The following is a 44,415-nucleotide window of genomic DNA, read 5'->3' as shown; positions in this document are numbered from 1 at the left end:
TCCTTTTGTTGATTATGTTCTTGGCGAACAATCAACAGGATACGCCACCTAATTTATTTTTCACATACACCAGATTCGAGCATAACTCTTATGACTAAAATGGTTTTATTTGACATAGGAAAAAATCTTTTGTTTAATGCAAAAAATTTACTAACTTATGGAGCGAATCGATGGTTAAATATTTAATATCAGCCTGCTTTTTACTCTTTATTTCTCCCATTTTTGCTTCTGATAATTGTTACCCTCAAACGGACAAATATTATGAAAAAAATATTATTGGGAAAAGAAAAGAAAGTATGGAAGTTAAACTACTAGGCAGATCTTATATAGATATTTTGATTTTTAATAAAGATCATACGCTGATAGGAAAAATTGCTGATAAAACTGATATCAAAAACGCAGCAAAAGCACTAGTAGGAAAATGGAAAATAAAAAACAGTAAACTCTATATAACCGTCAAAAAATCTTCTGTCCTAATCCCTATACCCAACAGTGTTGAAAAGATAGTTTGCATGAACAAAAAAATGTATAAGGCAATCCATTCTGATAAAACCACTTATACTAGCATCAGAATTTAAGTTCTAGTACCTGAGCAATAATACGAATTATTGTTATCTTTTAAATACCACCCAGACTTCTGGGTTGGTATTATTGCATCATTTTATATAGTGTATACTTAAGCAGTTAACTCTATCTTTTGGCAATGTTATATCGATGAAATCTGCTCATACTCTTGATTGGGCCCATTCACTTGTCAGAGACTGGTTCATCACCAATATTGGGGAGCCAACGGAACCACAGCGTCAAGGCTGGCCTCACATTCTTGCCGGTAAGACAACCTTAATTTCAGCGCCTACCGGTTCAGGAAAAACATTTGCTGCTTTTTTGGCCTGCATTGATCAACTGGTTAGAAAATCACTCGACGGTATTCTTAGTGACGAAACAGAAGTACTGTATGTCTCCCCTTTAAAAGCATTGGGTAATGACATCCAAAAAAACCTGATGAATCCCCTTACTGGCATTATGGAACTTGCAAAAGCAGAACACTTTTCCATGTCAGAAATAAAGGTTGCGGTAAGAACCGGTGATACATCGCCTAAAGAACGGCTGGCCATGTCTAAAAAGCCACCCCATATTTTAGTTACCACCCCAGAGTCCCTTTATATCTTATTAACAACCGAGAAAAGTCGAGAACTGTTGCGGACAGTAAAAACAGTCATTGTTGATGAGATCCATGCGCTGGCTGATGATAAACGAGGCTCTCACCTGTCATTATCTCTAGAGCGACTTGAGGCTATTACTCATCAGTCTCCCATACGCATTGGCCTTTCAGCAACACAAAAACCCCTTGAGTTAGTTGCAAACTTTTTAACAGGTAACCAACGAGCTTTACCGCAAGTTGTTAATATTGGACATGCCAAGCATTTAGAGCTCGCTGTGGAAGTCCCATCCAGCGAATTAGGCGCGGTGGCATCAAATAGTATGTGGGATGAAATTTATGATCGGCTTGCAGAACTCGCCAAGCAAAACCGTTCCACTTTGATTTTTGCCAATACACGCCGAGTAGCCGAACGAGTTGCTCATCATCTGGCAGAGCGGCTAGGCCAAGAACAAGTTGCCGCCCACCATGGAAGCCTGTCTAGAAAATTACGACTAACTGCTGAAACCAAATTAAAAAACGGACAGCTAAAGGCGCTTGTCGCCACAGCTTCTTTGGAGTTAGGAATTGATATTGGTACAGTCGATTTGGTATGCCAATTGGGTTCTCCGCGCTCAATTGCGGTCATGCTACAACGCGTTGGGCGTGCGGGTCATTGGCATGGTGCGATTTCGAAAGGTCGAATTTTCGCCACTACGCGCGATGAGTTATTAGAGTGTGCGGCGCTGGTCAATGCTATCAAAGATGGCGACCTTGATCAGTTGGTTATTCCTAAGGAACCCCTCGATATTTTAGCGCAACAAATTGTTGCAAGTTGCGCTACCGACGACTGGCGGGAAAATGATTTATTTGCGATGGTAAAACACGCTTTCCCTTATAAATCTTTAACGCGCGAAACTTTTAATAGTATTCTTGAAATGCTCTCTGAAGGCATTGCAGGATCGCGCGGTCGTTATAGTGCATACCTCTTTCGGGATCGCGTTAATGGCGTAGTTAAAGGCCGGCGTGGCAGCCGTTTGACAGCAATCACTAGCGGAGGGGCCATTCCTGAAACTGGTTTATTTACTGTGTTCGCAGAACCAACCAGTGTGATGGTCGGTACATTGGATGAGGATTTTGCAGTAGAAAGCAACCGTGGAGATATCATCTTACTAGGGAGTACTTCATGGAAAATCAGACGTATTGAAAGTGCTACAGGTCGTGTATTGGTAGAAGATGCTCATGGAGCACCTCCAACCGTCCCTTTTTGGCGCGGCGAAGCACCCGGAAGAACTGTTGAACTATCATTACGTGTTTCCAATTTACGTCAGCTCATCAGCGATAAATTATCAAGTATTTGTTCCCCCATTGAAACAGCTAAAAGCCAGGTGCTTACGCAACCCGTAATCGCCTGGTTAAAAGAAAATTGTGGAGTAGATAACGCCGGAGCAGAACAAATTATTGACTATATTTTGCAAGGAAGAGCGGTATTAGGAGCAGTTCCTACACAACATAAAGTTATTGCTGAACGATTTTTTGATGAATCGGGCGGCATGCAATTGATTATTCATGCTCCTTTCGGCGCTCGTATTAATAAAGCCTGGGGCTTGGCTTTAAGAAAATGTTTTTGCCGCTCTTTCAATTTTGAACTGCAAGCTTCTGCAACGGATGACGGTATTAATATTGCCCTGGCTGAACAGCATAGTTTTCCTTTAGCTGATGTTTTTGCTTTTTTAAATCCGAAAACCATTACGAAAGTACTCACTCAAGCTGTTTTGCAATCCCCTCTATTTGCTACCCGTTGGCGTTGGGACGCAGCACGAGCATTGGCGGTGGTACGTTTTCGTAATGGAAAGAAGGTACCTCCCAATATTATCCGCATGCTGTCCGATGATTTACTTGCGGCCGTTTTTCCAGATGCAGCAGCCTGTCAAGACAATCTCGGTGGGCGCGACATTGAATTACCCGACCACCCTCTGATTAACGAAGCATTGAAAGATTCGCTAACAGAGGCACTCGATCTGGATGGTTTAATTGATATTTTAAAGAAAATAAAAAAGGGGGAGATCCAGTATCTTGCTGTGGATACTCCAAGCCCATCACAATTTGCCCACGAAATATTAAATGCGAATCCTTATGCCTTTTTGGATGATGCGCCCTTGGAAGAGAGACGGGCACGTGCAGTTGCCATGCGACGCATCTTACCTGGCTCGATTATACAAGAAATAGGTAAACTGGATTTAAACATTATTGAGGAGGTTCAACAGCAAATTTGGCCTGATATCAGGAATGCTGATGAACTTCAAGATGCCCTACAAACCTTTATTGCATTTCCCGCTCTGTATTTCAAACAAGAAACGACTCGTTTACTATGGCAAAATTTCCTAACTGAACTCATTGCGGCAGGACGAGCTGCTACAGCCATGGTAGGTGATAAACTTTTCTGGTTTGCTATAGAAAAAGCCAAAACTTTTTCGACTATTTACCCACACGCAATTATTCATCATTCCTTAAAAGCCATTGAAGAAAAGCCATTATCTCAAGAGGAAGGTATCGTTGAATTAATCCGTGGTTGGATGTTCTCCCTAGGCCCAACAACCAGTCAAGAATTAAGTCAGTTATTAAATCTGGATTTATCCTCTATAGAGCATGCCTTACTCCGATTAGAGGCAAGCGGCCTAATTTTGCGAGGCACCTTTAAAGAAGATAACCAGCTGGAGTGGTGCGAGCGGCGCCTGCTTGCCCGGATTCATCAACTAACCTTAGGACAATTACGTAAAGAAATCGAACCTGTCAGCGCGATGAAATTTGTGCAATGGCTATTAGCTTGGCATCATCTAGCCCCAGGCACTCAATTAAGAGATGAACACGGCCTGCTGGAGATAATCAGCCAGTTACAAGGATTTGAAATTCCTGCAAAAGCCTGGGAACCAGAAATTTTAGCCAAAAGAGTTAACAATTATGATCCCGCGATGCTCGATAGACTTTGCCTCATGGGGATTATTGGTTGGGGACGACTTTCCTCTTTAAAGAATGAGACAGTATTAGAAAATAAACGAGTGATTCCAACAAGTGTTGCTCCAATTACTTTCTTCGTGCGAGATACAGCAGAATGGATGCCGGAAGTGCAACCTTTCACTCATGAAGAAGATTTACCCGCTTTAAGTCATATTGCAAAAAGCATCTATAGTTATTTACAAAAAAACGGGGCTTCCTTTTTTACTGATATTGCTCTGGGAGTAAAGCATCTTAAATCAGAGATAGAGATGGGTCTCTGGGAATTGGTTACTGCCGGTTTAACAACTGCTGATGGTTTCGATAATTTACGCTCGTTAATTGATCCTCGTCGTCGCTTAAACAAAAAAAGACGTCACCCCCTTCGCCATCAATACAGTACGGGTAGATGGTCTTTATTGAAAACTCATACCCAACAAGATTCTACCGCACAAATTGAAGCGATTTGTTGGTTATTACTCAAACGATATGGTGTTGTTTTTCGTGATCTTTTAGCCAGAGAAAAAATAATTCCACGTTGGCGGGAATTGTTAATCACTTTTCGTCGCCTGGAAGCACGCGGGGAAATTCGTGGGGGGCGTTTTGTGAGTGGTTTTTTAGGTGAACAATTCGCTTTACCTTATGCCGTAGATTCTTTACGGGCAACTAAAAATAAGGAACCCTATAAAGAAATAATTACCATTTCAGCCGTCGATCCGCTCAATGTGATAGGTTTTATTTTACCTGGTAATCGCATTTCGGCGATTTCAGGAAAAAAGATCATTTTTAAAGAAAACACTTATTATGAAGACAATCCATCGCCCACGATAAAATTGATTTGATTAGATGATACCCAATGAGCCCGAAAATATTTCTGTATCGAAATAGCTCCAAAGGTAAGATTACTTGAGTAATATACTCATTCTGCAACTACAAACCTAAGTCACAAACCATAGTTTTTCATGATCAGGCAAGAAATTACCCTACTCTTGATTAGTGTAAATTTTTCAAATTTATTCATTTGCTCCCAGTTAAGTCATCTATCTAAATGACCAATTAATTGTTCAAAAGTTTTTAATAATGTTTAAAAAATATTAATATTTCCTTAATAATTTGTGGTTAACATTTGAGCTCTTGCCAATTTACCAGGCAATCAAAGGGAAAAAAGAGGAGGGATTAATCAAATTTATTTATTTATTTGAGGGCAGATAATTATGTTAACAGAAGATAGCGTACGTTCACTTGTTGAGCAGGACAAAGTAGTCGCTACGCCAGGTATACCCCCAGCAACACTGAAAGTAACACCCCAAGTAACCCCAAGTGAAGATGTCTCTGTAATAACTACAATAGTATCTACCAAGCCCAAAACCGAACCAAAAACATTTCAAGATATTTTTCATGGCGGAAGCACTAATAAGCTATCGCGAAAACTATTTAGCTTTTTGGATGACAGAGACAGAAATCGTTTAGCAATGACCTGTGTCGATGCACGCAGACTAGATAGCGTAGATAGAGCACTAACCAACGTCGGATTTAAAATTACTCTCATGACTGCAATCTTAGAGGTTTTAGAAAATCCAGTGTATGCAGAACATTTAACGGTGAGCAGAAATCCATCCGGATTCTTACGTTTGAATAATGATCTCATTGGTGCCATTAAAGATCCTCGAATTTTAAAGGTCATTCCTGACGCTGCAGAGTTACGACTCAATTTTTGGCCAGGCGATCTTTATGAAAGTTTAGGTGCTCGCCTAGAACCAGAAACCAGACACTCACATCCGCGTGGTTTTTGCAGTTTCATAGTACATGGTGGTTATAAACACAATATTTATCACAGCTCCAGTAATCCTAAAGATCCTGGTTTTACTGAAGTAGTAGGTACAGTTCAACCAGTATCGAAAGCAAAATCCTTCAAAAAGAAAGAAACGCCGCAACATTTGTCGCATGTTTTAAAAGAAGATGTTACCGCCACACCTGAAGGCTATGCTTATTTTCCTGTCAGAATGATCCATGAAGTTGCCAGTAGAACAAAAGCATCCGTGCGTGGAGATGATCATGGGACTTTGAGCATTAATGTTGTATTTAAAACGCATAAAAGCGCACCCGTAGCAACATACAGCATTTTTATGGAAAGGGAAGAAAGTCTTGTTGAAGTTTACGATCAATTACCAACTATGCTTGCTCAACAAGCCCTGGAAATTGTAAGGAATTTACTCAAAGGACAAATTCGTTTCTTCACGGCTTCTATGGAAAGAGTTAAACCATCCTCTACTCCAGCCAGCTTCTTTGGTCGTGATACCAGTACCAGTACATTTACTGCGACTGTAGAAGAGTTAAGGGGAGAAGATACCCATGTGAAATTACCGACTCTCTCTTCTACTCCTGAAAAAGCGACCGCAAAGAAAAAGAGTGCTGAAGAAGAGGCTGTCGAAAATATGGTAAGTATATTAAGCTAATTCATTAAAGCGCTTCATAGGCCTGCCATTATATTTCTATTGTTGAACTATAAGGCAGGCTTATTTTTTTAAGCCCCCCTTTTGAGCTAATAATTCAGTTTAATTGAGCATAAATTTCAACAGCCAGCCATCAATAACTCTTTTTCAAGATGAGCCTTGTAATCCCCCACCAAGAATGCATCGATAATTTAGAATACGCATGATTTTCCTGCCTATTATGTCGGCCAAACGTCCGACAATAATGGCACCAAATACTGCACCAACTGGAGCTGCATCCTGTGTGAAGCCTATCATAAGCGATGAAGGGTAATATAACGCACTTGATAAAGGGTCTATCAATAAATAGACCCAACGCGCAAACTATCCATACATGAATCACTAATTGTTTATTTTCGTCCACGAAATCTCTAAATTAGCACATCCTTGTTAAGCAGATTTTGCTCCTTTGAGCTCACAATTTTTAACCTAATCAATTTTCAAAAACAAATTGCTAATACTAATCTAACGAATTAGCAATTCAAGAAAACCTATGTTCTCGCCAAATTGATTGCTCATTCATAATTTGGGCAAATTAGATAACAAGATTTGCTCCTTCATCTTTTGCGATATCCATGGGGTCAACATCACTGAATTTATAACCTCCAGAATGAAAAAAAGGAATATTTTGTTGTTTTTTAGAGTAATTTTGGTGATGCCGTAAATCAGTTCGCCCCTTATTATCCCAACGCTGAGAATGTCCCCCTCCCGCATAGTCTTGACTGATTTTAAAAGCAGAATCCCGAGCTGCCAGATGATGAGTAATATAGTTAAACATGGCTAGCCTATCGCTTTTATTCTTATTTAATTGTTCCCTTACCGAAAAATTAACGTTTCCCCAAGGATCACAGATTACGGCATCAGGTCCCCAAGTGGATGGATCCCTAAGATCAGAATTTTTTCTACGTCCAATTACAACAAAGCAATGATCACCGGGCGAAGTGATATTGATTTTTTCAATTCTAATAGTTTGGTTTCCTGTGTATTTTGAGGGACATTCGAGTAATAAAAGATAAGCTATACCGCTTAACTCATCACAGTTTCCTACACCATGTTTAACACTGTTTTTAGCATTATTTTCAATATCATGCAAAACTGTACGGTAAGTACCGTCACGATGATAACCACTAGCCTTTTTATCTCGGGCATCTTTTAACCAATTGTGAAAATTCAACAAAGTATCAACATGTTCTTTGCCAAAGCCATCATAAAAGTATATTTGTCTATTACTATGATCCTCACTATTATCAGCAGGATTGGGGCTAAGGGACCAGCTTGTTATTTGCTCTTGCATTATTTTGGGATGTTTTTTGCGAACCATAGTTAATAACAGTGATTGTTCAATAGTTTTTTGATCACCTGTATTGGTACTAAAAGGTACTAGTAATCGTGTTTTGTTTTTTACCCATTCACCTAATCTTAAATTGGTTGAAAGCCCCATAAATCCCCCATTCAAATTCATAATTTTTATGCATTTTCACCCTAAATATTTAAGGTTAATTTATATATAAAAATTAAATAAAATGTAAAAATTTTGAATTATACACAGGTAAAATTAATGAATTATTAATATATTTTTTTCGGCATGATATTAGAGATAGGTATTGCGATATTAATAATTAATAATTATCAATATCGTTAAAAATTCGTTATTCGGTTAAAGTAATTTAAATGAGGGAAATGCATGCTAGTCTAACGATATAGAACTTTATTCCCCTCTTCTTTATCCATTTCTTGTAAAGCTATATCAGTCGCCGAACCTGGTTGTTCCACGGCTAAAGCAACTGCTTTTTCACGGGTTATTCGCTGACCAGTATTCTCACAGTATCGTCCCACACGCCCCCCCCTTAGACCTGGCCTATAATAGCTAAAAAAGCGACTGTGGAAATCTTGCTGCAATATTGTTTTTATTACCTCGCTAATCTGGTAAGTCCCATGGGAACGCTTTGCAACCAGAGTACCTCCGAGCAAAAAAATCCAAGGATTTTTACTATCCTGCAATACAACTCGGCCAAAGCAGTCTTCAGCCATAGACCAAGAAAGATTGCCAGGATTTCGGCCAATTCCGCTTGTATTAGCTTCAATAATCGTATTTATAAAGAATCGATGACTCGACAGTTGTTCGGCAATACCATTCGCTGCGGCCGCTATGCAGCACTCCAGTGATAATATTTGCGGTCCTTTTTTAAGCCCTGCTTTCTGTAATCTTTTTATACATTTCTCGGCTGTTTCTCCTTGAATATAAAAACCCGTGTCCTCCCGTTGACCGATGTCTTCTGCTAACTCGGCCTCCATCTCCTCTGGGGGTCTAACCTGTAACAACGTAGCGTCTATATCGGCTTCCACCTCTGACTTTGGAGGAAATGAATGACCAACAATCGATAAATGATCTCGTGCACTAACCTTATTTAATTCTTTTTCTTTTAAAACAATATAACCATGTTTTTCTGCATTGCGCATCTGCCCTTCCACTGTCGCTTTGGCAGTCCCTGAGATATAAAGAGGATGAAACCAGATATATTGTTTCATAAGCTTGTCCTTTGCTCGTAGAATTTTCAATCATTGTTACATGCTTTAATTAACGGCACAAATAAAAAAAATTAGACCAATGGAAAATGGGAAATACAGTTTGCCATTTCAGTAATCAACAAAAATTGCTAATCTAAAATTAGACAAAAATCTAAAAATAGACAATAATAAAGTATATTTAAAGGAAAGGTTCTTATGAAAACTTCAGCGCAAGTGTCATTAGCAGTACCTAATGAAGTCATATGGAAAGCCCTTAAAAATCTGGTAGAACGGTTTAATTTTAATAAAGAAGAAGCACTGAAATTGATGGGCGATATGCCTGCCTCTTCTTACTATAAAGGAATCAAAAGCTATAATGGGAACCTAAGTCGCGATGAAAAAGAACGTATTTCTTTACTATTAGGGATTTACAAAGATCTGCGAATCTTATTTATCGACAGTAGCCAAGCTTTATCCTGGATTAATAGAGAAAATACCTTACCTCCTTTTAATGGCATCACTCCAAAAAGTTATATGATGGAAGGAAGTCTCATGAGACTTGCAGAGGTACGTAGATTTTTAGATTTTTGGCGAGGGTATTAATAAGGAATGTTTAACTATATTGATTTTAAGGATAAAACACATCGCCTTGTCCCATCCAGGTATCCACCAGTAAGCTTTTTCGATTGGGCCGAATCGCCAGAAGAGTTGGAGCAGATTGCCTGTCTGGAAGGGCTTACTAATGATCGTTTAACAACAGAATACGGTTATATTTCACTGGTAGCCAAAGAAGATTGGGTCGGTGGGCCAGGATCTACTCCACTAATGGCCGCTTTTACCCATTTCGGCATTTCGCGCTTCAGTGATGGCACCTCTTATGGCATTTATTACGCTGGCGACTCAACCAGAACAGCGATTGCTGAAACTAAATTTCATCGCGAAGTTTTTTTAGCCGCATCAAAGGAACCACCGTGTATAGTCCAAATGAGAGAATACACTGCCCACGTGACTAAAAGCCTGGTCGATCTCTGCCACAATCGCTATCAGGACTATTTAGTAGCAGATATGAATTCCTACGGAAAAAGCCAGGAGTTAGGCCGTGAAATAAAACAACGCAATGAATGGGGTTTAATCTACCCTAGCGTAAGAGCTGATAATGCAAAATGTCTGGCAATCTTTAGGCCACCAGCCTTAACCATTCCCGTGCAGGCAGGACATTATGATTATATCTGGGATGGCAGCTCAATTATTGAGATACGGAAATCAATAAAATATTAACCTGCCCAGGATCTGTTTCTTTCGCTAATTTGTGTCGAAAAGCGTTGATTTACGAGCATCGCAGCCGAGTAAATGAGCAGTGAAGCGCGAGCCAGCCTCTGGTAATGAGTTCCGTCAACTCATAATAAACCTAACTCATCATGATTAATTCTCATGTATTGAATATATTCTACTGGTTCGGCACATTGCAGGCTTTTATAGAACTCCTTCCCTTCTTTGTTGTCAGTTAATAATACCCAATCAATACGAGAGCATTGTCTTTCCCTTGCAATTTTCTTTAATTGGTTAATCAAAGCAGTAGCAATACCCATTCTTCTATAGCGCTCATTTACAAATAAATCATGTAAATAAATGCCCGGGCCATTGAACAACATAAAATTACGGTTAGTCATTGAAAATAAGGCTAATCCAACGGGATTATTTCCAGCTTGACCAATTAAAACCTCAACAGCAGAATCATTTAAAAAAATCATTCGAAATAGAGAATTTTTTGTTTGCGAAAATCGCTTCTCTAAGCGAGATTCCTTTACTAATTCAACTAAGGAATCATAAATAAAATCAATATCTTGTGGGGTTGCAAAACGCACTTTAACGGGTTCTCGCATTTTCATTTCCCTATTTTATTTTACGATAAACTATCTCGCTAACTCTCGCATTATAGATTCTCATTTCAAGTAAATAAAGTAGGCAAAAAAACTGCCACCAATTACTCTATTTATTTTTTATTAGAAAATGGACATCTAGTTTCGTTGGCAAAGATAAGTTTTCTTGACTATCATTTAGAATTAGACACACTTGTAATTTGTCTCAATCATACAGGAGGGTTATGTAATGAAATTTCCTGTTCGTGTAATATTTCGCAATATGGGTCCATCTTCCGCTGTTGAAAATAAAATTAACCAACTCGCCGAAAAACTAGAACGCTATTTTGATCACATCATAAGTTGTAGTGTGACTATTGAGGCACCTCACCGCCATCATCACAAAGGCAGGCTTTATCATGTTCGTATTGACCTTAGCGTACCCAATGCCGAACTTGTAGCTAGCCGAGAACCCATGCAAAATCATGCTCACGAAGATGTCTATGTAGCAATTCGAGACGCTTTTAATGCTGTCAAAAGACAATTACAAAGCCATATCAGTAAACAGCGTGGTGAAATTAAACATCATGAACCTGTATGTTACGGACGAGTTAATGAAATCGCTCCACCTGCTGACTATGGCTATATAGAAACACCAGATGGGCGCCAGATCCGTTTCACCAGTCACAGCGTAATAGATTACGATTTTGAAAAACTGGAAGTGGGAGACAGAGTACGTTTTGTTGAATTGGAGAATGAGAAAGGCCTGGTCGCTACCACCGTCTATATGGAAACCAAGCATCATTCTGTCGAGCGTAACCAGGAAAGATAAACAAGCTAGACTTCAGAAAGATGAAATTATTTTATAAATTGCGATAATGGTATTAATAACTCATTATTAGCAGCTAAAAATTTTTCTTTAATCTTGATTTCATCAAGATTGTAAAGGATGCTTTTTCCTGAAGAGAGCAGAACCCCTCCCCCTGCTTCTTGCAGTATGATTTCAGGCGCACAAAGATCCCACAAATGGCAGTAGCCTGAAAAATTAAAATAGAGATCCGCCCTCCCTTCAGCTATCACTCCGAGCTTTAACCCGACCGAGCCTTGTCTAAGTATTTTGCTGATCCCCAATTGCGTAATTAACTGTTCTGTTTTTTTATTATGGGAACTATGAGACTGAATTAAAACCGCCTGGGTTGGCTCTGATGTAGCACTTACTTTAAGGCGTTTCCTTCCTTGTGGTTTTATTAAGAAAGCACCATTTCCTTTTGTAGCATAATAGAGGCGATCCAAATCAGGTTGATACACTACCCCCAAACAAGAATTACCATTAATAGCCAGACCTATCATGACTGCCCAATCCCCGTTATTTGCAATGAATTCTTTCGTTCCATCAATGGGATCGATAAACCATATACGACTTACTGGATTAGCTTCAGAGGGTAAAGGAGCTTCTTCCGAAATAAGGAGGTCATGAGGAAATACTTGCCTAATTTCTTGCAACAATAAATCGCTGGCTGCTTGATCTGCTTCCGTGACAGGCCCCTGTTGCTTATCTTTTTCCTGAATCTTATAGCCCTTTGTGCGGATGTCTCGTACGACTTGCCCAGCTTTTCTTGCAAGAGCAATAGCCAATGCCAGTTCATTATCCAGGGAATAGTGCATGTTACTCTTTTGGAAAACATTCTTCATAGGATTACTCTCTTGCCTTTATCCTAGAGGCGTAGGCTAAAATAATGAATTATTTTATTGAAAATTGCATTCTAATATAACGCAATTTTTCATAAAAACTTAACTTAGAAAAAAAAAAGATATTATTTATTATAGGTTTTACCTAAAAAAATTAGACCGAATATGTAAAAAATGGAAATGGTAGTTTAATCAACAATATTGTCATTGCTATAGATAGTCATTATAATTACGTGCCTAAATTTTGAATGATTCGACGGCATTTATGAGTAATTTTTTAAATAAAAAAATCGAGAATTTCAAAAAAAACAAAGAAAAATATTATAAAGAATTAGGCTATGAAATAAATCAAGACTTCATTTTTTTTAAGCCTTATCAATCATTTTCCGATTTCGGTCAAGAACTTGGCTCCTTACCAATAAAATTTTGGACCTGTCTCCTTCAAGCCATCCTCGATTTTTTCTATGTATTAGTTTTCTTGACTTTTTTTTCTCTAACTATGCTGTTGCCTTGTCCGGTAGAGTCCCCTGATTATTTATCGCAATCCCTTCTAAGCTTAAGTAGTACTCTTTATTTTATGGCCAGCGCTGTTATGGATACTTTAGCAACAAGTGTTTCTTTGATTATACGCACCGGTATAACTTTGTTCTCATTATTTGTTGATGGTAACGCCATCGAACTGCAAGATAGACCAGAAAATAGCCAGTCCAGAGCCCAAGCACTCGCTATTTAGATCGCTATGAATCTACTGCTTGCCTGGCAACACTCACCTTAGCTATGTCACAGGATGCGCTAATCAGTAAATTATCGACCGACTAGACTAAAACTAATAGACTAGATTCGAATATATATTTTCTTACGGTAAAGAATAGTAAGAATCACTAACCAGAAAAAAGTATAACTTAAGGCATATAACAGGGAAGCATCAGCAGGAGATGCCCAAGAAAATAGATGTTCGCTTATAAAAGAACGTAAATTTCCAGGAGAACCGTCTCGATTAGCAAGTGTGATCATGAGTTGTATTTTTAAGAAAAATATATGGAGAATATAGGCTGCCATTGCATTGACACCAAAAATTTCAAGGGGTTTGCACCATCTTTTCCATCCTTTAATATCAATTGTCCAGTAACAAAACGCCAAGACCAATAGCGCCAGACCGCCTGTCCATAAAACGTAGGAACTAGTCCAAAGAGCCTTATTAACTGGAAACCATAATCCCCATAACCAACCAATGAGTAACGCGCTGATACCAGCTATACTCATCCCGACCAATTTTTTATGCTGACTGGCAGTAGTTAATAATCCTATACCGGTAAGATTACCTAATAAGACAGTAGCAATCGCAGGTACAGTACTGAACAAGCCTTCCGGATCATAGACCTTGCCATATAAATGAGCTGAAGAAAAAAGCAAGCGATCCACATAAGCGGCAAGATTAGCTTGTGGAGTCAAATTATTAGCCCCATAACCAGGTACCGGCCAAAAAGCCATGAACAACCAATAACCCAACAATAAGATAAGCGTTATAATCAGTTGCGTTCGCGGCTGTGTAGTTAAAAATAAAAATGCAGACAAGAAATAACAAATGGCAATACGCTGTAGAACACCAAATACTCGAATTGTGGCAAAATCAAAATGATAAGGAAACGCATTAAGAAACAAGCCAATTAAAAAAATCAGAATAGTCCGCTTAATAATTTTAGGCAGTAATTGCTGTAAAGAAGCGCCCTGTGCACGTGATTTGGATAAACTAAATACGGAGGCAACACCAACAATAAACACGAAAAAAGGAAAAACCAGATCTGCCAAGGTACAACCATCCCAAGCAGAATGCTCAAGCCAGTTATACGTGCTGTCATTGCCAGGACAATTAACCACAATCATTAAGGCAATGGTAATTCCACGAAATACGTCCAGGGATAATAATCGAGGAAATTTTTTTTCTTGCTTAATCATCTTTGTCAGATACCTATCAACTATTGAAAACCATTCCCACAAGTACCAGTTAACTTTATGAAAAATTGAATGGAAGTCTAATGAATCCCCTATTATAACATTTCATACACCAAGAATAGAGCCACATTTAACTCCCGCTATAATTGACTATGCCAATTATACATTCACTGAACTATACTTTAGGAAAGGCAAAACAACCCGAGTCCAGTTAAAAACCTGAGTTGGGGAAAGCAATGAAAATTTCACGTGCTGTTTTGAACAAAGCTGTCGAAGCAAAAATAATTAATAATAAACAAGCTGATGCCTTATTAGATTTTATCAAAAATCAGCCTGAACAGAATCCAAGTTTTAATTTCACGAATGTTTTGTATTATCTGGGTGGTCTAATTGCTATCGGAGCAATGACTTTATTTATGAACTTGGGTTGGGAAACCTTTGGCGGTTGGGGAATTTTTTATCTCTCCTTACTCTATGCTATAGCCGGATTATATCTGTCTTCTTTCTTCGAAACGAAAGGTTACCGTATTCCAGCTGGCATTTGCGCTACATTTGTGGTTTGTCTGACACCATTAGCCATTTATGGCTTGCAAATAGGGATGGGTTGGTGGCCCGATGATACCGTTTATCGCGCTTATCATAGTTACATTAAATGGCATTGGATTTTTATGGAGTTAGGCACTCTCATGGTAGGTATTATTTTAGCCTGGATATACCGTTATCCTTTTATGGTTATGCCAATAGCGGTAACACTTTGGTATATGTCCATGGATCTCGCAGCCATGATTGCAGGTGAGAATGCCAGTTTTACCCTCAGCGCAAATGTCTCAATGTATTTTGGACTCTTCACTATTCTCATCGCATTTTGGGTCGATTTGGAATCACGCTATTCTGCCGACTATGCATTCTGGCTATATATTTTTGGAGTTATGGCTTTTTGGGGGGGAATGACCTGCCAAAGCTCTGATAGCGAATTCACCAAGTTCATCTATTTATGCATCAATCTCATCATGATTGGTATAGGTGTTATTTTAGTAAGAAAAGTTTTCGTTATCTTTGGTGCCATAGGCTGCAGTTTCTACCTGGGTCATCTGGCCTCACAAGTCTTTAAAGACAGCGTTCTCTTCCCAACGGCCCTTACTTTAATTGGCTTAGTCATCATTTACTTAGGTACTTTATGGCAAAAACATGAAGCCTTGCTGACTAAAAAAGCACAATCCATTCTCCCTAAACAAATACAGGAATTATTGCAGTCTCGTAATGAGTCTGGCTAAAGTGCATTCAATATAAAATCAGCCCCCTGTTTTTATATTGCCAAATTAACGCTAACTATTTTCTGTAACATTTTAACAAGGCCTGATAATCATAATACAAACTACCAGGTGCAATGGGACGACAATCCGTTTTAAAGGCGATCTTTTTTTCATTATATAATTGACGAATAATCACGTGATTTTTGTCATTTTTATAAACATCCCACTGAATATTCGCCGAGAAAGGTGATACGAATTCACCACGCCAAGGATTATTTGCATAAGTATAAATTTCTTCCGGTTCAACTGCCTGACAACAGCCTGGAATTTGCATGAGAGCAACCCAGGGAATAATGGTTTCAGCATGAGCAAAACGCAATTTAGCAACTTTATTGCTATTCCCCGTAATCACCTCATCCACCTGAGTAAAAAAATCATCTTGAAGTGTTTTGGCGATTTGATAAGTCATTGTTTGATTCTTAAAGCCAGGCCCTTTGCAATAAAAATCCTGGGCATCTTTAAGATAAGCAAGCCAAAGGGCTTCAGAATCATGAATATAGCGTTCAAAATGCCATGCCCCTTCTTCTTGCATAGCAGGAGCAATACAATAAAGATTATAAAGCGCTATGGCAGCATCGATTACGTTTGGACGACGTATTTTTCCTGTTTCTCTACTTTGAAATGAATACCGCGTTTTTGCCAATCGATCAACAAAGCTTTTTGTATACAGACGCTCTAAAACGGCATGTGCAACCTCATGGCTTTTGGGTTGATTTTTAATCTTATCCAGGGTTTCCAAGAGTGTTGGATCATTATGGATATAATTTTGATAAGCACTGTTTTTATCAGTTTTATGAAAATATAACTGTTTGCTGTCCTGTTGCAACGGATTGAATAAAGTGTGGAGAGCTGGTGAAACAGTCAACATGCCCTGTATAAAATAATCAGCACTCATTTCCGCGCGCGCCTTGCCTGAGGTTGCTATCTCAATTCGCTGATTTTTAGTTTGAGCCAGGCTAAATAGTAGTGCTTGTCGTGTTACCAAACGCTTACCTAACGCTTCCTGCTCCAGTTTACCCAATTGACTTAAATTGCCATAACCTACACTTAAAGCTGCTTTGGTTATCTCTTGGATATCCAGAGCCAGCAACTCCCCAAGTTTAGTCAGTAGTTTTTCTCTTCTCGCCTGCTGCCAAATCTGCAGTGTAAGCTCATTGTATTTATTACCGGATAAGACTCGTGCGCCATGACGTGCCAACAATTGTGTAAAAATCGGGTAGTAGCCGTCGGGTACGGGCTGGTAATTGGCTGCTTCTTTGCGAGCGGGATATGGCGTCTTACTGGCGTAGTTAAAATTAGTTTCCATAGAACCATCACCACAAAATGATGCAACATCGCTTTTAATATAATTATCTAATATTCTAGCATGTAGTATTGTATATCCTTACTTATAGGATCTATCAAAAAACTCATCGAGCAGGGAGCAAAATGGCCAACTACAACGCATCTTTTTTTTATTTTAATGCCAAAAAGGAGCTAACAAAGGCAACCGAGTTGCTCGGACTTGAATATGATACAGCAATTCAACCCTATTATACGGTTGGTTATCATGCTACCGCTGTTATTTACCCTTTTGCTAATGTTTTCAAATGTTTTATGGGCGTTGGACGCATAATAGTCGGTGCGTTGTTATTTTTTGAAGCTATCTTTAGTAACCCCACTAAAGCAATACCACGAGTTCTTGGCGGCCTCGTGTTTGAAGTTGGTGCGTTGATTATCAATACTATCAATACAGCCGTTACAATAATTACTCTGCTCTCAAGAACAATGGAAACTATTTTCAATTCAGGTTATTTATCCAGGAACCTGCTGCAAACTGCAGCTGGTGTTCTTACTGGTGGAGTAAATAGCGGATGCCAGCTCGTTGAAGCGATCAGTTCAGAAGACGCTAATTCAAAAGCCCGCCAACAAGAGGACAATCTTTACCAGGCAAGCATGTCCTTCTAAGCCGCCCCAAGCGATTTGCTTCTGGTCTGAAAATGTATTTCTTTAAAAATACATTGCAATAAATTTTAGCGTCCATTTAATTTATTGAGCAGATTAATATCGCTAAAATAAATGGCAGTTTATAATCGCAAACATTTGATAACTTAGCGATTTGCAGAATGATATTATTTAAACCCTTTAGAGCATGCGATGTGCCGGTTGTACACGGTTGGCTCCAATTGCCCCATATTCGTGAGTTTTGGGATGATGGCCATCGCAAGCAAAAACAAGTTAAACAACATTATTTGAAAAATGATGCTGTGATGCGTTTTATCATCCTGATTGATGGACAACAAGTAGGTTACATACAACGCTACATCATTAATAGTAAACACCCCTTTTGGAAATACATCACGAGCTCGCCCTGTGTTGGTGTTGATATGTTTATTGGTGACCCCAATTTTTTAGATCAAGGTTGGTCAATACCGATCTTAACTCAATTCATTAATCAATATTGCCCCTCAGCGACTGAAATTATTGTAGACCCTGAAACTGACAATTACAAAGCCATTCATTGCTATAAAAAACTTGGTTTTCAAGTTCGCACAACCATTAGACTGCTCAAGAAAGAATACCAGTTAATGGGATTAGAGCGCCAAACCAATTTGCCTAATCGTATTATGCTCCTTGGACGGCCAGGCAGCGGTAAAGCGAGTTTTGCTAAAACATTGAAAACTCGATTGGGTATTTCTCTTTATTATTTTGATAAATTTTTTTCACTCGCTAGTTGGACTGAGAAAGACTATCAAGAATTTTTAGCTCTGCAAGAGGAACTGTTAACAGAAGAACAGAATGCTATTTGTTTATATTTTAATTTCCCCCGCCATCGCTGTTATTGGCAGGTTTTAAAAAATCTTTTTAATAAACAAAAGATTATCGATGACCCTGTCCTTGGTCGACAAAAAAACCCGAGTTGGTCATTGCTAAAATCCATGTGGAGTTATGAAAAGCGAGTTCATTCACTTTTAGACACCTTAAGAACAAAATATCCGCATGCAAATTTTATTGAATTGAAGTCTGAAAAGGAATTGGAGCGTTTTGGCAAGGACATTTTAATGCTGGATTAAATGCTTTTTAGAGAAGCACAAATAGGAGCAGAATAGGACTTATTGTGGTGCCTCCTCATTGATGTACCATTTATGCGTTTCTGAGCGTGGCAAAGCCTCGACACCATGAGCCTCAATAAAGGCGACAATAGCCCATCGCGCATAAGGTTTGCCGATCAGTGTTTCATCCAATTGAACTACATCATGCCAACCTGCTGCAAACTCATTGGTATTCATAACTTGTCTGAAATTACTTGCCAACATAAATACTGCATGGTCATCTTTATGCTCTACCAGTTTCAAATCATCAGGACAGCTACCAATTCTTAGACCAGGAGAGCTTTCTGCAATTGCCAAAGTAAAAGAGCCCGCATCAAAATGGGGTTTGGCCAGATACTTTCCAGATTCTTGCCAATTATAGCGGAGGAAACGCAGTAGGATATGAACATCATCCGTAGCAAAAACTTTATCCACAATCCCGGGAAATTGCTTCTCAAAAACCTGCAGGATATCATGTACTGTTTTGTAAACCAGCTCCCAAATAGGTTTCGCCTTCCTCACAAAATCCAGAACTGCGGGATGGGTTTGTAAAAAATCCTCATAACGTTTAAATAAGGCAGGGTGGAAATGAAAAAAATCCTTGCTATCATTATAACGATGATTATTCGGATCACGATGTTTAAAACCTACATCCCCTCTACGATGTATTGGGGCGATAGTAAAATCAATATAATTTTTAACTGAATCTGGTTCCTCTAAAAATTTGAAAAAAGCAATAACTGCCTCTTCCAAAACATCCTGTTTGATTGCAAAAGGGATCTGCATGTATTTTTGCTTTTGCAGAAGCTGAATTGTTTCATCTCTTATCAACATGGGAATCTCTTGAAAGTGCTTTCAATAAATCTTTAATATAACTACAACAATGAAATCTTTATATTTTTGCCAATAATTACAAAAATATAGCTTCTGTTAAAAGCTTAGATCAAAAACTTTAAAATAAATATAAGCGAGTATACTCTCCATTTTTTGTGCTTAACAACAGACTTCATCTGAGTGATTTTCTCTTACGCTCAAGATGACGAAAAATTCTACGTCTTGATTTATCTAATACCTTTAGATAACATGATAGTGTTTTTGTATAAAAAAAACACATATTATATTGGAAAGATACTTAACCGGGCCATGAAATACTTTAATTCATAGCAATAGACGAGGATGTTTTTATGTCTCTAAATGACATCTCTGTGGTCATACCAGAAACAGAAAGCCGATTTTCGGCATGGCAAAAGCAAGATACAGTATGGATGCTAAGTCTTTATGGCACAGCAATTGGGGCCGGAACCCTTTTTCTTCCCATCGATGCCGGATTAAATGGTATCTGGCCGCTGCTCATCATGGCGTTACTTGCATTTCCAATGACTTATTTTTCTCACCAAGCCCTATGCCGTTTTGTACTTTCTGGCTCCGCAGCAAAAACTGATATCACCACAGTGGTTGATGAACATTTTGGTCGTGCTGCGGGGCAAGTGCTTACCTTGCTTTATTTCTTTGCTATCTATCCAATTTTGCTCATGTATAGTGTGGCTATTACCAACACTACTTCCAGTTTTATCGTTAATCAATTAGGTATGAACGCGCCGCCACGCGCACTTTTAGCAATTATTCTCATTTTAGCCTTGATGGCTATCGTTCGCTTTGGACAACAAATGATTGTAAAATCAATGAGTTTGCTAGTGTATCCTTTTGTGAGTATTTTGCTTTTACTCTCTATTTATCTAATTCCTCACTGGAACGATGCTATCCTGCAACACAGCAGCACGATCGTGCACAATGGCGAATCGCATAGTTCACTGATGACCCTATGGCTCATCATTCCAGTTATGGTATTTTCTTTTAACCACTCCCCTATTATTTCTTCTTTTGCTGTTGCTCAAAAACAACGATATGGGGAACAAGCTGATGAGAAGAGTTCGTGGATTCTGAAATATAGCCATATCATGATGGTAACTACAGTCATGTTTTTTGTATTTAGCTGTGTCTTCAGTTTATCCCCACAGGATTTAGCCTTAGCAAAACAACAAAACATTTCTATTTTGTCTTATTTGGCTAACCATTTTCATACGCCAGTTATTGCCTATATAGCTCCAATGATTGCGTTTATTGCGATAGCCAAATCATTCCTGGGGCACTATCTTGGTGCGAGTGAGGGATTACATGGTTTAATTGTTAAATCACTGCGCGTGCGCCACATCAGTGTTTGCAGCAAAAAGGTACATCGATTGATTGAAATATTCATCATCGTCACTTGCTGGGCCGTTGCTACTATAAACCCAAGTATCCTGGGTATGATTGAGACTCTTGGTGGGCCAGTCATTGCCATCATACTTTTCTTAATGCCCATGTATGCCATTGCTAAAGTACCGGCAATGAAAAAATACCGACAACCCTTTCAGAATGTCTTTATTACTATTCTGGGACTAATAGCTATCTCAGCTATTCTCTACGGTTTCTTTCACCTGTAAATAGTAATCTCATTATAAGCTCTGCGTACTCTAAAGCGCAGAGCTCCTTCTACTTGATTACAATGTCATAATAGTTTGAATCCCAGGATTATAATATTCTGCATGGCCTGTTTTAACTAATAAATTGTGGCGGGGTTGATAGTTGGTTTCACTATGGATATGTCCACACAATACCAAAAAATCAAGCCGGGGGTATTCCTCGGCCATTGCGATTAATACCTCACCAGTTGCTTTTGAGGTATAAAAAGGCAGGAAATCAATAGTATTCCTTTTTTCTCCAAGCAAGGTGCTTTCTTGAAAAGGAGGCACATGAGTTACAACAATCATACGCTCAGCATGTTTGCTAATTGCCGCTCTGAGATTTTCATTTAATTGCCGCGCGTCATTATCAGCCAACTCGTGCATCTTTTCTAAAAGCTCAGTTTTACCTAAGCAGTTTTTCCGAAATAAATCCTCAATCATCCTGCTGTCATTCATTATGATTGAGCTGCTGTAATAATCGCCAAATCGCCCGTCCGCCCACCCATCTTGTCCCAAGAGATAAATGTTCTTTTCCAGTAAAATTGGCCCAGCCGTTGCCAACCAAACCAGCAATGGTTGCTTATGTGTTAATTGTTGCATTTGGGCTCGAACGTTAGCAACACGCCCATGATAATAATCGTGATTTCCAAGAACAAAATAAATGGGTTTGGCGTATGCCTCACACATCTCCAGCAAAAAACTACTAACAGTAGGTGCTTCGGCAATATCACCGCTAATAATAATTCGATCAGCACGACTATGAATAAGCGTTTTATAGAATAGATGACGAGCCTTGCTATCTAAAAAATTTAAATGAATGTCTGTAAGCCAGGCAATGTTCATAACGCCTCTCATACAACAACGCCACCCGGATTAATCACCGATTAATCCATGTTTTGTATTATGTGTTTTTACTGTTTCATCCAAACTTGCTGCTTCTGTCAAGGCAGCCACATTTTCTTTAGTAAAAAAACCATCAAAACCATGACAACGTTCAACATATTCGGTAATCAAGATTGAATATTGGGAGTGCTTAGAAAATATTTGTTTTAAATCAGGCTCTTCCTTACATGCGCCAAAAATCTTAGCTAAAAACTCAATATTGGCTTCGTCACGCAAAGTCTCAATGACATAATCGATATTCTTTTTACCAGTACTGTGATCGCCATCCGTTACCTCGATGGCAATATGATGCATGCGGCGCCCATAGTTTCTGACAAAATTCTCAGTAGGCATGGGGAGGCCTTCAAAAGAATTCACCATAAAAGGGGTATTGTTGGCAGTAAATACCTTAGCAGGCGATTTAATATCCTCGCCATGAGAGACACGATTTACATTAGTTGATGAATTCATATCACCAATGTTGTAAGCCCCCCAGAAATAATAATTAGACAAACAAAGAAATTCTAAAATTGAATCTTCGCGCTCGCCAGCCAAAATTCGCGTTGCCATATGATCAATCCCTTTAAGCAAGGGTTTAATGCCTTTATCAATACTAAATTGTTCCGCTTTATCTAAAAGTTTCTTTTCCTGTTTGGTTAAATAAAATCGCTGTCCCAAATTGAGGTTATCAAAATCAAAAATATCACTGTCGGTATAACCTGTACTATTGAAGCAATAATCTGATAAACGAGTAAAATAAAAATGTTCATTACAATAAAATTTATTCTCAGTCATGTCAGCATCATGAAAATGGAAATCCTGTGATCTTAAAATTTTACGAGTCTCGTCTTTGTCCCTTGTTTTAAATATTTCTCCGACATAACGAGCATTGAACTTTTCTCTTCCGTTGGGATACATTTTATTGATACGAGTGATATCATCTTTGAAATTTGGATCTAAGGGCTCTAATACAATAAAAACAGGACTATTGGAGGTGTTAACAAGAAAATAAATTTTGTGTGTTGCACTAATATAACTGACAGCATAACGATACGGTGTCATGATATATAGTTCATTTAGATAGCTAATCGCGTCACCTGTTTGTACCTGCACCACGATTCCACAAATATCCCCATAAAGTTCCTTCAAGCCGACAACTTGTCGTCGCTCGTATATTTTCATGCGATACTCGTTAAAATAATCTGTATTTTTTTTATCCCCTTTGGGCTGATATTCAAATGGATTAATCATTGCAACTCCCCCATTTAGCCAAAAGCGTGTTAGAAGCAACCTAAAATTAAGTATATACCTGATTAAACGATTTTTTACTTCTTCATCAATAAAGCGTGGGGAACTGTCAGAAAAAGACTAAGTATTACCAATATCTTTCTCTGTTTTTTAATAGCTTTATTCCTCTGAATTTCCTGTTGGATAACTTAGATAATTAATAATTTTCCACTCACCCTTGCTGTTTTTTTCCAAAATATCCAAACCTTCATCCTGAACGTGAGTTACCCTACCATTTTTGTTGGTTATTTTTAAATACCAGGTAATTCGTACTGCAGCTAAAAATTCAGATTGATAAATTTCATGTAATTTAAAACTGTAATGATATTTGCGTATATCATCGGCAAAAATTTTTTTAAAACCATTACAGATGCTTGTATAATTTTTCCTACTTATCCCTCGATAATCTGCAACAACGTGAACAGAAAATAAATTACATGACTTAGCCAATTCACGATGATTAAACGCAGTAGTCCAATTGGTAAATAATTTTTTAAAAATCATTCTTTCCTGGCTGATTGCGCCGAAAGCAACTTGAGAGCACAACAAAGCCAATAATACTAGAAGAGACATGCACTCTCTTTGAAATTGCTTAATTCTCATAAAATAACCTATAAAAATTTTCATCTTCTTCCCTAAACAAAATTGCCTTTTAATTATAAAACAGATGATTTTACATCTGCTAAAATTAAAGCATAAGATTTAAATTAAAAGCTAATAATGAAGTACAAATATACAGCAAAAGTCTATTTTGAGGATGGAAAAACCGTTAAAACCCATGGAGATAATATTGAAAAATTAGTTATTTGGATGCGCAACCAAGCACGAGAAAATTTTAGTGATATCAATGGTGAAATAATTGATAACAAACTACATAGAATCATCAAAAATATCCAATACAGCCCCCTGGACAGCTAATAAGGATAGTGCTTGGAAAAAGGGAGTAATTCACTATGGATAAATTTAGTGATCGATACGAGGCGGGGAAGGTCATAGCAACCCAATTGAAGGATTATGCAAATAAACCGGACGTGATTGTCTTAGCCTTACCCCGTGGAGGAGTTCCTGTTGGTTATGAAATTGCAAAAGCCTTAGCACTCCCCCTTGATGTTTTTATTGTACGTAAATTGGGTGTGCCCGGGCATGAAGAATTGGCTATGGGGGCTATTGCAACAGGCGGAACAACCATTTTTAATGAAGAGATTATTGATGACCTCCATATATCTCAATCGACTATTGAGCTCATTTTACAAAGCGAACGAGAAGAGTTAAAACGTCGTGAAATAAGATACCGTGATAATATGCCTCCCCCGAATCTGCAAGGTAAAACAGTTATTCTGGTTGATGATGGTATTGCCACAGGAGCAACCATGCGAGCAGCGATTAAAGCGATCCTTCAACATAAACCTGCAAGTATTATCCTGGCAGTACCTGTAATAGCTCTTAGTACTTATAACGAAATGAGCGCTCTAGTTGATAAAATTATCTATTCCATGAAACCACTCAATTTTTATGCTGTTGGCTTATGGTATGACGATTTTTCACAAACTACAGATAGTGAAGTATCTGATTTATTGAAAGAAAGTAAAAAAAAACGAGGAGCGTACCCCTTCTATTGCAACAGGAGTCCATCATGAATGACTTCACGGTAGATAGGGAACATCCCGTAATTATTCCCAGTGCAGAAATTTATCTTGAGGGTCTTTTATATATACCCAATGAAGCCAAAGGTCTTGTGTTATTTGCTCATGGTAGCGGGTCAAATCTGCATAGTGTACGTAACCAATATGTTGCAGATGTTTTACATAAGGGCAAGATTGCTACCTTGTTATTTAATTTGCTAACTCCTGATGAAGATGCGATTGATGTAACAACAATGGAGTTTCGCTTTGATATCCTTCTCTTGGCTGATCGCTTGATTGACGCAACCAATTGGTGCTTAAAAAATCTTTCTGTTTATCACCTGTCTATTGGTTATTTTGGAGCCAGTACAGGGGGAGGGGCAGCTATTGTTGCTGCCGCAAACGAACCAGGCAATATAAAAGCCATTGTCTCACGTGGTGGAAGACCCGATTTAGCTAAAGAAGCATTGAGTCTTATCAAAGCACCTACACTACTCATTGTGGGTAGTAATGATGAAATTGTTATTGATCTTAATCAGCGTGCTATGTCCAAAATGAACTGCATAAAAAAATTGGAATTAATTACCGGGGCTACTCACTTATTCGAAGAGCCAGGTACGCTCGCTGAAGTAGCCCAATTGGCTAAGGCCTGGTTTATTAAGTATTTGGTTGCTTGAGCGAAAATAAATTCAATTTCATTCTTATGATGTCGTCTCAGGATCATTACCCACGTTAATGATTATCTTTCCCACAGCCCGTTGACTTTCACTGCGCTGATGAGCTAAACCGACATCTTGCAAATTAAACTCACTGTCTATATGGGTTTTTAATTTATTCTCTTCGATAAATTGCGTAATCGTGTCCAGGTCTTTCTTATTTTTTTGCAATAAAATGATCTTTGCTTTTTTCCGGGTAAATTTGCTGATTAAACTATTAAAAACCAATGAAGGACTTGGTAAGGTAGCAATATAAATACCATGCTTGGTTAAAAATTCCTTAGCCTGAGAGTAACTATAAGCCGCTACACAATCAAAAATCACATCGTATTTTTCATCGCCTACAAAAGGAGAGCTCTCGTGATAATCAATGACTTTATCAGCTCCCCATAATTGCACAAAAGCCACATTCGCAGTACTACATACTGCTGTAACTTGAGCTCCCAGCAATTTGGCTATTTGCACTGCAAACATGCCAACACCGCCAGAAGCCCCTAAAATTAATACCCGATAATTCGCTTTAACAGCACCTTTATCTCTTAATGCCTGTAACGCAGTCATTGCAGCCAGGGGAATACTCGCCGCTTGTTTGAAATCTATGTTCTTTGGCTTCAAAGAAAGGCTTGCTTCGCTTACAGCAATTAATTGCGCATAAGCCTGGCCTTCTTTCTTACTGGAACAGCTATAAACCTCATCCCCAATTTGAAAAGTCTTAACACCCGCACCTACACCTTCCACGACCCCAGAAAAATCAAAGCCTAAAATTGCCGGTAACTTAATTGGATAAACATAACGCAAGGCACCAGAGCGAATTTTCCAATCAACAGGGTTGACACTACACGCTTGAACGCGGACTAAAACCTCATTGTTATGAACAACAGGCTCAGGTACGTCTTTGATGGTAAATTGATTAAAATCACCATACTTTTCAATAATTGCGGCTTTCATAAAGTTTAAATCGTCCCTACTATTTAACTTAGTTATAAACTCGAAAGCTCCTCCACGTCAATGACTATAAGCACGACATAGAAAATCATTACTTATTCGAAGTAATGACTTGATTTTAATCTACATTGTGAGCAGATTCGGTACATCATTCTTCGGTGGTTTATTGATTAAGGCTGTTCCTTGCTTCCATTGTTTGGGAAATTTTTCTTGTAGATGAGCTTCTACCACGTGCATACGCAAATCAAACTGTTCTTGTGCAGCATAATAATCTGGTGAACTCGCACAAAGTTTAATAACTTCACGAAAAAAATCAGACAATCTGTACTCGTTTTTCTCTATACGAATTATCGTGTCCTGCTCCAAACAAGCTTCAAAGTGGACCCTATCATAAAGAAGATGTGATATAGAACTATCGAAAAGTAATGTCGGATCAGAAATAAATTTACTCACCAAGTCATTTAAGCTTGTTATGCCTTTTTCAACAACCACATAAACATTGGGCGCTTCTTCTTTTATCTGGCAAATATTACGGAATCCCCGAACACATTGGGATCTGATATGGGCAGCTTCAAAGCCTGGAACAAAAACCAGCTCGTCACCCTGGCCATCACGTTTTATGAGCCCGATTACCATTTCAATCTGAGCAAATCGTCTGCCAAGTGGTAGAAAAGAACTGTCATTTTCCTGATGCTGATATTTCGTTGCATTGGGATTTAAACCAAACAACCTACTCGCATTTAGAAGGTTTTCGATAATTCTGCCAGTATTTTCTCTAAACGATTTTTTTTGTTCATCGTATTCTTTGGGGCCATATCTTTTATCGTTATTAGGAAGATGCTCAATAACATTAAGTCCATCTTTAAATCCAAACAATAACGCATCCGCTAAACTAATATAGGTATCCTTCTCTTGTTCATCTCTTTTAATCGCTATACTATCTTCAGGGCTTAATCTACCTAATTTACCTTGTTTTTTTAATTGTTGATGCTCATCAAATATCAAAGCAATGGTGTCTGGTGTTAATAAATCGGCTATCTCCTTATCCAGGAGAATTTTTCTATTTAATGCCGCATTACCATAATAGACTTTATCGCTGTATCTATCCGCACAAATAGCTTTTATTTGTTGTATATTCGCCATGGCATCCGTTGTCTCTTCAATTCGAGCACGAACTTCCTTATCGAGTTTTTTCATGTCAGCCAAAAGCCTCGATGGCTCAACGCCTTCACTAAGACGTTTATTTGCCACTTGAATTTGCTCTTCTGCATATTGATTGACATCCCTCATGGCGAGAACAACAGTCTGTACTTGTTTATTCGATTCAGAAGGATTAATTTTGCTGGCTTTTATCAACTCTTCGCTTATTAATTTTTTTATTTCCTGTAATTTTTTCAAATAACTTGCTTGATCGAGTGGGTTACTCACTGCTAAAAAGTCAATTAAGCCATCAATTTTTTGTAAAATTTTCTTACTGGAAGAAAAATGTATTTTTGAAAAAAAGCCTGTTTTCGCCGGTTTTCTTTCCCGTTGATAAGTACCGAGGGCTTGGGCAAGCTGTTCATGCAATATTATAAGCCCATCACGTATAGCAATATTTTTTGCCGAATACCTGAGTGACTCAGCAGCTCCTTCAAGAGAGCGAACTGGAATAGCAGCAAAATAGTGATGTCTCTCCTTGTTACGGTATCCATAAAATTTTAATTGTGTTCCAGGGGTGAAAAGAACCTCTCTCTCTTTTTTTAGATCAGCCAGTAACTCCACTCTTTTCCCCAAGGGATTTTTTCCAAAGGGCTGATAAATAGTGACGTAAGTATCATATTGGCTCAAATTAATATCATCTTTCAATGAAGAACTGATGAAGGCTTCTTGTTTTTTTTCTTTTCTTTTCCTTTTAACATCATTAACTCGCTCTTGAAATACAGCCTCCATATCGCTCTTTTTTTCAAAGCGATTTAACTTCTCCAACTTTACTGACTCATCACCGCCTTCCAGAGATTGTATGTCAATTTTATTAAGCCCTTGAGCTGCAATGCAACAGACTAAAATAGTTTCTTGCACTTGTTGAGCCAATTCACGTGCCGGTAATTTTCTTAGATTTTCACTTCTTCCACGAGTTCTTAAGAATGCATTTATATGGTAATAGGCTGGGGTTGTATAAATATTAACTGCCAATTTTTCAGCATAAGACAAATCGTCATAAATACCTTCGGGATCGCGAGATTGGAAATCTTTTCGAGTAGGAAAATCATCTTTTTTTTGCCCGGATTCATTCTCTGCAACCCCCACTTCATCAAGCTCCAGGTCTGCAAGCTCCACGTATTTCAGTTCTGTCAGGTCCTCCGTAATATCATCTATGAGTTCTTCGGTAAGATCTTCGGTCAGATCCTCTGTAGCCTCTTCTGTCAATTTCTCTGTAGGTTTCTCTATAAACTCGACTGTTTTTGTAGACTCGGCAGACTGAATCTGCTCATTCAAATTATCTTCAGGCTCCTCATCCAGATGAGGTCTATATCTATTTGTCTTTCTTCCAAGAAAGGCAACATAACCATCAAGGGTATTATCCGCAAATTCTAAGTGTTCGAAATCAGCATGCTCAAGGATTTTTGTAAGATTATAAGTATGATCATCAATTCGAACTTCCAGTTCTTGCCGTCCGTTGTAAAAGACTGTAATCATATGATCTGATTCGTTTAAAAAAGCTAATGCAATTTTTTCAAGATCATAAGTAGCTTCACTTTTGTTTCTTGGACCTTTTTCTAAATGGTAGGTTTGCTCTGCGTAAACATCTTTCATCGTTACCACCATTTCTCTGAGCTTTCTTTAATTATAGATTCACAGAGAATCGAAATGTAGAATTTATATACCTAATGATCAATTAATGAATTTCTAGTGCAACTATCTGATTGTTAAAGGTTTGATAAGAAGCTGTTGTAAGAGATTCCAGCTAATTTCAGCTATTTTTTAAGTGGGTCAAAACGCACTGGAAGCTATGTACTATAGTTAAAAACTAAAATAAGCTCATTTTGGACTTAATAAATACCACAGGAAGGAAGGAGTGAAATGAAGCAAAATAATTTTCTTTCTATATCGAAAGAAGGCTTTCATCGAATTGCCTATACTGAATGGGGTATCCCCACTGCATCACGCTCTTCTGTTATTTGTGTCCATGGCTTAACTCGCAATGGACGTGATTTTGACGCACTTGCCAGGTATTTGAGCCTGCAAGATCATCACGTCTTTTGCCCAGACATTGTTGGCCGTGGAGATAGTAGTTGGTTCAAGGATTCCCATCACTATACTTATGAACAATACATTCTCGATATGAATGCACTGATTGCTCGCACCGCAACAACAGAAATTGATTGGATTGGCACCTCCATGGGCGGTCTAATCGGCATGATGATCGCTGCCTTGCCTAACTCCCCTATTCGTCGTCTAATTATGAATGATGTTGGCCCACAGATACCTGTTCATGCTCTTTGGCGATTATCCAAATATGCGGGTAAGGATCCTGAGTTTTTGAGTAAGGAAGAGGCTAAAGAATATTTCAAAACTATCTATGCTACCTTCGGTGCATTGAGCGAGGAGCAATGGGAGGAGTTTACTGAGCATAGTATTGAGGAACGCTCACCTGGCATTTATGTAGTTAAATTGGATCCCGGAATTAAAGATGTTAAATGGCATGGTCATTTCCTAAAAGAATTCCTATCCAATCCTCACAAAGCATTGGAAGGTATTTTATTTGATATTGACCTTTGGTCTATCTGGCGAGAAATTAAATGCCCAGTAATGGTGATCCATGGTCGCCATTCAGATCTGCTGCTTCCCGAACACATAAAAAAGATGCGCCGAATTCATCCTGATATTGAGGTTTTGGAAGTCGAGGATGCCGGACATGCTCCCGCTCTACTCGATTTGGCACAGCATGAAATAATAGCCAGTTGGCTGGCACAGTAAAATGCCCAAACTCAGTCTTAGTGGTCGGCTCCTGAGAGAACTCCCAAATTTTTACGGCCAACCTCTCGCGTATAAAACGCAGGATGTAGGCCGCAGGAAGTATAAAATAATATATTATATTTTGTGTCTATCTCTCAGCACGACCGGCGATAACTAATTAAACTTAATAGACCTCACAGCAGGCTTGTATCATCTCTTCATTAAGCATGTAATTGATATATTGTGAATTTTTTGTCGCCTCAATTGATGTGGGTCTTAATATTTTCGTGAGGTCAAAGTCATACTCCGCAAGAAAATGAACAAGTTTGATCGCGCCATCTTCCATCCTGTTTTCTTTAAAGGAAGCTTCAATTTGTCTTTTGAAGACCTGTATATCTGCATCACCGACCGGAGCAAAGCCCCACCTGCCTTTCACTCTTCCAATATCAATGTGGGTGTATTGCCGCTTTTTTTGATCAAAATAGGAAACCACTAGCAAGTCAGGTATTGAGCTTTCTCGAATTAGCCATACTGCTTTACTAACTTTCACTCTCGCCTGGCTGGCGTCCAATTTATCTTCCACCAGTACCGTATCGAGTTCGGTGAAAATAATAGGACAGGCTTCCATTCCGCCAGTTAACTCCTCTTTTGACCACATCGCCTTCTCCTTTAGGTGTAATCGAATTTGGATAGAAGAAAATTAAAACTATTCCTGAAATAATATGATTAAGCTCTTTTCGTTTAGATTGCCAAACTTTAAGATAGCGCTATCTCAAGTTCAGCACAAGAATTTGCTAATAAAGAGGACATTCTCTTTAAACCTGGAGCGTAATCGAATACGATCAATTTAATCCAAGATTTAGAGCGTTGTAAGTAAACTAACATCAACAAATTTTGTGAATAAACCGCAATTTCATGGTAAAAAAGCTAAAAAATTAAATAATGCAAAAAAAATAATAAGTACTAGCGCTGTTTACATTTCACTAGCTTGAGTTTATACCCTACCTAGCAATAGAAATGATAACAGCCCCTAGAATAGTCATAGGAATCTTGACATGAGTAATCCTAGAAGTATTAGTAATGGCCTGCTTGCAGGTCTTGTCGCAGGGCTTTTTTTTGCTTTCTTTCTACTAATGAACGGGATGACTGAAGATCTTGGAAGTATCATTGGCATGCCTACCAGGCTTGGTGGTTTTTTTGTGCACCTTTGCATTAGTTTAATCGCTGGTGTCGCTTTCGTTCTCCTGTTAGGCCGCTTAATAAATTCCTGGCTGAGTGCAACTATTTGGGGATCTGCATTCGGCATTAGTATGTGGGTTCTAGGCCTCATGACTTTACAGCCCTATTTGTCAAATGATATTCCATTATTTGCACAGTGGTGTTTTGCCGGTTTTGAAAACAATAAACTTTCTTTAGTCGGCCATCTTATCTACGGTTTGGTTTTAGGCCCCATTTATTATGTTTTAAAAAGTACCTACTACAAAACTTAACTTTTATCTACACCTTGACATTAGTTTGCCAACCAATCAAAGAATCAAAACTCTTCTCTTTAATGGGCAGTTCAAAGACGTCTATCTCATGTAATATAGCTCTGAATCCCGCCATGCAATTGAAACTGCATACTTGTTAGTGGCTCCGCAACATAAGGACGAGGGAAAATAAATTCCACATTTTGATCAAATTAAATTCCATAAAGAATTATACTTATACAGATAGGGTAGAGGGAATCTAGACATAGGACGCGTTTATCATGACCACCAATCCTAAAACGATTAATCTTGCGCTACAAGGAGGCGGAGCTTATGGTGCTCTAGCTTGGGGGGTTTTAGATAAATTCCTGGAAGATGGACGTATAAATTTTGATTCAATTTCAGCCAGCAGTGTAGGTGCACTGAATGCAGCCGCGCTTGTCTATGGCTTAATTGAAGGTGGTAATGATGAAGCCCGCGAAACTTTATATAAACTTTGGAAAATGATTAGCAATGCGGGGCAGTTATATAATCCAATAAAAATTACCCCAATAGAAGAATTATTTGCCATAAACCTTGAACACTCTTTGTCCTTTACTGCATTTGACTTGATGAGCAAAATGTTCTCACCATATCAGTTAAACCCCTTCAATTTTAATCCCCTAAGGGAAATCTTAAAAACGATACTAGACATTGATCAAATCAAAACTGCTCATACACCAAAACTTTTTATCACTGCGACCAATGTAAAAACAGGCAAGGTTAAACTTTTTAATAATGAGCATCTTTCCATAGATGCTATTATGGCTTCGACTTGTGTCCCTTTTATGTTTCAAGCTGTTCAAATCGATGACGATTATTACTGGGATGGCGGTTATATAGGAAGTCCGGCACTCTCCCCTCTTATTTCTTATTCACCTAATCATGACATTTTAATTCTTCATACGAATCCAATTGCTCGAGAGCAAGTTCCCGAATCAGCAACCGATATTTTAAATCGGGTTAATGAAATTAGTTTTAATTCTTCGTTAATACGAGAAATAAAGGATTTAATTTTTGTTAACGAATTACTCGGCAAAGACTGTATTAAGGAAAAATATAAAAAAAGTATGAAACAGGTTTATTTGCATATCCTGCGAGCTGACAAAGTCATGCAAGCTTACCCAGTAGCCAATAAATTATATTTTGATTGGACCTTTCTTTGTCAATTATTCGAGGAAGGACGTAGAGAAGCTTCGGAGTGGCTAGAAAAAAATTTTCGCCATCTTGGCAAGCGCTCTACAATAAATTTAAATGAATATTTTTAATCAAGACGCTGTAATTCTGGACGCCTCCATGAGTCCTTCTATTAATTGCCCCGGTTACCTTATTTTAGATAGATAAAGCTCTTATCAAATATATTTAAAATCAGTTACCAATTGCTCCCTACCTTGCTATTTTAAAATACTTCGTATAAAGCATTTATTAACTTGCTTATTTTTCTTAATAAAATACTAAGAATGAACTTGTATGATGGCCTTTTAGAAAATTATTCCTTGTCATTAATTGTATTCAGAGAAAAATTAATATGCCCCCAATTTTAGATAGCGAAATGTACAAAGTCATGGAAAACGATCTCCATACTCTTTTCCATGACATTTATAAGCACAACAAAAAAAATAGAGATGAATTTTTTTTGCAAGCCAATGATTTTTTAGACAATTTAAGCGATTGCATTACGGACCATTCCCGCTTATTGTTTACAAAAATTTCCCCGGAAGAAATCCTTTATTTTAAAGATAACAAATCGGAAAAATCGCGCGAAAAATTCCAAAATATTGATGAGATGATTAATTATTTTAATAATCTATCAATGCTGATTAATTTCTCGGTTCTGCAGCAAGAAGATCCCACGCTACGGGTTTTTTATTATGATATGTATATTCAATTGATGAACTTTTGCTACCTTAAAGGTGACTTTTTTGCTGCTAATGCCATTTATAGTGGCCTGGTCGCAACTAATCTTTCCGACACCATTGATTGGAAGCAATTAAGTCGCCAAAGCCGCTTGATTTGGGATGAACGTGAGACAGACTTCAACCGATTATGCTCTCCGGGAACCTCATACAATACCTACGTAGAGTTGAGTAAAAAATTTAAAACTCCCTTGATTCCTGTATTGCAATCATTCCTCGGCATGCAAGTGTACGCTAAACAGGCTTATGATTTTTTTGTCGATGAACATAAAAGAATTCAGGCAAAATTACATGAGTTGGATATGGAAATTCATAGAGTGCTAAATGATATACAACGGGAAACTACATCTTGGTCACAAGACTATTATAAGTATATGAAGGATGTCTATCTCCCACAAAGTATATTCGAGTACACCAAACTTATCCAGGAGTATGAAGCGCTTCTATCCGAGCATGGTGGCCCTATTGCCAAACAATTTCACAAGGATGAAAACGCAAAACAACTCGTTGCCCTTGTTGAGTCTACCCTCTTGGAGAATCAATCTGTTCTTGAGGTGTTTCCTCAAAACGAAAAAATTGTCGGAATGCTTCAAGAAATTGAGACAATAAAAAGTAAGTATACAGAGCTTGAAGAGTTTGAAGACATGCCTTGGCAGCTGAAAAAAACGAATTGTACTTCGGTAAAAGCAAAACCCGTAGGTAAATATACTTCGGAAGTTTTTGCAAAATTTGCCATGCCTCAAATGGAGGAAAATACGGATACGGATGAAAGCCCAATACCAGTAGTCTCAAAACTGCGCAAGAAAGATACCTACCATCTTCCTTCTAGAGTGAAATTGATGCTTGAGCTTGAGCAAGCTATTGAAGATCATAAACCCAAGAAGGTTAAGGCAGGTTCTGGGAACCATGGTTTTTTTAAAAGGCAAGAAGCTCGGAATTCAGAGGTCATGGAGCAGGAAGATCTGGGTTCAGAGGTCATGGAGATTGGAGTAATCGATGTCGATGTCATCGATCATGATGAGGACGATTTACAATATGGAACCAGTATGGTGAATTGAGTAGCTTTACTCCTTGTTAGAAAGCTCTGTTAATTTCCGCTATTTTGTCTATATTTTAAGCATAGAAGATTAAAAGGATTTATCATGAATGAAGTGGATATATTGCTGCTGTTTTATGAAGAAATGAAGGCTCAAGGAAAGAGCCGAGATGCTATTTTTATGAATATTGATGAATCAGTTGTTGCTATACTGTCTCAAAAATTTAAGCGTGATGTCACTCTGGCTGAAGTTCAAAAACTTACTGATATCTGTATCGCCAATGAATGGTTAGAACGTACAACCATTGATCCAGGCTATAATTTCCTCTCACTTACAGCTGGGGGCTTACAAGTCGTACTAGCCCATGAATATGCCAAAGGCGTTTAAAGCTATTGTCCTTTTCATACCATAACTATCTATACTAAAGAAAAATCATTTTAGATTTCGTTATGAAAACAATAAACTGTGATTGTCTTATTATTGGCGGTGGTATCCAGGGCCTAATGCTCTTAAATCTTCTCAAAAAGGCCGGTGTACAATCGCTTGTCCTGGTGACGGATCAGGCCTTGGGTGAGGGAGAGTCCAATCATACCCACGGCTATTATAATAGAGGTTATTTTAATAGTTTGGCCTCCACGATTGAAAGCAGCCATTGGTGGGATGAGTTTTTCAAGCAACATCATGAGAAATGCGGGAAAAAAGATAATGCTTATGTTATAGCCAATGAATCCGATGCCCAACAACTAGAATCTATTTGGCAGACAAAATCACTACCTTATCAATGCTTAGAAAAAGTCCCAGCAAATTTAAAAGGTCTGGGTTGTAAATTAACCCCTCAACAACGACTTTTCTCAGTACAAGAAGGAACAATTAATGGCTGTGCTATTATAACCGTTTTATCACAGCCACACAGAAAACAAATTGTTCATGCGCGAGTACAAAAACTGATTTATTGCGAAGAAAAAAATACGATTAAACAGGCAGAGATAAAAACCTCAAAAGGAATTTTCTTATTTAAATCAAAGCATTATTTTCTTTGTGCGGGTAGAAATAATCAATTACTAACTGCCATGCTAGCCCAAACCTATCATTTAAGAAAAAGTCTCATTCTGAATACGGTTCGCTTTATCCCCATGCTATTGTTAAAAGGAAAAAGTCCTCCATTAACCGGCGTTTATCTGTCTTATGGATTAACAATGGCCACGAGCCATGATGAGGCAGAAGAGCCTGTTACTATTATTAGTTATATTAGAAATCTAGGCAGTACTCACGCGCATGTTGCTTTAGGGGAAGAAATAACGGACGATGCTCAATTGATCTATCAATGCATAACCCAATTTAAAAAATTATTTCCCCAATTCAAATTTGATAGTGGTGATTACCAATTAGCTTATTTTACTGGACCTAAAATAGACAGTCCCGCAGAGAATAACAACATCATGAATAATGATTGTTATATGGATGACTTAGGCATTGATAATTTTGATTTTATTTGGCCCGGCTTGTTTACCAACAGTTATTATGCGGCCACAGAACTAATAAAAAAATACCGGGCTGCTGGCGCTTCCTGGCTAGTAAAACCTGCGAAAACATCATTTAATGCGACTAGCGAACAATTACCGCTACAACAGGAAATTGCCAAAGAATATCGTTCGCCAGGAAAGTTAACATGGTACAACTGGGATGATTTCTGTAAAAAATATCCCATTCTCTTGGGTAAATAAATCTGGCAACACCATAGACAAATAACAAACCTCTTAATTTACTGAGCCATTTCGCCGCTGTAGTGATTGGCTGGCTGTAATCCAAGGCTGGCACTAAACTTTTGTGCTGCCGATATAAAACTGCAAAAAGCAAGTAATTCCACCAATTCGCGTTCAGAGAAATACTCTTTCATGTGTGTAATTTCCTCTTGATCAATTGATAAATGATCCAAAGCAAATTTATTCGCCAGACGAAGCGCTGCGGCCAATCTACTGGACGCAGGATTTTTATCCGCAGGTCCCGCCTTAGCCATACAGTACTGACAAACATTGTCAAAGGCTAAAACACGCCTGACTTGCTCAAGAAAATCAGCATCAAAGGTGTTACTTTGAAAGAAAGCCATTTCAAGTTGCTGCCATTGGACAGAAATTTCCGGTAAGTGACCTAAAAGTTTTTCAAAGGCTGTAACCCCTTGTTTTGATAACTTAATATGTGCCATGCTTATTCTACTCCATAAAATAAATGTTGCATTTAATCTCTTTTAGTGTAAAATTTATCCAGTTATGAAACAAAAATTCTTATACACATCACTTTTTTTTGGTTTACTTGCACTGCGCCTTTTTGCCGGATGGTGGTTTTGGCCTCAGCAAGAACAAACAGCCGTTGTTTTAAAACAAATCCCTTTTACCCAATTACCCGGTTGGGAGACAACGAATGTCAGGAAGTCACTGCTAACCTTTCAGGTTTCCTGCCGCACCTTTTTAAAGCAAGATCCTGAGCAATCAGTTGGTAGTCAACAGATTGAGCTAAAAGCAGGTGATTGGCACCCGGCTTGCCAAGAAGCATTGTCGATTACCTCTACCTCAAAGACAAGAGCACAACAATTTTTCCAAAAATGGTTTAAAGTCGTTGAATTTTCCAATAACGAGCCAGTACGAGGTTTATTTACGGGCTACTATATGCCTTTACTTCATGGAAGCTTAACTAAAACCAAGAAATACAATATCCCTATTTATAGTTTACCGTCTGATCTCATTACAATTAACTTAGCTCCTTTTGATCCAAGCTTAAAAAATCGCCGGATTATTGGGCGTTTAGAAAAAAAGACCGTAGTACCTTACTACACACGTAAAGAGATCAATAAAGGTGCCATCGCCAATAAAGCTGAGGTTTTAGTTTGGATTGATAATCCCATTGACAGAGTGTTTTTAGAAATTCAAGGCTCGGGTATTGTCCAGCTGCCTGACGGAAAACGCATGTACGTGGGTTACGCAGGCCAGAATGGCGCCCCCTATACGTCGATAGCACGCGTATTAATTGATAAGGGAGTTATGACAAAAGATAATGCTTCGATGCAAAAAATCAAAAGCTATCTTAAAGCACATCCCAAAGAGATTGACGCTGTTTTAAATAAAAATAAATCCTTTGTTTTCTTCCAGGACTTAAAACAAAATGCTGCTTATGGTGCGCAAGGTGTTGCCTTGACTGCCGGTTACTCTCTGGCGATTGATCGTAAGTATATCCCTCTAGGTGCCCCGATTTGGCTAAATACCACCAGACCCGATAAGCATCATGACGATAAAAAAGTATTTCAACGCCTAATGATTGCCCAGGATACAGGTGGCGCAATTCGCGGAATGGTGCGGGGTGACGTTTATTGGGGAGCAGGTAAACAAGCGACTTTCATTGCCGGCCATATGAAGAATGCTGGCCATTACTGGTTGCTTTTACCACGCCATATTATTACTCAACTCGAACAAAAGGAATTGTCCTAATAAAGGACAATTCCTTTTTTCTAGGGTTTGTTGACATTTCGCTAGATTTTCGGCCAAGACAGTAGAAATGTCAACAGACCCTAAAAGCAATCAAGATTTATATTTCTGAAATAAACTATTAAGAACACTGTCTTGAAAAATCATTTCAAAAGCTTCTTCATTGGGTGCTTCTGCTGGCGTGATAAGCGTAGGGGCAGTACCCTCCAATGCCTCAGCTAAACTTATAAAGCGATATCCATGCTGCTGATATAAATCAATGATATCTCCTAAACAATAGCTATTAATCAAATTGGCGTGAATTAACAATATTTGCTTAACTGGCTTATCTCCACTAAATTTTTTTGCTTTATTTTCTGCTCTGACTGTTTGACTCCAAATATAGGCAAGATATCTTTGCTTGAGTCGGTTTAAGTTTTGCTCCCTTAAACGATAGGGAATAGCAAATAACTGACTATTAAACAGAAAATCCTTAGTATCAATCGTTACAGGCGCAATAATATATTGATGTTCAGCAAGGTAATCATAGACCTTCTGTTTTTTCTCCCCTTTGCTTTCGGCCAGGTAGGGATAACGGAAATATTTCTGTGTTGTCATTAAAGGCGTTAAAATTTTATCTGCCTTATCGACATCCTCGATGTATTTTTCAGCACTGACGTTATTTAAACTTCGATGAGAATAAGTATGATTCCCTAAAATAAAACCGGCTTGTTGGAATTGCTCTAAAAGTTCCCATTGCCCCTTTTCAATTGAGCCAGCAATCACAAAGCCAGTAGCTGGGACATTCTTATCAAGCAATGTTTGCAGAATTTTCATAAAGCGATCATGTTCTCGCTGTAAATTGGAAGCCTTACCATTTGCTGAACCGACAAAAGGTAAATCATCAATAGTGATGGCTATTTCTCGGACTTCAGAAAAACTTGGATTACTGAGCACCCCCCCCAGTATGGCAAAACACAAAAGAGATTTCTTGCGAAACACGCTCAGGTATTTTTTCCACATTGCCAATCCCTCAACCCTTGTTTACGGATACTACTAACTTGCAAAGTCTATACCACAATTACCCGCTATTAACCGTATGAAATCGCCTAATGTCTGTAGCTAGTCAATCAGTTCTAACCATTGCAATTGCCATAACTTAAATAAAAATGCCAGATCCTGTTCCCGGTTAAGGAAAGGCAGGAGCGCAGTATTAGTTAACAAACGATGGTTACTAACCAATTTGATTAAAGCAGGCGAAACATCCTTGTCAGGCCACTCATCTCCATTAATAAATAGGTTAAGGCGAGACTCTTGAGCGTTTACCAGGTAAGCAAAGCGGCAAGATGCATTACGAATCATCCCCTCGCCTTCACTAAGCTGCCGGGTAAAAAGACCAATATCAATCATTTCCTCTTCCGCCAAAGGTATCGGTAATAAAGTTTCGGCCTGTTGATCCAATTGGGTCACAAAGCAGCCAAACCAATGTTGCAAATTGTTTTCATCGTCTATAACTGTTTGCAATAATTTTTTTGCATTTAACCAGGCTTGCCTTGGTATTTCCGCTGAACCCTGATTAACAGTCCAATCAGGATCTTCATATAAAAGACCAGGCCGTTTTTTTTCTGCTGAATAGTCTGCAAAACTATCTAACAATTCTTGACTTTGATAACTACGGTATCCAAAAGAATAAGTCATGCAGTCATTGCCAATAGCTATCCCATAATGTCCAACATGGGGAGGAAGATAGAGCATATCCCCTTCTTCAAGAATATATTCTTCCTCCGTCAGAAACTGTTGCATAATACGTAATTCGATGCCGGGTAAATAATTATCTGCCCGACAATGTTTGGTCGTTAACGACCATTTCCGCTTTCCTTGTGCCTGATACAAAAAAACATCATAGTTGTCGTAATGAGGTCCCACACTGCCATGCTCAACGGCATAACTAATCATGACATCATCCACCCGCCACTGAGGAATGAAATTAAAATAATCAAGCATTTGTGTTACTTCTGGAATGAAGCGGTCTACACCCTGGACGAGTAAGGTCCAATGCGTTTCAGGTAACGTTTTAAAATCTTTCGCAACGAAGGGCCCTCGTTTTAAATGCCAATGAGGCGCTTTTTCTGGTGTTTCAAAAACAAGGCGACTTTCTATCTCTTCTTCCATTGATAAACCGGCTAACTCATCAGCTGTAAGTGCATTAACAAAATCAGGTAATGCCTGGCGAATTAGCAATGGTTTTTTTTGCCAATATTCAGTTAGAAATTTGTTTACATCAATTTCATGAAAATAAACCATTATTAAGAACTCTCTTATTCCATCTCGCTTTGCGCAAAGAATATCATTTTTTAAGATTTTTCATCAGACAAATTTAGCTGCTGCAATTCTCACACTAACGGGTTATAGTTTTAAAAAAAACTGTCCAATGAATGAATATGAAAAATAATAAACCCTGCTTATCCCTCCTCCTCAGCTGTTTTATGATGAACGCTGTGGCAAGCAATAACAGCCTTTGTCAGGCAGAAGAAACGATTTTATTTTCCTGTATGACAAAACAAAACAAAACAATTTCTTTGTGTGCCTCTAAGGAATTATCTGCTACTAATGGTTATATTCAATATCGTTTCGGTAATAAAAAGGCAGTTGAATTGACTTATCCAGCGAATCAGACTGTACCCGCTAGCAAAGCTTTTCAGGGCCGTTCCCAAATGTTTAGCGGCGGGGGCGGAATCTATTTACGCTTCAAAAATAAGGCTTATGATTATCTAATCTATGAAGGTATCGGTAAAGGCTGGACTGTCAGCGGCCTTATTCTATTGAAAAACTCGAAATTCTTAACTTATTTTGCCTGTAGGGATAAAGCAATTGTTGAAATTACTCCCGATCTGTTAAGCCAGCTAAATATCCCGCAAGATAACGATGAAAATGAATTTTTCCCTGCTGATATACCAGGCCTAAGTTAAAAACTCTATAGCCATAATAGGAGCTTTCACGGTCGCGTGTTTGCACGGTTATGGCTTATTCGAATTGAACGTTCAATGTAAGCAGCGAAGCGCAGACAAAAGACAGGAGACACCTAACAGGTCTTTAGACGTGGTGTATCTTTAAAAGCACTGACTCCAAAGTCAATCCCGGCCCAAAAGCACAACTAAAGATCGACTTATTGTTATCCTGTTTCCCTAAGCTATCCCATATGCTTTTTAAAACAAATAAAACGGTAGCAGAAGACATGTTGCCATATTTCCGTAAAACCTCATAAGAATAGCGGTTGTCATCTGCGCTAATCGTTAACGCAGCCTCACAGGCTTGCAGAATTTTAAGGCCACCAGGATGAATAGCATAATAGTCAATCTCCTTAGGCGACCAAGTCGAATGGCTGAGTAATTTCTCCATAAAACTGGCAATTCCAGATTTTATAACCTCTGGTACGAAAGCGCTAAGAACAATATCAAAACCATGATCAGCAATATGCCATGCCATTTCCTGCTTAGTCTGTGGAATTAAATCACAATAAAAAGATTCCAGGCTCAGACAGATTTGATTTTGTGGTTTGGTTTCAACCAAGATTGCGGCAGCACCATCAGCAAAAATGGCATTTGAAATAATATTTTTAGTAGCAAGATCTTTTTGAAAATGAATTGAACACAACTCAATACAAACCACCAATACCTTTGCATCCGGGTGCGCACGACAAATTGCATCCGCTGCCTTCATGCCATTAAAAGCACCATAGCATCCCATAAAATTAATGGCCATACGGTTAGTAGATGAATTTAACTCTAACTGCTGTACAATTTCGATATCAATTCCCGGCGCATACATACCCGTACAGCTCACGGTAATTAAATGTGTAATTTCTTTTTTAACGCAATTGGTTGCCCTGGCTAAACAATTTTGAATCGCATGAAGCGCAAGCGTCAAAGCATGGTGTTTGTAAATAGCCATCCGTTGCGCAGTAGTAGGAAAAGCTGCTGTAGGCTCATTGGGAAAAAATACAAACTCACCCGGCATCTTACAATAATCACTCAATACGCTATAACGCTCTTCGATTCCGGATGATTTATAAATAGCCTTTAATAGTCTTCTTTTAACGGGATTAAGTTTCAGGCTAATACCAATGACGTCGGCAATTTCTTTCTGGCTGCGCTTATAAGGTGGATTGGCAGTTCCTATTGCTGTAATTGCAGATTGCATAATTAAGTCCCTTTATTAACAATAATTATCGGGCATTAACCCTATTTAAATCGCTGTAATCGTTTGTTCCTGGTAATGAGTATTGCTAATGTCCTTTTTAACCGATGCAAATAAGCTATACTACAAGAAATCTAATTGGCAAGAGTGTAACATGAGCCTGGTACAACGTCTTAAAAACTCTTGGAATTTCTTAATCTGCTGTATTCAGTTTTTGAAAAAAAATCCGGATTTGATTGTCTTGCCCTTACTTAGCTTAGTTGCAATGTTAGTAATGATTGCCTCTCTGGCGGGAGCCTCATTTTTTGAGATAGATGTACTGCTCCAATATTACCAAACCAATGCAGCCATTCTGATTATTGGTTTATTGCTTTTTTATTTTTTATTGTCCTTTGTCATCCTTTACTTTAACGCCTCACTCATTACTTGTGTTATCGAACGTATGCAAGGAAATGAAATGACGGTTTTCCATGCCCTGTTTAGTACTTTAAAAAGAACAGGCCCTTTATTGCAATGGACCTTCATTAGCGCCACGGTGTGTATCCTCATTAATGCACTGGAACGAACACATGATATTGTTTCTGATATTCTTTCAGCTATTTTGGGCTTTTCTTGGGCAATTACCACTTATTTCGTTTTGCCAATCATGATTGTAGAGGACATAGGGCCGATTACAGCATTCAAACATTCAATTAAACTCATTGGTAAAGGCTGGCGAAAATTGCTCTCTGCAAATTTCATCTTGTTTTTGTTGCTTGCAGTAATTATTGGCCTATTCTACCTGGTTGCCTATCTTTTTAAGGAAACGAATCAATCTTTACCCGTCAATATACCAATCATTCTGGCTTTGCTTGTTTTAGGGGGTATTATTAGTAAAACGTTTAATACTATTTTTAATTGTGCACTGTACCTGACTATTAGTGGCAAACCACTGCAGGGTTTTGACAAGACCTTACTATCTGAATTAGTTATAAAGAAATAAGCCTCTGACTAGAAGCTATGGACAAAAAAAAATTTTTTGACCTGCTGTTCCCGTTAAAGCATCTCATTGCAATTTTTTGCAGTTTAATAGCTATTATCATCATTAAAAAAATTACACTGTATTTATATGTTAAACCCTACCAGGACCTCAATCTCCTTGCCCTCTGCCATGTTCTCTGGCATTCAAATGATCTTTTTTTGCGGCTAATTTTAATTTTCAATTTTCTTATCAAACCACTTTTTATTTATTGCGTTATTATTTATTTATTTTTAATCTGCAAGGTAAAGGTAACCCCTCCAAAAATTTGAACAGTCCCTTTATGAGTTATTGTCAATTCTGGTGTATGAGCAAAATATCATCAAGCGGCCTTCCAGTCCGATTGTTCAACAACCTGCACTCCGTCTTCAA

The 44,415-nt window shown here is 38.3% G+C and carries 40 protein-coding genes; 23 read left to right on the top strand and 17 right to left on the bottom strand.

The features are described from left to right. Positions 1 to 170: 170 nt before the first annotated feature. The 3 genes from Lfee_RS00670 to Lfee_RS00660 all read left to right on the top strand — a co-directional run bounded on the left by Lfee_RS00670 (position 171) and on the right by Lfee_RS00660 (position 6,588). Positions 171 to 578, top strand: coding sequence for a hypothetical protein (locus Lfee_RS00670; protein WP_058443356.1), 408 nt, complete (start codon positions 171 to 173; stop codon positions 576 to 578). Between the two features lie 136 nt (positions 579 to 714). After that, the gene (locus Lfee_RS00665) at positions 715 to 4,974 is read left to right on the top strand and encodes a DEAD/DEAH box helicase (RefSeq protein WP_082646525.1); all 4,260 of its coding nucleotides are present in this window, start codon (positions 715 to 717) and stop codon (positions 4,972 to 4,974) included. Positions 4,975 to 5,346: 372 nt separating this feature from the next. Then, positions 5,347 to 6,588: a hypothetical protein gene (locus Lfee_RS00660; RefSeq protein WP_058443354.1), complete on the top strand. Its 1,242-nt coding sequence runs from the start codon at positions 5,347 to 5,349 to the stop codon at positions 6,586 to 6,588. A 571-nt stretch (positions 6,589 to 7,159) separates the two neighbouring features. Here Lfee_RS00660 and Lfee_RS00655 read toward each other — a convergent pair. Next, positions 7,160 to 8,065 (bottom strand): hypothetical protein, encoded by a 906-nt coding sequence (locus Lfee_RS00655; RefSeq protein ID WP_058443353.1) that lies wholly within the window; start codon positions 8,063 to 8,065, stop codon positions 7,160 to 7,162. 251 nt (positions 8,066 to 8,316) lie between these two features. Continuing rightward, positions 8,317 to 9,153, bottom strand: a complete 837-nt coding sequence (locus Lfee_RS00650) for a hypothetical protein (RefSeq protein ID WP_058443352.1) — start codon at positions 9,151 to 9,153, stop codon at positions 8,317 to 8,319. Positions 9,154 to 9,348: 195 nt separating this feature from the next. Between Lfee_RS00650 and Lfee_RS00645 the strand changes: the two genes are divergently transcribed. Both Lfee_RS00645 and Lfee_RS00640 read left to right on the top strand, forming a co-directional pair. After that, positions 9,349 to 9,735 carry an antitoxin Xre-like helix-turn-helix domain-containing protein gene (locus Lfee_RS00645; protein ID WP_058443351.1) on the top strand — a complete coding sequence of 129 codons (387 nt, stop codon included), beginning with the start codon at positions 9,349 to 9,351 and terminating at the stop codon, positions 9,733 to 9,735. A gap of 6 nt (positions 9,736 to 9,741) precedes the next feature. Beyond that, entirely contained in the window at positions 9,742 to 10,410 is a 669-nt protein-coding gene (locus Lfee_RS00640; RefSeq protein WP_058443350.1) for an RES family NAD+ phosphorylase, read from the top strand. Positions 10,411 to 10,529: 119 nt separating this feature from the next. Here Lfee_RS00640 and Lfee_RS00635 read toward each other — a convergent pair whose 3' ends face one another. Continuing rightward, entirely contained in the window at positions 10,530 to 11,015 is a 486-nt protein-coding gene (locus Lfee_RS00635) for a GNAT family N-acetyltransferase (protein WP_058443349.1), read from the bottom strand. Positions 11,016 to 11,241: 226 nt separating this feature from the next. Here Lfee_RS00635 and Lfee_RS00630 point away from each other — a divergent pair, with 226 nt between their 5' ends. Further along, complete coding sequence (locus Lfee_RS00630) at positions 11,242 to 11,823, top strand: HPF/RaiA family ribosome-associated protein (RefSeq protein ID WP_058443348.1); 582 nt, start codon at positions 11,242 to 11,244, stop codon at positions 11,821 to 11,823. A gap of 26 nt (positions 11,824 to 11,849) precedes the next feature. Here Lfee_RS00630 and Lfee_RS00625 read toward each other — a convergent pair whose 3' ends face one another. Beyond that, positions 11,850 to 12,683, bottom strand: a complete 834-nt coding sequence (locus Lfee_RS00625; protein ID WP_082646523.1) for a 3'(2'),5'-bisphosphate nucleotidase CysQ family protein — start codon at positions 12,681 to 12,683, stop codon at positions 11,850 to 11,852. 262 nt (positions 12,684 to 12,945) lie between these two features. Here Lfee_RS00625 and Lfee_RS00620 point away from each other — a divergent pair, with 262 nt between their 5' ends. Next, complete coding sequence (locus tag Lfee_RS00620) at positions 12,946 to 13,413, top strand: hypothetical protein (RefSeq protein WP_058443346.1); 468 nt, start codon at positions 12,946 to 12,948, stop codon at positions 13,411 to 13,413. Between the two features lie 101 nt (positions 13,414 to 13,514). On the opposite strand, the gene Lfee_RS00615 is transcribed toward Lfee_RS00620, so the two are convergent. Further along, complete coding sequence (locus Lfee_RS00615; protein WP_058443345.1) at positions 13,515 to 14,636, bottom strand: acyltransferase family protein; 1,122 nt, start codon at positions 14,634 to 14,636, stop codon at positions 13,515 to 13,517. A 233-nt stretch (positions 14,637 to 14,869) separates the two neighbouring features. On the opposite strand from Lfee_RS00615, the gene Lfee_RS00610 reads away from it, so the two are divergent. Continuing rightward, positions 14,870 to 15,907: a hypothetical protein gene (locus Lfee_RS00610; protein ID WP_058443344.1), complete on the top strand. Its 1,038-nt coding sequence runs from the start codon at positions 14,870 to 14,872 to the stop codon at positions 15,905 to 15,907. 55 nt (positions 15,908 to 15,962) lie between these two features. Here Lfee_RS00610 and Lfee_RS00605 read toward each other — a convergent pair whose 3' ends face one another. Further along, positions 15,963 to 17,252, bottom strand: coding sequence for a histidine-type phosphatase (locus tag Lfee_RS00605; RefSeq protein ID WP_058443343.1), 1,290 nt, complete (start codon positions 17,250 to 17,252; stop codon positions 15,963 to 15,965). A 122-nt stretch (positions 17,253 to 17,374) separates the two neighbouring features. Between Lfee_RS00605 and Lfee_RS00600 the strand changes: the two genes are divergently transcribed. Both Lfee_RS00600 and Lfee_RS16575 read left to right on the top strand, forming a co-directional pair. Further along, positions 17,375 to 17,893, top strand: a complete 519-nt coding sequence (locus Lfee_RS00600; RefSeq protein WP_058443342.1) for a hypothetical protein — start codon at positions 17,375 to 17,377, stop codon at positions 17,891 to 17,893. A gap of 158 nt (positions 17,894 to 18,051) precedes the next feature. Continuing rightward, the gene (locus Lfee_RS16575) at positions 18,052 to 18,999 is read left to right on the top strand and encodes a GNAT family N-acetyltransferase (RefSeq protein WP_058443341.1); all 948 of its coding nucleotides are present in this window, start codon (positions 18,052 to 18,054) and stop codon (positions 18,997 to 18,999) included. A 39-nt stretch (positions 19,000 to 19,038) separates the two neighbouring features. On the opposite strand, the gene Lfee_RS00590 is transcribed toward Lfee_RS16575, so the two are convergent. Continuing rightward, positions 19,039 to 19,851 carry a hypothetical protein gene (locus Lfee_RS00590; protein ID WP_058443340.1) on the bottom strand — a complete coding sequence of 271 codons (813 nt, stop codon included), beginning with the start codon at positions 19,849 to 19,851 and terminating at the stop codon, positions 19,039 to 19,041. Between the two features lie 350 nt (positions 19,852 to 20,201). On the opposite strand from Lfee_RS00590, the gene Lfee_RS00585 reads away from it, so the two are divergent. Then, the gene (locus Lfee_RS00585) at positions 20,202 to 21,500 is read left to right on the top strand and encodes a serine/threonine transporter (RefSeq protein WP_058443339.1); all 1,299 of its coding nucleotides are present in this window, start codon (positions 20,202 to 20,204) and stop codon (positions 21,498 to 21,500) included. Between the two features lie 57 nt (positions 21,501 to 21,557). Here Lfee_RS00585 and Lfee_RS00580 read toward each other — a convergent pair whose 3' ends face one another. The 3 genes from Lfee_RS00580 to Lfee_RS00570 all read right to left on the bottom strand — a co-directional run bounded on the left by Lfee_RS00580 (position 21,558) and on the right by Lfee_RS00570 (position 24,317). Then, a complete protein-coding gene (locus tag Lfee_RS00580; protein ID WP_058443338.1) occupies positions 21,558 to 22,364 on the bottom strand; it encodes a metallophosphoesterase family protein in 807 nt (268 codons plus the stop codon). A 30-nt stretch (positions 22,365 to 22,394) separates the two neighbouring features. Then, positions 22,395 to 23,654, bottom strand: coding sequence for a hypothetical protein (locus Lfee_RS00575; RefSeq protein ID WP_058443337.1), 1,260 nt, complete (start codon positions 23,652 to 23,654; stop codon positions 22,395 to 22,397). Between the two features lie 156 nt (positions 23,655 to 23,810). Next, positions 23,811 to 24,317, bottom strand: a complete 507-nt coding sequence (locus Lfee_RS00570; RefSeq protein WP_058443336.1) for a Cif family virulence factor — start codon at positions 24,315 to 24,317, stop codon at positions 23,811 to 23,813. Positions 24,318 to 24,410: 93 nt separating this feature from the next. Between Lfee_RS00570 and Lfee_RS00565 the strand changes: the two genes are divergently transcribed. The 3 genes from Lfee_RS00565 to Lfee_RS00555 are packed head-to-tail and all read left to right on the top strand — an operon-like array spanning position 24,411 to position 25,989. Further along, positions 24,411 to 24,608 (top strand): hypothetical protein, encoded by a 198-nt coding sequence (locus tag Lfee_RS00565; RefSeq protein WP_058443335.1) that lies wholly within the window; start codon positions 24,411 to 24,413, stop codon positions 24,606 to 24,608. 35 nt (positions 24,609 to 24,643) lie between these two features. Next, a complete protein-coding gene (locus tag Lfee_RS00560) occupies positions 24,644 to 25,327 on the top strand; it encodes a phosphoribosyltransferase (RefSeq protein WP_058443334.1) in 684 nt (227 codons plus the stop codon). After that, positions 25,324 to 25,989, top strand: coding sequence for a dienelactone hydrolase family protein (locus Lfee_RS00555; RefSeq protein WP_058443333.1), 666 nt, complete (start codon positions 25,324 to 25,326; stop codon positions 25,987 to 25,989). Before Lfee_RS00560 ends, Lfee_RS00555 begins: the two co-directional genes overlap by 4 nt. Before the next feature lie 24 nt (positions 25,990 to 26,013). Here Lfee_RS00555 and Lfee_RS00550 read toward each other — a convergent pair whose 3' ends face one another. Next, a complete protein-coding gene (locus tag Lfee_RS00550) occupies positions 26,014 to 26,976 on the bottom strand; it encodes an NAD(P)-dependent alcohol dehydrogenase (protein ID WP_058443332.1) in 963 nt (320 codons plus the stop codon). Between the two features lie 120 nt (positions 26,977 to 27,096). Then, a complete protein-coding gene (locus tag Lfee_RS00545) occupies positions 27,097 to 29,769 on the bottom strand; it encodes a hypothetical protein (protein WP_058443331.1) in 2,673 nt (890 codons plus the stop codon). A gap of 267 nt (positions 29,770 to 30,036) precedes the next feature. Between Lfee_RS00545 and Lfee_RS00540 the strand changes: the two genes are divergently transcribed. Further along, entirely contained in the window at positions 30,037 to 30,933 is an 897-nt protein-coding gene (locus Lfee_RS00540; RefSeq protein WP_058443330.1) for an alpha/beta fold hydrolase, read from the top strand. Positions 30,934 to 31,096: 163 nt separating this feature from the next. Here the strand turns inward: Lfee_RS00540 and Lfee_RS00535 are convergent, their stop codons facing one another. Continuing rightward, the gene (locus tag Lfee_RS00535; RefSeq protein WP_058443329.1) at positions 31,097 to 31,570 is read right to left on the bottom strand and encodes a hypothetical protein; all 474 of its coding nucleotides are present in this window, start codon (positions 31,568 to 31,570) and stop codon (positions 31,097 to 31,099) included. A 397-nt stretch (positions 31,571 to 31,967) separates the two neighbouring features. Here Lfee_RS00535 and Lfee_RS00530 point away from each other — a divergent pair, with 397 nt between their 5' ends. The 5 genes from Lfee_RS00530 to Lfee_RS00510 all read left to right on the top strand — a co-directional run bounded on the left by Lfee_RS00530 (position 31,968) and on the right by Lfee_RS00510 (position 37,097). Beyond that, a complete protein-coding gene (locus tag Lfee_RS00530) occupies positions 31,968 to 32,402 on the top strand; it encodes a hypothetical protein (protein ID WP_058443328.1) in 435 nt (144 codons plus the stop codon). A gap of 260 nt (positions 32,403 to 32,662) precedes the next feature. Then, positions 32,663 to 33,688, top strand: a complete 1,026-nt coding sequence (locus Lfee_RS00525; protein WP_058443327.1) for a patatin-like phospholipase family protein — start codon at positions 32,663 to 32,665, stop codon at positions 33,686 to 33,688. Positions 33,689 to 33,948: 260 nt separating this feature from the next. Next, entirely contained in the window at positions 33,949 to 35,394 is a 1,446-nt protein-coding gene (locus Lfee_RS00520) for a RasGEF domain-containing protein (protein WP_058443326.1), read from the top strand. Between the two features lie 84 nt (positions 35,395 to 35,478). Beyond that, on the top strand, positions 35,479 to 35,760 hold the full coding sequence (locus Lfee_RS00515; protein ID WP_058443325.1) for a hypothetical protein: 282 nt from the start codon (positions 35,479 to 35,481) through the stop codon (positions 35,758 to 35,760). A 62-nt stretch (positions 35,761 to 35,822) separates the two neighbouring features. Next, positions 35,823 to 37,097, top strand: a complete 1,275-nt coding sequence (locus tag Lfee_RS00510) for an FAD-dependent oxidoreductase (RefSeq protein ID WP_058443324.1) — start codon at positions 35,823 to 35,825, stop codon at positions 37,095 to 37,097. 38 nt (positions 37,098 to 37,135) lie between these two features. Here Lfee_RS00510 and Lfee_RS00505 read toward each other — a convergent pair whose 3' ends face one another. Beyond that, on the bottom strand, positions 37,136 to 37,576 hold the full coding sequence (locus tag Lfee_RS00505; protein WP_058443323.1) for a carboxymuconolactone decarboxylase family protein: 441 nt from the start codon (positions 37,574 to 37,576) through the stop codon (positions 37,136 to 37,138). Positions 37,577 to 37,640: 64 nt separating this feature from the next. Between Lfee_RS00505 and mltA the strand changes: the two genes are divergently transcribed. Continuing rightward, on the top strand, positions 37,641 to 38,852 hold the full coding sequence (gene mltA / locus Lfee_RS00500) for a murein transglycosylase A (protein ID WP_058443322.1): 1,212 nt from the start codon (positions 37,641 to 37,643) through the stop codon (positions 38,850 to 38,852). Positions 38,853 to 38,942: 90 nt separating this feature from the next. On the opposite strand, the gene Lfee_RS00495 is transcribed toward mltA, so the two are convergent. Further along, a complete protein-coding gene (locus Lfee_RS00495) occupies positions 38,943 to 39,851 on the bottom strand; it encodes a polysaccharide deacetylase family protein (RefSeq protein WP_238584838.1) in 909 nt (302 codons plus the stop codon). Between the two features lie 99 nt (positions 39,852 to 39,950). Further along, the gene (locus Lfee_RS00490; RefSeq protein ID WP_058443321.1) at positions 39,951 to 41,132 is read right to left on the bottom strand and encodes a cupin domain-containing protein; all 1,182 of its coding nucleotides are present in this window, start codon (positions 41,130 to 41,132) and stop codon (positions 39,951 to 39,953) included. 137 nt (positions 41,133 to 41,269) lie between these two features. Here Lfee_RS00490 and Lfee_RS00485 point away from each other — a divergent pair, with 137 nt between their 5' ends. Beyond that, positions 41,270 to 41,797 carry a hypothetical protein gene (locus tag Lfee_RS00485; RefSeq protein ID WP_058443320.1) on the top strand — a complete coding sequence of 176 codons (528 nt, stop codon included), beginning with the start codon at positions 41,270 to 41,272 and terminating at the stop codon, positions 41,795 to 41,797. Positions 41,798 to 41,921: 124 nt separating this feature from the next. Here the strand turns inward: Lfee_RS00485 and Lfee_RS00480 are convergent, their stop codons facing one another. Continuing rightward, a complete protein-coding gene (locus tag Lfee_RS00480; RefSeq protein ID WP_058443319.1) occupies positions 41,922 to 43,028 on the bottom strand; it encodes a type III polyketide synthase in 1,107 nt (368 codons plus the stop codon). A 151-nt stretch (positions 43,029 to 43,179) separates the two neighbouring features. Here Lfee_RS00480 and Lfee_RS00475 point away from each other — a divergent pair, with 151 nt between their 5' ends. Then, positions 43,180 to 44,007: a DUF6159 family protein gene (locus Lfee_RS00475; RefSeq protein WP_058443318.1), complete on the top strand. Its 828-nt coding sequence runs from the start codon at positions 43,180 to 43,182 to the stop codon at positions 44,005 to 44,007. The last annotated feature ends 408 nt before the right edge of the window (positions 44,008 to 44,415 follow it).

This window comes from Legionella feeleii (genome assembly GCF_001467625.1).
Lineage (GTDB): Bacteria > Pseudomonadota > Gammaproteobacteria > Legionellales > Legionellaceae > Tatlockia > Tatlockia feeleii.
The sequence above is the reverse complement of the archived record's forward strand: the minus strand, read 5'-3'. Positions and strand labels throughout refer to the sequence as shown.

Bases quoted from the DNA above. Each gene is read 5' to 3' on its own strand.
- Lfee_RS00670 (WP_058443356.1), top strand. From the start codon at position 171: ATGGTTAAATATTTAATATCAGCCTGCTTTTTACTCTTTATTTCTCCC.
- Lfee_RS00665 (WP_082646525.1), top strand. From the start codon at position 715: ATGAAATCTGCTCATACTCTTGATTGGGCCCATTCACTTGTCAGAGAC.
- Lfee_RS00660 (WP_058443354.1), top strand. From the start codon at position 5,347: ATGTTAACAGAAGATAGCGTACGTTCACTTGTTGAGCAGGACAAAGTA.
- Lfee_RS00655 (WP_058443353.1), bottom strand. From the start codon at position 8,065: ATGGGGCTTTCAACCAATTTAAGATTAGGTGAATGGGTAAAAAACAAA.
- Lfee_RS00650 (WP_058443352.1), bottom strand. From the start codon at position 9,153: ATGAAACAATATATCTGGTTTCATCCTCTTTATATCTCAGGGACTGCC.
- Lfee_RS00645 (WP_058443351.1), top strand. From the start codon at position 9,349: ATGAAAACTTCAGCGCAAGTGTCATTAGCAGTACCTAATGAAGTCATA.
- Lfee_RS00640 (WP_058443350.1), top strand. From the start codon at position 9,742: ATGTTTAACTATATTGATTTTAAGGATAAAACACATCGCCTTGTCCCA.
- Lfee_RS00635 (WP_058443349.1), bottom strand. From the start codon at position 11,015: ATGCGAGAACCCGTTAAAGTGCGTTTTGCAACCCCACAAGATATTGAT.
- Lfee_RS00630 (WP_058443348.1), top strand. From the start codon at position 11,242: ATGAAATTTCCTGTTCGTGTAATATTTCGCAATATGGGTCCATCTTCC.
- Lfee_RS00625 (WP_082646523.1), bottom strand. From the start codon at position 12,683: ATGAAGAATGTTTTCCAAAAGAGTAACATGCACTATTCCCTGGATAAT.
- Lfee_RS00620 (WP_058443346.1), top strand. From the start codon at position 12,946: ATGAGTAATTTTTTAAATAAAAAAATCGAGAATTTCAAAAAAAACAAA.
- Lfee_RS00615 (WP_058443345.1), bottom strand. From the start codon at position 14,636: ATGATTAAGCAAGAAAAAAAATTTCCTCGATTATTATCCCTGGACGTA.
- Lfee_RS00610 (WP_058443344.1), top strand. From the start codon at position 14,870: ATGAAAATTTCACGTGCTGTTTTGAACAAAGCTGTCGAAGCAAAAATA.
- Lfee_RS00605 (WP_058443343.1), bottom strand. From the start codon at position 17,252: ATGGAAACTAATTTTAACTACGCCAGTAAGACGCCATATCCCGCTCGC.
- Lfee_RS00600 (WP_058443342.1), top strand. From the start codon at position 17,375: ATGGCCAACTACAACGCATCTTTTTTTTATTTTAATGCCAAAAAGGAG.
- Lfee_RS16575 (WP_058443341.1), top strand. From the start codon at position 18,052: ATGATATTATTTAAACCCTTTAGAGCATGCGATGTGCCGGTTGTACAC.
- Lfee_RS00590 (WP_058443340.1), bottom strand. From the start codon at position 19,851: ATGTTGATAAGAGATGAAACAATTCAGCTTCTGCAAAAGCAAAAATAC.
- Lfee_RS00585 (WP_058443339.1), top strand. From the start codon at position 20,202: ATGTCTCTAAATGACATCTCTGTGGTCATACCAGAAACAGAAAGCCGA.
- Lfee_RS00580 (WP_058443338.1), bottom strand. From the start codon at position 22,364: ATGAACATTGCCTGGCTTACAGACATTCATTTAAATTTTTTAGATAGC.
- Lfee_RS00575 (WP_058443337.1), bottom strand. From the start codon at position 23,654: ATGATTAATCCATTTGAATATCAGCCCAAAGGGGATAAAAAAAATACA.
- Lfee_RS00570 (WP_058443336.1), bottom strand. From the start codon at position 24,317: ATGAAAATTTTTATAGGTTATTTTATGAGAATTAAGCAATTTCAAAGA.
- Lfee_RS00565 (WP_058443335.1), top strand. From the start codon at position 24,411: ATGAAGTACAAATATACAGCAAAAGTCTATTTTGAGGATGGAAAAACC.
- Lfee_RS00560 (WP_058443334.1), top strand. From the start codon at position 24,644: ATGGATAAATTTAGTGATCGATACGAGGCGGGGAAGGTCATAGCAACC.
- Lfee_RS00555 (WP_058443333.1), top strand. From the start codon at position 25,324: ATGAATGACTTCACGGTAGATAGGGAACATCCCGTAATTATTCCCAGT.
- Lfee_RS00550 (WP_058443332.1), bottom strand. From the start codon at position 26,976: ATGAAAGCCGCAATTATTGAAAAGTATGGTGATTTTAATCAATTTACC.
- Lfee_RS00545 (WP_058443331.1), bottom strand. From the start codon at position 29,769: ATGAAAGATGTTTACGCAGAGCAAACCTACCATTTAGAAAAAGGTCCA.
- Lfee_RS00540 (WP_058443330.1), top strand. From the start codon at position 30,037: ATGAAGCAAAATAATTTTCTTTCTATATCGAAAGAAGGCTTTCATCGA.
- Lfee_RS00535 (WP_058443329.1), bottom strand. From the start codon at position 31,570: ATGTGGTCAAAAGAGGAGTTAACTGGCGGAATGGAAGCCTGTCCTATT.
- Lfee_RS00530 (WP_058443328.1), top strand. From the start codon at position 31,968: ATGAGTAATCCTAGAAGTATTAGTAATGGCCTGCTTGCAGGTCTTGTC.
- Lfee_RS00525 (WP_058443327.1), top strand. From the start codon at position 32,663: ATGACCACCAATCCTAAAACGATTAATCTTGCGCTACAAGGAGGCGGA.
- Lfee_RS00520 (WP_058443326.1), top strand. From the start codon at position 33,949: ATGCCCCCAATTTTAGATAGCGAAATGTACAAAGTCATGGAAAACGAT.
- Lfee_RS00515 (WP_058443325.1), top strand. From the start codon at position 35,479: ATGAATGAAGTGGATATATTGCTGCTGTTTTATGAAGAAATGAAGGCT.
- Lfee_RS00510 (WP_058443324.1), top strand. From the start codon at position 35,823: ATGAAAACAATAAACTGTGATTGTCTTATTATTGGCGGTGGTATCCAG.
- Lfee_RS00505 (WP_058443323.1), bottom strand. From the start codon at position 37,576: ATGGCACATATTAAGTTATCAAAACAAGGGGTTACAGCCTTTGAAAAA.
- mltA (WP_058443322.1), top strand. From the start codon at position 37,641: ATGAAACAAAAATTCTTATACACATCACTTTTTTTTGGTTTACTTGCA.
- Lfee_RS00495 (WP_238584838.1), bottom strand. From the start codon at position 39,851: ATGTGGAAAAAATACCTGAGCGTGTTTCGCAAGAAATCTCTTTTGTGT.
- Lfee_RS00490 (WP_058443321.1), bottom strand. From the start codon at position 41,132: ATGGTTTATTTTCATGAAATTGATGTAAACAAATTTCTAACTGAATAT.
- Lfee_RS00485 (WP_058443320.1), top strand. From the start codon at position 41,270: ATGAAAAATAATAAACCCTGCTTATCCCTCCTCCTCAGCTGTTTTATG.
- Lfee_RS00480 (WP_058443319.1), bottom strand. From the start codon at position 43,028: ATGCAATCTGCAATTACAGCAATAGGAACTGCCAATCCACCTTATAAG.
- Lfee_RS00475 (WP_058443318.1), top strand. From the start codon at position 43,180: ATGAGCCTGGTACAACGTCTTAAAAACTCTTGGAATTTCTTAATCTGC.